The organism is Roseibium alexandrii DFL-11, from assembly GCF_000158095.2.
GTDB lineage: Bacteria > Pseudomonadota > Alphaproteobacteria > Rhizobiales > Stappiaceae > Roseibium > Roseibium alexandrii.
The window spans coordinates 1,638,188-1,695,357 of sequence record NZ_CM011002.1 but is presented as its reverse complement, the minus strand read 5'-3'; the positions used below and the strand labels follow the sequence as shown (position 1 = coordinate 1,695,357).

Sequence of the window (57,170 nt, the reverse complement as noted above, 5' to 3'; positions counted from 1 at the left end):
CATCAAAACCCAGCGTGGTGATTTTTTCGCGCACGGTTGTCTCGTCTCATCCCAAGGCCGCTTGGCAGCAGCCGATCCCATTGCGCGACAACCATAAGGCAGCGCCGTCAAAATCACGTGTGCCGGGTGAGGACGATTTGAAGGTTTGGGGCAAGGAATTGTTAGGGATGAGGTTTGGGACCGAACAGCGGTATTGGATAAGCCCGCTCCGTGTCACCCCGGACATGGTCCGAGGGTTCATGACGTTTCGTTTGCAAACGCTCCGTCCTTGGCGTGTGTTACGGCAGGTGGCCGGTACCTTTCGCCGGCTGGTCCACAAAGTCTTTATCGTGCCCGTCATACCCTAATAGGGCTTTCTAATATACCTAGGGTATATGTGTCACTGCTTCTGCTGTGTGCTGATTCGCTTCCTGTCTCCTTGCTTGAAAAGGCCTGCCCATGTCGATTGAAGATGAGCCTAGCACTGACAGTCTTTACGACAAGCCGCACGTCTATTTTCTCGTGCCATACAATGCCGACGTTGACGCGGAACAAGATGAACTTGGAGCAATGCTCCGCCTCGGGGAATATAGCGACGTTGAAGAAACTGCCCGGTTGGACGGTTTTATTGATGAGTACTATCCGGATCAGCACATTCAAGATTCAGCGGCTGATGGCAAGACATCAACCGAAGTAGCGGCAGGAGAAAAAGACCATGCAAAGGGCATTCTGTTGGCCTGCGATGGTCGCATTCTATTGAAAACCCGCGGAAAAATGTACTCGGACACTGCTGATTTTCACCAAAGAACCCGCGGGACCTACAAACTGATCATTGAAGATACATACACAGTTACCGTGTCCGGAGACGTATCAATCACGTCAACGACTGGCGATATCAACATAAAGGCATCTGCAGGCGAGATTGTGTTGGAAAGCGGTACCGACAAAGACATCATCTTACGCGCAGGCACGAGCACAAATGGCGATGCGACAGGAATGATTTATGAATACTCAAAAGGTCATTACAAGAGCATTCTGGGGGAAGAGTACAAGGTCAGTGAAACAGAAAATACATTCACAACAGGTACATCCAACAATTTTTATTTCGGTGCAAAAAGCACGATCAATGGTGACGCCGACTTTACTATGACGGTCGGCGCATCTGCCCTTGTGAAGCCTTTGCTTAACTTGACGATTACGGGGATCGATGTTTCGTTCGCGGCGTCCAAAACAGATCTCAAGAATGTCTATCTTGCGGTCCGCGGCGTGCAAACGGAAAGCCAAGCGCTAAAAGCGTCGGTCAGAAGCTTGAAGTCAGAAGTCAACGCCCTTCACACCGACACTTCGGAACTGCGCAACGAAACGGCGATGCTGACAACGAGTGCAGAGGGAGTTGTCTCGAAAATCAACAGCATGGACGCCGAGATCACCGAGCTTAAGGCGGTGATTTGATGGACGGATGGACCGCGAGGGGGCAGCGCTTTTCTTCGGCTTCTGACCACACTCCTCATCCCCGGACCCGGCTCCGGGGATCCATGGCGGTTCTTGTCCACTCGGTGAGGCGTGCATGAAGGACAAACATCAAGTTATGGGATGACTGGGGGAAAACGCGGAGCAAAGGTGGATCACCCCGCCTCTTCAAACTCCGCTGACAGCTCCAGCCATTCTTCTTCTGTCTTGACCAGTTTCTTTTCGCAAAAGGCGCGTTCCTTGGCGAATTTTGCGGCGCGGTTCGGGTCGGTCTGGAAGAATTCCGGATCTGCAAGCATGTCGTCGATCTTGGCGATTTTTTGCTGCAGACGCGTCATTTCCTTTTCCGCAGCGTCAATCTTTTGCCTGAGCGGTTTCAGCTGGCTGCGTTTTTGCGCAGCTTCGCGGCGTTTTTCCTGAGCGCTGGCCGCATCAGCCTCCGCCGCAGCGGCCTTGTCGCGCGCTTTTTGGGCGGCTTCCGGGCCTTGCAGGATCAGTCGCTTGTAATCCTCCATGTCGCCGTCATAAGGCTCGACTTTGCCATCAGCCACCAACCACAGCCGGTCTGCGCAGGCTTCGACCAGATGGCGGTCGTGGCTGATGAGAACGACGGCACCCTGATAGTCGTTCAGCGCCATGACGAGCGCTTCGCGGCTGTCGATGTCGAGGTGGTTGGTTGGCTCATCGAGAATGAGAAGATGCGGACCGTCGAAGGTCGCAAGGCCAAGCAGCAGCCGGGCCTTTTCACCCCCTGAGAGGTCCTTTGCCGGAGTTTCCTGGCGGTCGGTCGGCAGGCCGAAGCGGGCAACGCGGGCGCGGACCTTGGCTTCCGGGGCATCCGGCATCAGGGCGCGCACATGGGCGACCGCGCTTTCTTCCGGGCGCAGTTCGTCCAGCTGATGCTGTGCAAAAAACGCAATCTTCAGCTTGGTCGCCTTGGTGATCTCGCCGTCCATGGCCACAAGCCGGTTGGAAATCAGCTTGGCAAAGGTCGACTTGCCGTTGCCGTTGGCACCGAGGAGGGCAATCCGGTCATCTGTGTCGATATTCAAAGTCAGGCGGGACAGGATCTTGGTATCGCCATACCCGGTCGAGACGCCTTCCAGCTTGATGATCGGCGGAGCAAGTCGGCCTTCCGGATCCGGGAAATGGATCGGCTTGGAGCTCTCTTCCGTCAGCGCTGCGATCGGCTCCATCCTTTCCAGCATTTTCAGCCGGGCCTGCGCCTGCCGGGCCTTTGACGCCTTGTAGCGGAACCGGTCGACGAACGCCTGCATGTGCTTGCGCTGTACGTCCTGTTTTTCCTTGGCTTTTTCAGCCAGGATCATCGCCTCGCGGCGTTGCCGGTCGAAGCTGTCATAGCCGCCGGAGTAATAGGTCATCTTGCCCCGGTCGAGGTGGACGATGCTGTCCACGGCCTTGTTCAGGAGATCCCGGTCGTGGGAGATCAGCAGCACCTGGTGCGGATAGCGCGCGACGTAGTTTTCCAGCCAGAGCGTGCCTTCCAGATCCAGATAGTTGGTCGGCTCGTCAAGCAGCAGCAGATCCGGCTCGGAAAAAAGAACCGCGGCGAGCGCGACCCGCATGCGCCAGCCGCCGGAAAAGGCCGAGCAGGGCCGCTGCTGGGCGGCGGCGTCAAAACCGAGACCGGACAAAATGGCTCCGGCCCGCGCTTCGGCCGTATGAGCGCCAATGTCGGCAAGCCGGGTGTGGATCTCCGCGATCCGGTCCGGATCGGTCTCAGTCTCTGCTTCGCCCAATAGTCTGGTGCGCTCCGTATCGGCGGCAAGCACAACTTCCATCAGCGTTTGTTCGGTCCCCGGCGCTTCCTGGGCCACCTGGCCGATGCGCGCGCGCTTCGGGATCTGGACAGACCCTGTCTCTGAAGAAAGATCCCCGGTGATGATCTTGAAGAGGGTCGATTTGCCCGCACCGTTCCGGCCGACAAGGCCGGTTTTGGCCTTGGCGGGCAGGGTCACGCTGGCTTTGTCGATCAGGAGGCGGTCTCCGATCCGATAAGTCAAATCCGATATCTGCAACATGGGCCGTGTTTGGCGAAACTGGCTGATTGATGCAAGTGGAAAGGTTCATGAGGCCGCGTTGAACCGGCAACCTGTGGCAAAGCTGCAAGACTTTGCCACAGGGGCGGCTGGTTCAGTTCTCCAGAAACATCAGAATCTCGTTGAGAATCCTCTGGTGTTGCAATTCGCGATCTGCACCACCTTTGACGCACACCATTTCGTCGCCGGGTTCGTGTTCTTGCAGGATTGCAAAGCCTTCCGGCTTGCAAACGCCCATGAAGTCGAAGTGCCCCGCGTCCTCAAGCTCGATGTGGACGGTGAGGGCTTTGGGCAGGGCGCTGGCAAGAGCACGGGACTCCAGATCCTGGTCCAGCATATCTGCCCGCCCGGCGCCAAGAACTAGAACCGGGATCGCAACTGAGGACAGGCTTGATCGCGACAGGACCGGTGCGCCGCCCAGATCCAGGCTGATGATCTTCCGGATCCGGCTGTCTCGAAGGTTTTGTTCCATCGCACGCCTGTCTTCGGGCGTTTCAGCAACCGACCAGCCGCGCAGGATGTCGCAAACAACGGGAATTCGGGTGTCGCCAAAGCAGCCCTTATCGTAAAGATCACCATCAAACCGGGCACCGCCTGCAAGCATGACCGTGAATCCGCCGAGCGAATGGCCGGCCGCAGAAACTCGGCTTTGATCGATGAAGTCCCGCCAGGTGCTGCGCTCCGTCAGGTGTGTAATCAAGCGCGACAGATCCTTTGGCCGTTCCCAGAGCTGTTGGGCTTGCAAAGGATCGCGCAGGAAAGAACTTGTCCCGGGGTGATTGACCATCGCAACGACATGGCCATGCCTTGCAAGTTCTGATCCGAGCCAGGCCTGATTGAAGGTGTTGCCGAACATGCCGTGCGATACGACCAGCAGCGGGTATGTCCCGTCGGCAACTTCGGCACCTGGATCTGCGGGCGCCATTTGCCAGACCTTGCTCCTGTCTGCCCGCGGCGCGTGGTTCGGCGTTGGCGTTGGATACCAGATGTGACCGGCCAGCGGGCGATCGGTTTGGTCGTCTTGAACCTGGAATTCTTGAACTCCCGGGCCAAACGTCGCTGAGAAAGTTGTTTCAGCGGGGGCGGCACCTGCGGGCCGTGCCGGCAAGACGGTGAGTGCCAACAGGGCCAGCATCATTGGCAGATGGCGGCTCGGTGAGATTGGAAATGAAGAGGTCATAACAGCTCCGGGTTTCAACAAAGGACTGTGCCTGAGATGAGATGAGGACCCCCCTGATGACAACCGCCTGACGGCCTGTGTCCTGTCCTCAAACGTGATAAAGGACAGGGAACTCAAACCTTTTTCCATTTGGCCGGACCGGCATGATCAGCATTCCCGTATCGTTTCTTCTCGCAGCGCTTTTTCTTGGGCTATTGCTGTCCGTTGTTTTCTGGCGCGGTCTTCCGGTCATAGCCCGGCTATGTTTTGCTTTGTTGCTGGCGCTGCTGGTTCTAGAGACCGTTTTTGTCGGTTTGCGTTTTGCCTTCGGGATCTTTTCTTTCCTGCCACTGCAGCGGGTGTTGCCGGTGTGGATCGCGCCGCTTGCGTTCCTGAGTTTCCTTTCGTTGACGCAGGCCTTAGAACGTCTGCGAAAATCCTTTTTGTTTCATGGTGTCATCGCCAGCGTCGCAGCCATGCTGGTGCTTTTCCCGCAAGAAGCGCGTGTCTTGCCCGACGTCGTGATCGCGCTGAGTTTTACCGCCTACGCCGTGCTGCTGGCGCGGCATTGGCTCCGCGGTCCGGATGAGCTCAGCCAGATCCCAGTTCAGTTGACCGGCCGCTGGCACCGTATCGAAGCGGTCGTTCTTGCCACGATGATTGCAACTCTGATTGTTGATGGCGGGATTGCGGTCCTGTTTGCGCATTCTGAAGAGAGGGCGGCAGCATGGCTCGTGTCATTGGCGACACTTGGTTTGATCACAACAGTGGCCGCAGTGCTGATGTGGGTGAACTTGGGCGCCAAAGGCGGTTTGCGCGCGGCGGCCCGGCCGGCTTTGAATGGGGGGAACGAGAAGATCGTTCAGAAGGCGCACGGTGTTTTGGTGGAGCAGGAACTGTTTCGCGATACCGGGTTGACGGCGACCCGGCTCGCACGGCGTGTGGGGGTTCCGGATCGTGAGTTGTCACGTGCGATCAACGCAGGCAAGGGGCAGAGCGTCAGTCAGTTCGTCAATCATTTGCGTGTGGAAGAAGCCGCGCGATTGCTGACCACGACTGATGCACCGGCAACACAGGTCATGGAAAAGGCCGGTTTTTTGACACGCTCGAATTTTTATAGAGAGTTTCAGAAACGCTATGGGATGCCGCCGGGCGATTACCGGAAGAAAATGCAGGCTGCCGATTAATTGTCGAACGTCAGATCGGCGAGATAGAGTTCAGCCAATCCACCCAGAAATTCGTGGCACAGGATCACTTCCCGCGTGTCCGGGTCCCAAAAGGCATTTTCGACCCCGCAGCTTGACGCGCGGAATGTCACAGGCTCGGGCAGATTATAGAAGGTGTCGAGCTCGTCGGCGACCTGTTCCAGGATTTCTGCTTCCCGCAGGAACAAGGCAACGCTTTCCAGTCCCGAAGGGGCCGCATCATGGACAACCTTGATCCGACCAGCCGGCGTATCGCCCTCGCGCAGGTACGGGTCGGTTACCGCTTCCCAGGAATCGGCTGTTTGCTCGTAGTCAAAGGCGCAGGTCTCGATGCGTTCTTCCGGGAGCTCAAGATCACGCGCCAGATCCAGGAACGCATCTTCATCCGCGCCGACCATCAGGCAGAGGATTCTGTAGCCGCGTTGTTCATCGAGATCATGTTCACCGTAAAAGATGAGGTCATCGCTGCCGAACGATGCAACCAGGAACCAGCCAATCATCGCATTGATCAACAAAAGGTCCGTCTCATCATTGTCAGCAGCCAGCATGGATAAGGTCGCAAGATTGTCGACGGCGTCTTCTTCCTGGCCAAGGACCGGGATGCTGAGTTCGGAGACCAGCATATGCCCGGCCTCGTGATAGGCTGCGAAGAGCGCATTGCCGCCGACGAACACCAGGAGGTCTTCCAGATCTTCAGAGGGCAGTTCTGAAAGCCGTGCGTCTTGGGAAGCGAAGCTGTTTGCTCTAACATTGTCTATTGATGCGATTGCCGCAAAACTGCCGAGCAAAACCAGTCCCGCTGCAGAGAGGCTCGTCCGAAGCAATGGACGGAAACGGGTCAGGACGTGGCGCATTCAGCGAACCTTTTTCAGGCAGGTGTAATCTGGTCTGGTATCAGATTAGGCGGCAATTGGGGGGATGACCAGCGGCCTTAAGATCCAAGCAGACAGTCATCGACATGAAAATGTCATCGCCTGCCCCCCTTGCGGGCAGGGCGGGGCCCCGTTATGAAGGCCGCGAAATTCAAAAACGGATGCAGGATGCGGCGGACCAGCCGGTCCGACCCACTAGCTCAAGAAAGACGACAAAATGGCGATTGAACGCACGTTTTCCATGATCAAGCCGGATGCCACCAAACGGAACCTCACCGGCGCTATCGTCAAGAAGTTCGAAGACGCAGGCCTGCGGGTTGTTGCTTCCAAGCGCGTATGGATGTCTATCCGCGAAGCTGAAGCATTTTACGCAGTTCACTCCGAGCGTCCGTTCTTCGGCGAACTGACTGAATTCATGTCTTCCGGCCCGACTGTTGTTCAGGTTCTTGAAGGTGAAAACGCGATTGCGAAAAACCGCGAAGTCATGGGTGCAACCAACCCGGCGGACGCTGCTGAAGGCACCATCCGCAAGGAGTTCGCCTTGTCCATCGGTGAAAACTCCGTTCACGGTTCCGACGCCCCGGAAACAGCTGCAGAAGAAATCGCCTTCTGGTTCTCCGGCACCGAGCTGGTCGGCTAATTTTTCTTAGCTGTTTTGATTTGAAAGGGCTGGCCGCGAAAATCGGCCGGTCCTTTTTGCGTTTTGGAGAACACCTTCTGTTTTCTCCGTGCCGCCCCGGGCTTGATCCGGGACCACCTCCAAACGGTGATGTCATGTCCCGGCGCGAGGCCGGGACGGCGAGGGGGGTAAAGCGCCACTGGTACACCTTGATACAATTCCATACCTCTTGGTGACAGCATCTGCTTGACGATGCAGTCATATTGAGCGTGTCTTGGGCTTAAGACACGGGAGACTTGGAGATGCATAAAACGGCATTTCTCATCTGCGCACTGGCTGCCTCACCAGCAGTAGCGCATGACAGTTCGGCACCTTTGACAGGTGAAGAAGCGCTCGAACATCACCATTTAGGAGAAGGTGTTTTGGAGCTGCTGGTTCCTGAAGCCGAGGCCTCTGCGGACATCACGGTGGATGGCAATTCAAGGCGGATCCGTGCCAACGGTTATCCGATCAAGAAGCCAGGCACCTTTCCGAACCGAAACAATCCGCACAGTATTTCCAAAAAGAACTACAACCTCAAAATCCCGCTAAACCCGCGAAAGACCGGTCGCGCAACAAATGCCCAAGGGTCTGTATTCGGCATTGCGATCAACGGTGTTGTTATGGATCCGGGCACAGCCGAATACTGGCAAAACAACCGCAGGTCGGGGTGGAATTACGAAGCGCTGGGCGGGGCCTGCAAGTTGGGGCTCGACACATACAATGCCCACGTGCAGCCGGATGGGAGCTACCACTATCATGGCATTCCGACAGGGATTCTGGCCTCTGAAGGTGGCCGGTCCGTTCCCGCGCTGATCGGCTGGGCAGCTGATGGATTTCCGATCTACGGCCCCTATGGCTATTCGAAATCTGAGCAGACGTCGGCCGTGAAGAAGCTGAAAAGCAGCTACCGGATCAAGAGCGGAACCCGTCCAAGCGGACCGGGCGAGCGCTACAATGGCAAGTTCACCCAGGACTGGGCATATGTTGCCGGCGCAGGGGATCTGGACCAGTGCAACGGCCGGGTTGCCGTTACACCGGAATATCCGAATGGGACGTATCACTACGTCCTTACAGATAGTTTTCCGTACATTCCGCGCTGCTGGATGGGCGCGCCGGACTCAAGCTTCAAGCGGTTGAAACGTCGGGCCGATGTCCAAAGTGATGAGGCAGAAAGTCAGTTCGCGGCACTTGCCGCCGACCCCGCTACAAACAGACCCACGATCGGCTTCACCGCCATGAGCGACAACAGGGAGGAAGCCCTGACGCTTATCCAGGCTCAAGGCGGGCATCGGCCACGGTTTCTGCAAGGCGGCCACCGCCCACCACCGCCCGGAGCCGGACCTCGCCAGGGCCAACGCCGCCAAGGCGGCCGCAGCCCTTGCAGTGGCAGCTGAATAAGGAGACAAGGGTGCGTGGGCGCATGCATTCTTGTCATTCGCATAAATAGTGCGTGTGCCCCACTGTTTGATATTGGGGGCTGTTTATGGATCGAAAACTCGTGTTGACGTTGGTTGCTGGCGTGTTGACCTCAACGTGTGTTTGGGCGGCAGATGATGCTGGCGCCAGTTTCATGGAACGCTGGGATGTGAACAACGACGGCGTCGTTTCTATCGAAGAAGCTGAAAAGCGCAGGCAAGCTCTTTTTGCAAAGCTTGACACCAACAAGGATGGCTTTCTGGACAGTAATGAGTTTTTAGCAGATGCCCAAGCTGAACCGGAGACACAGTCCGCAGACACGTCCGTCCTGATGGGCCTCGATCTGAATGACGTGGATGGCGATGGCAAAGTGTCAGCCGGTGAATTCATGTCGAATTCGGGCACCTGGGTCGACCTGATGGACGAAAACAAGGATGGAGTGGTCAGTGCCGAGGAATTTCAGACCAAATGGCACGACCGCGACGCGCGGATCAAATTGCTTGGCGGATAAGCGGAGACGCGGTCGCTCTAAATGTCACCCGGACAAAGCTGTGCTTGACGGTTGTGCGCGCGAAAAGGGATAAGGATCGCTCGTGTTCAAAGACCGGAATGATCCATGACGCAGCAGCCGCCAAAATCTGCATTTTCCGCCTGTCCGCATGACTGTCCGTCCACCTGTGCATTGGATGTGCATTTTTACCCTAATGGCGATGTGAAGCGGCTGAACGGTGCCAAGGACAACGCGTATACCGCCGGTGTTATCTGCGCCAAGGTCGCCCGCTACGCCGAGCGGCTTTATCACCCGGAGCGCTTGCTGAAGCCCTTGCGGCGGGTTGGGAAGAAGGGGGAAGGGCGGTTTGAGGAAATCTCCTGGGACACCGCACTGGACCTGATTGCCCAAAAGTTCCTGGAAGCAGAAGCCGAATTCGGCGCAGAGAGCGTCTGGCCGTATCACTATGCCGGGACTATGGGGCTCGTGCAGCGCGACAGCATTCACCGCTTGCGCCATGCCAAGGGCTACTCCCGCCAGTTCGACAGCTTCTGCACCAACATGGCCTGGACCGGATATGTCGCAGGCACCGGCAAACTGGCCGGGCCTGACCCGCGCGAAATGGCCGTGTCCGACCAAATCGTGATCTGGGGCACCAATGCGGTTGCAACACAGGTCAACGTCATGACCCACGCGATTGCAGCCCGGAAGGCGCGCGGGGCGAAGATCATCGTCATCGATGTCTATAAGACAGAGACCATGAAACAGGCTGATATTGGCCTGATCCTGAAACCGGGCACCGATGCCGCACTTGCCTGCGCGATCATGCATGTGCTCTTCCGTGATGGTTTTGCCGATTGGGATTATCTGAGCAAATACACAGACTTCCCGAAGGAACTGGACTCACATCTTCAAACGCGGACACCGGATTGGGCAGCCGCGATCACCGGTCTTGAGGTGGCTCAAATCGAAGAGGTCGCCCGGTTGATCGGCGAGGTCAAGAAGACCTTCTTCCGCCTTGGGTACGGGTTCACCCGCGCGCGCAACGGTGCGGTGGCCATGCATGCGGCGGCTTCTATCGCAGCGGTCACCGGCGCTTGGCAAGTTGAGGGGGGCGGTGCGTTTCACAACAACGGCGCGATCTATCAGCTGAACAAGGAAATGATCGAGGCAAACAGCCTGATCGATCCATCTGTCCGGACGCTGGATCAAAGCCTCATTGGCCGGATCCTGACGGGCGATCAGGACGCGCTGGTGGGCGGGCCTCCGGTCAAGGCCATGCTGATCCAGAACACCAACCCGATGTCGGTCGCTCCGGAGCAGGAGCTTGTCCGCAAGGGGTTTGAGCGTGAGGATCTCTTCACCGTCGTCCACGAGCAATTCATGACGGAAACCGCCGAAATGGCAGATATCGTCCTGCCGGCAACGCAATTCCTCGAACACGACGACATCTACAAGGGTGGTGGCCATCAGTACCTGCTGCTTGGGCCGAAAGTGGTTGAGCCGCCTGAAGGGCCGAAGGAAAATCTTTTTGTTTTGAATGAGATCGCGGCCCGTGTTGATTCAAAGTCTCATGCAGGCTTTGAGAAAAGCGCGCGCGACCATATTGCCTGGATGCTGGAAAATTCCGGCTATGGCACCTTGGAAAATCTGGAAGCAAACAAGTGGATCGATTTGCAACCGGATTTTGCGGAGGCGCATTATCTGAACGGCTTTGGCCATGCGGATCAGAAATTTCATTTTAAACCGGATTGGGGCCGCTCCGCTGCTCCCAACAAACCGGCAGGCGACCCTTTCGGTCCGTGGCAGCAGATGCCCGAGTTCCCGGACCAGTGGGATGCAATTGAGGCAGCAAACGAGGCATATCCACTACGGCTGGTGACGGCACCAGCCCGCTCGTTCTTGAATTCCAGCTTCAACGAAACCGATGGCTCGCGCAAGAAGGAGGGCCGGCCGGAAGTCTGGCTGCGGCCGGAGGATGCCGAAAAGTTCGGGATAGCCGATGGCGCCAAGGTGAGGATGGGCAATGCGCGCGGCGCGGTCACGCTTCATGCGCGGTTTGTTGAGACGGTCGCTCCGGGCACGGTGATTTCGGAAGGCATCTGGCCGAACGAGGCTTTTGAGGATGGCCGTGGCATCAACACGCTCACCGGCGCCGACCCGGTCGCCCCTTACGGCGGTGCGGCCTATCACGACACAGCCGTGTGGGTGCGGGTGGTATAGATGCTCAAGCTACCCTTCATACAGTAGATAGTTCATGAGAAGAGTTCTTCTGACATCATAAGCAATTTGCCGATTTCGTTCGACTTGCTCATTTGTTTCGGAGATCCATTCCCGATATATGGTTTCGCTAGGTGCGAAGACACGATTGATGAGGCTACCTTCGCTTTTCGTGTTCAGCTCGGGAAGTTCTTCAATCACGGCCTTTGCTTTCTCGGTATCTGAAATGTTTTCTTCAAGATGCTTTCGGAACAACCGACTGATTTCCGATGCGATCTCGGGGTTAATATATAGCGGACGTAGTGCCAGAGCAGTCGGCTCCACGTCTTTATCAGATCCCGGAAAATTGGCATTCATATCTGTAGTGAATGAAAACTCGTCGACGTTTTTCCCGCTCATTGATGTCGACTTGAGTACAGCTGATGCCCAGGGTATCTGTCGAACCAGTGGTTCTATTGCATCTAGAGATAGCGAAAATTCTTGCTGAGCCTTGAGCGTAACTGTTGAGGAAACTGCGAGATCTCCTTCGAAGCAGTACACGGTCTCCGGTATTACCCATCCACCACTAGCCCCCGCCCAATTAAGGTACTTGGGGCACTTGGATGCATCTATGACTGTTGGTATGTCGAACAGACCAATCGCCAGATCGCTAGCATAAGCTCGGAATGCGGACTGGTTTCCTGAACCCGAATAAGTTGCGATATCCTGTCGGGAAATAGTGTTTTCGTAGGATCCTCCTAAACCGAGTATTCCACCATTTATGGTAAAACTTTCGTACCAATCGATGTTTTGACTGGTTGTTTTGACAGCCAAGGTTCTTTTTTGCCGAAGCGGCGATGTGCTGCGACTTGATCTAATGCAATTGGAAAGACTATGAACTCGATAGTTTTGAGGCCCAAATATTTTGACTAAGTCACCAGCTTTCATCGGTCGGAATGTGTTCAAGACAATGATGCTTGGGTCACTGAAATAGCCTCGGTAGAACTCACGATCGATAATTTCTTGCGCGGATTTTGGTTGTGCGGCGAGCATTAGGAAAAGAAAAGCGGTTATAAGTCGAGCCATAGTTGTCTCCATAAAGAGGCGAGCTGCGGACTTAATATAACTTCAAGTAGCAGAGAGTCATGCGTTTGCTGTATTTCACGCTAGTGCTTTTCTGTAAATCGCGAACGTACCCGTTGGGTCTCGTCGTTCAGAATTGGGCAGGAGAGCCCTCAAAAGAGTGGTGAGCGGTTTGTTAAGCCTAGAATCCGATCTTGATTTTCAAACTGTTAGAGTTTTTGTCTAGAAAGGCCTAAAGGACGCGGTTCGCCGATTTCATACTGAAAGTTTTTATCTGATTGGAGTGGCAATATATGAAACCAAGCCAACTGATTTGCAGGACTCTTTTGCTGCTTTTTACTGCACTTCTTTCAATTCCGGCCAGGGCATCATCGACCGATGTCGGAGAACAAACAGTCCCATGGTGGTCAAGTCCCGGCGAAACGGACACAACTGCGTTTTCTGCACTCGTGCTCCTGTTTCTCTTGTTGTTTGCTGTCTTCCACATGTACGCGCGGTTCGATCGGTTCGCTGAGAAACACAATGAAGGAACCCCTCTTCAGACCACAATTCCGACCCTCTTGATGATTGCCTTTGCGTACGAGATTTTTCCGCCCTTGAGCCATTTCAGCATTCTCCTGCCGCTTTCTTTGATTGCGACGGCTCTCGCACGCGATCTGATGCTTTGGTTTGAGCCAATGAAAGAACACACGCTGAAGGGGGAGCTTGAGGGAATCATGCTCGAAGAGCTGCAGCATGAGCATCTTGGTGAGCACGACCGGGACGGAAAACGGGTCCGAACCGCGCCCAAACAAGCCTCCGGCCAAACGGTGATAGCAGAGGCTCATGATCTTGCACCTGAACGGCCAGATACGCCGCCCCCATCACCAGTAACACCTTCAGACAAGTCCAAAGGAGGAACCGGCAATGATTGAGTTGACCGTTACCTCAATCCCGTTCGTCCTGCGGATCCTTTACCTGCGCTGGCGCGGCATTCCGATCACACTCTACAATGTTCACATTGCGCTCTTTGCCTGGCTGGCATTGGCTTTCGCGGTGTTCTTCACCGTCTTCTATTATTATCCGAAGTCTTACACAGGGTTTGTTCCGTTTCGCATTGTCCCGGTCGTCAGCGAGAATGGCGGCACCGTGACACAGATCGAGGTCGACAACGGCACCAAGGTAGAACCCGGTCAGGTCCTCTTTAGGGTCAGTGATGAGACCGAACAGGCTGCGGTTCGGACTGCCGAGCTGAAGTTGGCCGAAATCGACAAGGCTTTTGCTCTTGCGCAAGCGCAGGTTCGGTCGGCGCAGGCTTCTCTGGATCGCGAAGAGGCGGTGTTGCAGCAAGCCGTCGAGGTTTTTGAAGACCAGGAGGAGCTGCGGGTCCGCCAGTCCGCTGCTTATACGGCGACCCGTTATGAAGCGGCCGTTGCCGACAGGGATGCGGGCCAGGCCAAGGTCTCCCAGGCTCAGGCGATGCTTGATGAGGCAAACCTGCAGCTTGAAGAGGTTATCCCGGCCCAAAGGGCCAGTGCCGAGGCGGCGCTAAAACAGGCGCAAGTGGAACTTGAGAAGACTGTGGTCCGGTCTCAGGTGGACGGAATGATCGATCAATTGACCTTGCATGTGGGAGCCCGCGCGTCCCAGATCGCGACCAACCCGGCCATGATCATCATACCGGACCGGGATCCGGAACACCCAAGGCGGGTCCTTGCTGGCTTTTCTCAGGTGGCCCGGTCGGTTCTTTATGTCGGCATGCCGGCAGAGGTAGCGTGTGACACAAACTTCAATGTTGCGATGGTCGATTCCGTTCTTCCTGCGCGAATTGCAGGGATTCAGCCGGAGATCGCAGCAGGCCAGATAACGGCGACCGGCCGTTTGCTGGAGCCTTCCCAGTTTTCGGTAAGAGGCGAAGTCACGGTGCTTCTTGAAATGGTTCACCCGGAACACGAGCAACTTCTGGTCAATGGAAGTGGATGTATTGTGCAGACCTATGATCGCAATTTTGGTCATGGTCTTGGCGGTCACGTATTGAGCGGGCTCGGTATCATCAAGGCCTGGGGACTGCGGATCAAAGTCTGGATCGCTTTGGTCACCGGTGTCGGACTGGCCGGCGGCGGACATTAGGGATTAGACACCCTGAAATCCCGTCCGGCCCCCTCCCTCGGGATTGAGGGGTGGGGCGGGGCCGGATGGGCGGTGCAGCCGGTTCGATGCCTGTGGAAGGGTCTCGAAACGGCATTACCGATCGTGTTGAATTGTAAAAAAACATTATTCCGCCGCGCTGCATCACCGACATTGAATGCGGGAAACTCAGCGCTGCTGCAGGTCTGTTTAGCTCGTTGCGTTACTCGTCGAATTGGTGTCCGGTTCGGCGTCGTCGGCCGTTACCAACCGGCCTTCCTGGGCCTTGTAGAAATACTGGCTTGCGATCAGCCAGCCTTTCAGTGGGCGCAGCATCGTGAATGCAGGTCAATAGGATCAACGGCAGGGTGGTGATCAAATGCACCCAGTATGGCGCGGTGAACGCGATTTCCAGCCAGATGCCGAACGCCACTGCCGGAATACAGCCAAAGCAGATCACGAATAAAGCCGGGCCGTCTGCCGGGTCTGCAAAGCTGTAATCTAGCCCGCAAACCTTGCAGCCCTTGGCCATGGTTAGGAAGCCGTCAAAAATCTTTCCTTCACCGCACCGGGGACAGCGGCCACGAATGCCGGTTTGAACCGGGGGCAGTTTGGGCCATTGATGCTGTGTGCTCATGTCGGAAGCCTTTCCGGTCAGGTCTTTCCCTGGCCGTTATATGCAGTCAATTTGATAATTGATGTCATTTTGTCTGCAGTCAATATCTCAAAATTGAACCTGTTTCGCAAGCAGGGTCGGTGCGGCATTTTGGTTCTGCCGCAAGCGCTGCAGATCAGAAATAGGCAGATGCCTGTTCCGGAGAGCTGTCCAGCAGGCTCGCGATCGTCTCCAGTGCCGTGTTCAGAGTGGTGCGCGGGACAGGGCCGCCCAGACACAGGCGTACAGCCTCTGCCGATGAGCCCGCCGCCGTAAATGCGTCGCTTTCCGTCACTCCGATCTCAAGGCCGCGCAGCTGGCTTGCAAAGCTTGAGCGGGTCCAGCCATTATCGACCGTGAGCCAGACATGAAAACCGTTAGGGTCCGTGCGATGCGCTAGGTCCTGAAGATGGTGCGCAGCGAGCGTTTGCCGCTCCGCGCTTTCCTTACCAACAGCGGCGCAGATTTCGGCCGCTGTTCCTTCCAGGATCCACTGCGTTGCAAGCGCAACGGTGAGCGGAGCGGGCATCACCTGACCGGTGCGCAGCGCGCGGGAGACCTGCCAGCCGGCTTTTTTGGACGGTGCTTGCACGTAGGCAACGCGCAGCCCCGCGCCGATGGTTTTAGATAACGAGCCGATGTACCATGTGTTCCGGGGGCAGAGTGCTGCCAGCGGCGGTGGAGCGGTGGGCAGCAAGGGGCTGTAAGGATCATCTTCCAGGATCGGTAAGCCATACCGGGCCGCGATATTGGCGATAGCGCTGCGGCGCTCCTCCGGCATTGTGTACGTAGTCGGGTTTTGGATCGTTGGATTGAGGTAAAGCGTTTTCAGATCAACTTTTTTACACGCCTTTTCCAATGCATCCGGCACGATCCCGTCGTCATCCATGTCAAGTCCAGTAAGCTGCAGACCCATTTGAGCAGCAAGCGATCTGATGCCTGGATAGGTGATATTCTCGCACGCGATATGATCGCCTGGGCGGGTCAAAATCGTAAGGATCGCAGCCAGTGCTGCCTGGGCGCCCGGAGCGATCAGAATGCGGTCAGTGTCTGGCGCCAAGCCAGTCTGGTGCAGCCAGAGACCAGCGGCCTTCACGTCTTGCTCTGAGCTCTCAAATGTCTGATAGCGCATCAGGGCAGGAAGATCGGCAGAGAGCGCGCTAAGGCTTTTCTGCATCTTCGCCTGAAGCTCGGGGGCACTCGGCTCAGGCGGCAGGTTCATGGAAAAATCAGGAGCAGCCATACGCATGGGGTTTTGCGACAGCGCACCGATCGGGACCGTGTTCTTGTCTCCGGAGACAAATGTACCGCTGCCCACGAGCGAAGAAATCACCCCTCTGCGGCGCGCTTCATTATAGCCCCGGGCGACGGTGGTGAAGTCGAGCCCGAGTTGAACGGCCAGCCGCCGCTGTGCAGGCAGCCGGTCTCCGGTTTTCAAGACGCCCGATGCAATATCCTCCTCGATGCTGTCGGCAAGCGCGAGATAGCGGGGCGCTGCGCTGCGGCTGAGGTCAGGGCACCAGTCGGTCATTGTCGATCACTTCCCAAATTGACTGCATATTGACTGTATAGCGCAGTCATTCATTTTTGTCAGCCCACAGCAATCCGTTGAAACATGAAGAGATGTTTTTCGAACGCGGTGCGTCTTTCGGCATCTCGTCAGGGCTCTATACTCAAGGGCCACAAAGGAAACGCCGGGAGGACACGTTTTGGGTTTCAAATCGACTGCCACTGCCATTCTGGCGCTCGGCGCATTCTCAGCGGCGCATGCAGCCGGACCCGATGGGCCGCCAATCGGTGCAGCGATCAAGGATATTCCGCTGTTCGATGCGCATGTCCATTACAAGGAACCGGCATGGCAAAGGTTCCCGGTCGAAACCATCATCGAACTGATGGACGAAAACGGGGTCGCCATGGCTCTGGTGTCGTCCACGCCGGATGAAGGCACCATCATGCTTTGGGAATATGCCCCCAATCGCATCGTCCCGGAGCTTCGGCCCTATCACGGCGCGGCCGGGTCTTCCAACTGGACCAAGACGGAGGGGATGGACGCCTACCTGGAGACGCGTCTTGAGACTTATCCGCACGAGGGCATTGGTGAATTCCACATCCACCGCCTGGACACGTCTGATGAGCCGCTCTTCCGCAAGATCATCAAGATGGCGAAGGACCGGGACATCTACTTGCACGTTCACTCCGGCGCGGACCCGATCCGCTGGCTCTATGGGCTGGACCCGGATGTGAAGATCATCTGGGCGCATGCCGGCCTGTCCACACCGGCATCAGAGGTCTACGCGCTGATGGAGGCGTTTCCGGAACTTCTCGCCGACACCTCTTTGAGGGAATGGGAGATTGCCGGGCCGGGCGACAAGCTCAGCCCCGAGTGGGTGGAAATCATTCTCGATTTCCAGGACCGTTTGATGATTGGCAGCGACACCTGGGTGAACAGCCAGTGGGAGAACTATTCGGCGATCATGGACATGAACCGCCTGTGGCTCTCCCAATTCCCGCGCGAGATCGCCGAAAAACTCGCCTACAAGAACGCCGAACGGGTTTTTGGCCGCAAAATTTCGATGGAGCAAATCGGGACGCGGTGAGGGGTTACGGCCAGATCAGCGGTGCAACGGTCTCGTCCGCATCGCCGGTGGCGACTTTGGTGCCGCCCTTGATCTTGGCTTTTCCGGACGCCACAAGCTGCAGGGCTTTCGGATAGATCTTGTGTTCCACGTCTAAAACCCGGGCCGCGAGGCTGTCGGGCGTGTCCTGATCGAGAACCGGGACGGCGCCTTGTGTGATGATCGGTCCGTCATCCATTTCGGCAGACACAAAATGGACCGTCGCGCCGTGCAGTTTGACGCCTTCTTCAAGCGCTCGCTCGTGGGTCGCCAGGCCCTTGAACGAGGGCAGTAGGGCCGGGTGGATGTTGATCATCCGGCCCGCCCAGGCGTTGACAAGGTACGGCGAGAGGATCCGCATGAAGCCGGCAAGGGCAACAAGGTCTATTTTGGCTGCTTTGAGGACCTCATCGACGGAGCGCTCAAAGGCTTGCCTGTCCCCGCCGTATTCCGTGTGATCGACGACAGCTGTGGCAATCCCGAACTCCTTAGCCCGCTCAAGACCCTTGGCGTCGGGCCGGTTGGAAATGACCAGCGAGATCTCTGCCGGAAAAGCCGGATCCATGGCCGCGGAAATCAAGGCGCCCATGTTTGAGCCGCGGCCGGATATCAAGATGGCGGTCTTTTTGCGGCTCATGATGGCAGGCCCCCGGTTTCAGATAATGGCTTTCGGATCAATGTTGGCGGATTAAAGCTTGAGTGCGCCGTCAAACAAGACAGGGCTGCTGCCGGCCGTTTCAATCCGGCCGATTTTGACAACGGTTTCACCAGCTGTTTCCAGCGCGGCCGAGACCGCTGTGGCTTCATCGCTTGCGACCACAACAACCATGCCGATGCCGCAGTTGAAGGTGCGCAGCATTTCAGCTTCTGCAACTCCGCCCTTTTCGGCGAGCCAGGAGAAAACCGGCGGAACGGATATCTTGGCAAGGTCAATGCGCGCAGAAGACCCTTTTGGCAGGACCCGCGGCAGGTTCTCCGGCAGGCCCCCACCGGTGATGTGAGCGAGCGCCTTGATACCGCTGGTTTCCTTCAAGGCGGCAAGCAGCGGTTTGACGTAGATCTTGGTCGGGACCATCAGTGCCTCGCCAAGGGTCAGGCCCTCTGCGAAGGGCGCCGCGGCTGACCATTCAAGACCGGTGAGCTCAACGATCTTGCGCACCATGGAATAGCCGTTGGAATGGACGCCGGAGGACGCGAGGCCGAGGAGCACATCGCCGTCAGCCACATCCTGGCGCGGCAGGATTTCGCCGCGCTCCACAGCGCCGACGGAAAAACCTGCGAGGTCATAGTCGCCAGCGGCATACATGCCTGGCATTTCGGCGGTTTCACCGCCAATCAGGGCAGCACCGGCCATCTTGCAGCCATCAGCGATGCCGGCGACCACATCGGTGGCCGTGTCGACATCCAGCGCACCGGTTGCAAAATAGTCGAGAAAAAACAGAGGCTCAGCGCCCTGAACAATCAGATCATTGACGCACATGGCAACAAGATCGATCCCGACGGTGCGGTGTTGGCCCGTTTCAATCGCGATTTTCAGCTTGGTGCCAACGCCGTCATTGGCCGCCACCAGAACCGGGTCTGTAAATCCGGCACCTTTGAGGTCGAAGAGACCGCCAAAACCGCCAATATCACTGTCTGCACCGGGGCGGGATGTCGCCTTGACCAGCGGCTTGATCCGATCGACCATCGCATTGCCAGCGTCGATGTCGACCCCGGCATCGGCATAGGTCAAACCGTTGGAACCGGAAGAAGACGATTGGCTCATGAGGCGCTCCAAAGCTGGCTGCGGTTGGCTTTGCCTGCTGCGCTTACAGCCTGGGGCTTCAGAAAACAAGAGCCGGGCGGGTGAAGTCACCGGCAAATGGCGGGCTCTTGACCTGCCAGCCCCTGGCATCCTAACTGCACACAACGAGAGAGTGCCGGGCACAGGGATGCATATCGTGCAGTCGGCAGACCGTATTCGGAACAAGGAAACCGACACATGACATTGCGGCGTCAGATCCAGTTCTGGCTGATTTCCCTGTTCGCTTTCTGCGCGTTTCTCTATGTGTTTTCAGGCGTCTTGCTGCCGTTCGTGGCCGGCGCTGCCGTTGCATACCTGCTCGATCCTGTGTGCGACCGGCTGGAAAAACTGGGCATGGGCCGTCTTTGGGCGACGTTCACCATTCTGCTGGCGTTTGTTTTCCTGCTGATCCTGTTTTTTATCTTGCTGTTGCCGGTGCTCGGAAACCAGCTGGCATCGTTTCTTGAACGCTTTCCAGAGCTGGTGCGCCAGCTTCAGGGCCTGGTGAACGATCAAATGGGCCAGCGTCTTGCAGAAGCTGCCGGGATCAATCTTGCAGATCTTCAGGCCAGCATGGCCGAAATGGTGGGGCAGGGCGCTGCGTTTGTCGGCAAACTGGCGCAATCGGTCTGGAGCGGCGGTCAGGCGCTGTTGTCAATCCTGTCTCTCTTCGTCATTACGCCCGTCGTGGCATTCTACCTTCTGCTCGACTGGGATCACATGATCGCAAAGATCGACGGCTGGCTGCCGCGCGATCATCTTGAGGAAATCCGCGGGCTTGCCCGCGAGATGGATGGCGCCGTTGCCGGATTTGTCCGCGGCCAACTGTCCGTCTGTCTTTTGCTCGGCGCGTTCTATGCCATCGCGCTTGCCGTTGCCGGGTTGAATTTCGGTCTTTTGATCGGAATGGGGGCCGGCCTCGTCAGCTTCATCCCGTTTGTCGGTGCGGGACTGGGTTTCATTGTCTCCATGGGGGTCGGGGTCGTGCAATTCTGGCCGGAATGGCCGATGATCCTGGTCATCGGTGCAGTTTTTGCCGTCGGTCAGTTTCTTGAAGGGAACATCCTCCAGCCGAAACTCGTTGGAAACAGCACTGGCCTTCACCCGGTGACGCTGATGTTTGCCCTGTTTGCCTTTGGATATCTCTTTGGATTTGTGGGGATGTTGATTGCAGTTCCGGCAGCGGCCATGATTGGCGTGCTTGCACGTTTTGCGCTGAAGCAGTACCTAGCGAGCCCGGTTTACACCGGGAGCCGCCGATTGAGTAAGATCGGGCCTGAGGACACCGCCTCCCAAGAGGGCGCCAACGAGTAGACGAGTTAAGATGGCGGAAACACCGCGCCAGTTGCCCCTGGATTTGCCGCACGATGCTGCCCTTGGCCGCGAAGACTACCTTGTGGGCAAATCCAATCAGGCTGCGTTTGAGCTCCTGGAGCGCTGGCCGGATTGGCCGTCGCCCGTTATCATCCTTGCTGGTCCGGTCGGCTCCGGCAAAACGCATCTGGTCGAGGCCTTTCGTGATGAGACCGGTGCTGAAGTTATCCAGGCGCGGGATTTGACCGAGGCTGGTGTCTCCGCGCTTGTCGCAGCGCCTGCCTGTGTCGTTGAAGATGCGCATCGCGGTGTCAACAACACGGCCCTGTTTCATCTGCTGAACGCGGCGCGTCAGGCGGGCAAGACGGTTCTGATCACCAGCCGCACCTGGCCGGCGTCCTGGAAGATATCCTTGCCCGATCTCTTATCGCGGCTGCGTGCGGCAACACCGGTCGAGGTGCTTGAGCCGGATGACGATCTGCTGCGGCGGGTTCTGGTGAAGCTCTTCGCAGACCGGCAAATCGGCGTTGACATCGGTGTGGTGGACTATCTGGTCGTGCGTATGGAGCGATCGCTTGAGGTCGCTTTGAGGGCTGTGGATGCCATTGACCGGGAAGCGCTTGCCGGCCGGGTGAAGATCAGCAAGCCACTGGCGGGCCGCGTTCTTGAAACTGTCACAGGCACCGATTAGAGGCCACATGGCCTAGTCACCCTTTTGAATCTGAAGTTCGTCTCATTGTGCAGCCTGCCCGGTGCGAACTTCAGATTCAAAAGGGTGACTAGCAAGTTTATGTTTCTAGTGTGGTTTTCGATTTTAGAGTTCGCTACGGAGCGTGCCGCTCTAGTGAGGCGAATTTCAAATTCACCACACTAGGCCATTGAGCTTTCAGATGTTATGACCAGAAGCGACACGGCAACGTGCTGAGTTGAGCAAATACTTCGGACCGGAGGAGCCTTATGACCGAGACTGTTGACGCACCTGACACTGCTTCCTCAGCGCAAAAGGTGCCCAACCACCCGGACATCAAGGCGGCACGGGATACGGCAGAGCATCTTCCGACATCGACAGCCCGGTTCATGAACCGCGAACTCTCCTGGTTGCAGTTTAACCTCCGGGTTTTGGAAGAAGCCATGAACCGCAACCATCCGCTTTTGGAGCGGGTTCGGTTCCTGTCGATTTCAGCCAACAACCTGGATGAGTTTTTCATGGTGCGCGTCGCCGGTCTGCGAGGACAGCAACGGGCCGAAGTGAGACACCTTTCCGATGACGGACTGACGCCAACGGAGCAGCTGGAGAAGATCAGCGAAGCAGTTCATCAGTTGCAAGCGACCCAACAGCAGATCTGGGGCGAATTGCGCGGTGAGATCGCTGAAAAAGGCATCGAGATCCTTCATGGCGACCTGTTGGACGCCAAGGAAAAACAATGGCTGGAAGATCATTTCCTGTCTTACATTTTCCCGGTGCTGACGCCTCTGGCGATCGATCCTGCGCACCCGTTCCCGTTCATTCCGAACCTTGGTTTTTCAATCGTCTTTGAGCTGGCGCCAACCGGGGGCGGGCGCAGCATGATTGCCCTCCTGCGTATTCCAAGTCAGGTCGCCCGCTTCGTTCGAATGCCCAAGACCAGTGATGGGGCCGAACGGTTCATTGCAATCGAGAAGGTCGTCTCGCTGTTCATTGATCGCTTGTTTCCGGGCTACGAAATCCGCGGCAAAGGCGCCTTCCGGGTCATCCGCGACAGTGATCTGGAAATTGAGGAAGAGGCGGAAGATCTGGTGCGCTTGTTTGAAAGCGCCCTAAAACGCCGCCGGCGCGGATCGGTGATCCGTCTGGAAATCCAGGAAACGACTCCGCCGGCTCTGCTGGAGTTCGTGGCAGACGCCCTGGATGTGGACGGGGAGGAGATCTTCCTCGCCAAAGGACTGTTGGCGCTGAACAACTTGTCTCAGATTGTGGATCTGGAGCGGCCGGATCTGAAGTTTGAGCCCTACACGGCCCGTTTTCCAGAACGCATCCGGGAACATGGTGGAGACTGCCTCGCAGCGATCCACCAGAAGGACATCATTGTCCATCATCCGTATGAGTCCTTTGATGTCGTCGTCCAGTATTTGCGCCAGGCTGCAAGAGACCCGGATGTGGTCGCGATCAAGCAGACCCTCTACCGGACATCAAACAATTCACCGATCGTCAAGGCACTGGCGGAGGCGGCCGAAGCTGGAAAGTCAGTCACCGCTCTGGTCGAGCTGAAGGCACGCTTCGATGAAGAAGCCAACATCAAATGGGCGCGGGACCTGGAACGCGCCGGTGTCCAGGTTGTCTTCGGCTTTATCGAGCTGAAGACCCATTCGAAGCTCTCCATGGTCATCCGGCGGGAGCACGGGCAGCTGAAAACTTACTGCCACATCGGTACCGGCAACTATCATCCGATCACGGCGCGGATTTACGAGGATCTGTCCTTCTTCACCGATGATCCGGGTGTTGCCGAGGATGCTGCGCGGGTCTTCAATTACATCACCGGTTACGCGGAACCTGCGGAACTCAATTTCCTTGCTGTGTCACCGGTGAACTTGCGCAAGCGCATGATCGAAATGACCGAAGCGGAAATCGAACATGCCCGGGCAGGCCGTCCAGCACAAATCTGGATGAAGATGAACAGCCTGGTCGATCCGGAAATCATCGATACGCTCTACAAGGCGAGCCAGGCGGGCGTTCAGGTCGATCTGGTTATCCGCGGCATCTGTTGCCTCCGGCCGGGGATTGCCGGATTGTCCGACAACATTCGGGTGAAATCCATCGTTGGCCGGTTCCTGGAACACTCACGGATTTTCTGTTTCGGCAACGGTCATGGCCTGCCGTCGCCGGAAGCGCATGTCTATATTGGCTCCGCCGACCTGATGCCGCGCAACATCGACCGCCGCGTGGAAGTGCTGGTACCGCTCACGACACCGACAGTGCATGAGCAGGTCCTTGATCAGATCATGGTGGCCAATTTGAAGGACAATCAGCAAAGCTGGCGGATCCTTTCAAACGGAAGCCATGAGCGGATTGAACCCGGTGCCAATGAAGAGCCGTTCAATGCTCATCGCTATTTCATGACGAACCCGTCTTTGTCCGGCCGCGGAAAGTCATTGAAAAGCGACCGTCCGAAGCCTTTTGTTAAGCGAACAAAGAGACGATGATGCCAACCGCATCCGGACCCGTCAGATGGGCGGCGGAAACTGTAATTCCGGAATTGACCCTGTGATCCGATGACGTTAAGTGCAGGCACATTCAAGATCAGCGGTCGGAAAAACTGCCCGCTGACAGGCCGCAAGGGCAAGGATTGACCTTTGATGTCTTCCCAACATCAGCCGGCACGTGGCCGGCTTAACGGCACCGGCCCAATCGCTGTGGTCGACATCGGATCCAACTCCGTTCGTCTGGTGATCTATGAGCGCAAGGCGCGGACGCCGACGATGCTTTTCAATGAAAAGATGCTGGCGGGACTTGGGCGCGGCGTTGCGGCGACCGGGCAATTGGCTGATGGATCTGTAAAAGCGGCACTTGGCGAGCTGGTGCGCTTTCGCGCGCTCATTCGTCATACAGGTTGTCAGGACATTTACATTGTTGCAACAGCTGCGACGCGCGATGCAGAGAACGGGCCGGATTTTGTCCGCGAGGTCGAGGCGATCCTCGGAGCACCTGTGCGCATATTGGACGGCAACGAAGAGGCCTATTTTTCTGCCCTTGGCGTTACTGCAGGGTTCTGGCAGCCGCGCGGACTCGTCGGGGATATGGGCGGGGGCAGTCTGGAGCTCGTCGAAGTCGATGACAAAGGCCCTGGCCTTGGCATGACCTTCCCGCTCGGCGGCCTGCGTCTTGCGGAAATGGCAGAGAGTAGCATCGAAAAGGCCTCCGAGATCGCTGAAGCAACACTGAAGGATTTCCATTGGCCGGATTTGCCGCCGGGCGAGCGGACGTTCTATGCAGTCGGCGGAACGTGGCGGTCGTTGGGCCGTCTTCATCTGATGCAGAAAAACTATCCGCTGCACGTGATGCACAACTATCAAATAAACGCCGATGAGGCGATTGAGTTCTGTCGAAAGATCGCCGTTCCGGATCTTGAAGGCGTGGAACTTGCCGAAGTCGTTTCCAAGCAGCGCCGTCCGCTCGTTCCGATCGGGGCCGTAGTTCTGGAGCGTGTGCTCACCGCCATGAAGGCGGAACGGCTGGTGTTTTCGGCAACCGGTGTTCGGGAAGGACTACTGCATTCCAAACTGTCACCGGAAATGCAGGCGCAGGACCCGGTTATTGAGGCGGCCCGCGAGCTCTGTGTGCTGAGGGCGCGATCGCCGCAATTCGCCGAGGAACTGATTGGCTGGTCCGACGCCCTGTTCCATATGCTTTCGATCGAAGAGACGGCCAATGAAACCCGGTTGCGTCATGCGGCCTGCCTCTTGTCTGACATTGGCTGGCGGGCTCATCCGGACTATCGCGGGGAGCAGAGCCTCAACATCATTTCCAATGCATCGTTCGTAGGGCTCGATCACGCAAGCAGGGCGTATTTGTCCGCTGCTGTGTTCTACCGGCATGAAGGGCTCAGGGAAGGGGCGCTGTCGACCGTAATCCGGGAGCTGTTCACCGACCGCCTTCGGATCCGCGCCAAGGTTCTGGGCGCGACTTTGAGGGTTGCCTCACTTTTAAGCGCGTCCATGGGGGGCATGCTGCCGAAGGTCGGCATCAGCATGGAGGGCGAGGAGCTTGTCCTTGATCTTGGCACCGAACTGGCCGATCTCGATGGGGAGCGCCTGCGCAAGCGTGTCGGTCAGCTGTCCAAGTGTATTGACGCGCCGGTGAGTGTGCGCGTGAGTGCATAACTATTTTCTCTGGCACTCGATTAGGCTGCTGATCTGAAATGAAAAAAGGTGCCTGAAACGGCACCTTTTTGTCAGATCTCTATGTTGAGTCTGAAATTACTCTGCTGCTTGCGTGGCCTGCTGAGGTGTCTGTTCCAAAACAGTGATTTGCCGGTTCTGGAATGCCAAAGCCACTTCTCCGCGCTTGAGCTTGAGCGCCGTTTCTCCAAACAGCTCCCGCCGCCAGCCTTTCATCGCAGCAACATCAGCGTTGTCATCAGCTGCAATTTTTTCCAGATCGTCGACAGTGGCAATCACCTTGGCTGCAACACCATGCGCTTCGCTGACGAGTTTCAATAGGACTTTCAGCAAATCGACGGCGGCAGCCGATCCATCCGGCGCTTGCCGGCCTTTCGGCAATTTCGGGAGCTCAGATTTGGGGATCTCCAGTGCCCGGCGGACCGCTTTCAGGATCTCATCTGCGTTGCGGGATCGCTCAAAGCCGCGCGGGATGGTGCGCAGACGTCCAAGCGCTTCCGTCGTCACAGGCTGTTGTGCAGCCAGTTCATAGATGGCGTCGTCCTTGATCACGCGGCTGCGTGGGACATCCCGGTTTTGGGCCTCAGTTTCGCGCCAGGCCGCGACTTCCATCATGACTGCGAGTTCAACCGGTTTGCGCACACGCAGTTTCAAGCGCTTCCAGGCCTGGTCCGGATCCGCGCGGTAAGTTGCAACCGACGTCAGGACTGTCATTTCGTCCTGCACCCAGTGGGTCCGGTTCTGTTCGGCCAGATTCGCCTTCAGGAACTGAAAGGCATCCCGCAGATGGGTGACATCGGCAAGGGCGTAATCCAGTTGCTTGGCAGTGAGCGGCCGACGGGCCCAATCGGTAAATCGGGAGGACTTGTCTATCCGCGCACCCGTCACCTTATAGACGAGCTGATCATAGGAAATGGAGTCCCCAAATCCGCAGACCATGGCTGCGACTTGCGTGTCGAACAGAGGGGCAGGGATTAAGCCGCCCAAATGGTAGATGATTTCGATGTCCTGCCGGGCAGCGTGAAACACCTTTGTCACACTGTCGTCGCGCATTAGGTCGAAAAAGGGCTCTAGATCAAGGCCTTCAGCTAGAGCGTCAACGATAAAGGCCATTTCTGTACCGGCCATCTGGATGACGCACAGCTTCGGCCAGAAGGTCGTTTCGCGGAGAAACTCCGTGTCGACGGTGACATAGTCGTTGGTGGCAAGACGCTGACAGGCAGCGGCGAGGTCTTTAGTTTTTGTAATCACTTCCATGGTGATCGAAAGCTATACCCGAGTTCTGTCTGCTTGTCGCCACGAAATGGTACCGATTGGCGATGTAGATCTTGAAAAGGTGCAATATGTGCGCCTAGTGTGGGCGCGGATATAATGGGAAGTTTTGAACGGGGAGCGGGAATGCGCAAGATCTTGGTGGTGAATTCCAAAGGCGGGTGCGGCAAGACGACAATTGCAACGAATTTGGCTGTGGCTTTGGCTGCGCGCGGTGAGGACGTGGCTCTTGCTGATGCTGATCGGCAAAAGTCGAGCCTTTCCTGGGTCAAGCGTCGGCCAAAAAAAATGACGTCAATCGAAGGCCTCGACTGGACTAAGGAAAGCAGTATTGGTGACAAGTCGAAGGGGCTTGATGCAGTCGTCATTGATGGGCCAGGAGGATTGCGGTCCGAACTTGCCAAGACACTGATTGCAGAAGCTTCAGATATTCTTGTTCCGGTTCTGGCGTCTGCGTTCGACTGGAACGCGACCTTGAAATTTCTCGATGGCATTTCGGAAATCAAACGTGTTCGCAAAGGAAAGGCTGAGATCCACGTCATCGCCAACAGGATCAACCGGCGGTCAACACAGGTCGGGGAACTGGAACAAACCTTGTCAAAAAAAGGCTACCCGGTTTTGTGTCGCATAACGGATCGCGTTGCCTACGCCAAGCATGCCGCCGCTGGATCCGGGATATTCGACTATTCCGATGCGCAATCCCACGAGATTCGTGGCCAATGGCATCCGTTGTTGCAGGCCGTCGATACCTGAATGTAGGCGAAACAGCAGCCTAAATGGTGACGGCATCCACAGCTGAAATTATCGGTCCGGCCAATTCGGATGGAGGCCATCGATGACGAAATCATGCCCGTGCCTGTTGCCATGGGCATTGATGAGATGCGGGTGATCGGGCGGCAGGTCCGGGTGATCGTGGATGAGGAACCTTGGATCGTCCTTCGGCCAGAGCCAGCATGCAGCAAGGGCAGCGGGTGCTGCGACAAGCGCAAGGACGGTCAAGGTTTGCTGGATGGAGACGGCACTGCCGAGCCAACCGGCCAGCGGATAGGTGATCAACCAGCCGGCATGGGACAGCGCGAATTGTGCGGCAAAGACAAGCGGCCGATCCTCAGCGTGCGCCGAGTTCCGCAACAGGCGGCCAGACGGCACCAGCACTGCCGACATGCTGGCGCCCATGAATGCCCAGGAGATAAGCAAAGCGGGCCAGAGGGCGTTCTCAGCCAGATTTGAATAGAGCGCGGCGAACACAAGAAGCAGTGTTGGCAGCATCGCGCCGCCAGTAAGCATCACGGACCGCTCCGTATACCGTTTCAAGAACTTGGGGACGAAAAACGCGGTAGCCATTGACCCGCCGCCATAGGCCGCCATGGAAAGAGCGAGATCTGTGTCACTGAGCCCGAGTTTGGATTTGACCAGAACAACGCCATTGACAATCACCATGGCGCCGGAGGCTGCGACCGTGAGATTAAGGGCCATCAAGGCGCGCAATCGCGGTGTCTTGAGATAGATTTTCACCCCATTTTTGATCCGCTTTATGGGGGATGCGGTTTGTGCCGCCTTCATGGCTGGCAGGGCGGTGTAGAATACTAGAGCAGCCGATACCAGGAAGCCTGCAGAGGTCCAGGTGAAGAGCCAGTGAAAGCCTATCGCACTTACAAGGATCGCGGCGGCCATCGGGCTCAATAGATTTTCAAGATCGTAGGCGAGCCGGGAAAGTGACAGAGCGTTTGTGTAGTCGTCTTCGTCCGTCAAGATATCCGGAATGGTCGCCTGAAACGTCGGTGTGAAAGCGGCTGACGCCGACTGCAGCAGCGCGATCAGCACATAAATCTGCCAAACCGCATCAACGAAGGGCAGGGCCAGAGCGAGCGTTGCTCTGACCAAATCCAGGAAGATCAGAAACGCGCGCCTTGGAAACCGGGCTGCAAATCCGGCAGCCACCGGGCTCAAGGTCACATAGACGATCATCTTGATCGCAAGGGCAGTGCCGAGAACAATGCCAGCATCCGCGCCTGCAAGGTCGTAGGCGAGCAGAGCCAGCGCTACAGTCATGAGACCAGTGCCGAACAGGGCAACCACCTGAGCAAAGAACAGGTGCCGGTAGGTTCGGTTTACAAGAACGGAAAACAACTGCGAGAGCTCCGGGGCCAGAATCCAGACCCGTTCTAGCAACCATGTTTCATATGAAAAAGAGGGGCAGCATTCTGCAGAGCTGTTTTATCCCGCGCCCAAGGGATACAGCGCGCCATTTCAGCATCGTCGTTTGCAGAAAGAAAAAGGGCGGTCACCAGGACCGCCCATTGATGCAGTCTTCTTATGCGTCAGCCGGCGTTTTCGACGATGATCGCTATGCCTTGACCGCCGCCGATACACATGGTGGCAGCACCGAGAGAGCCACCGGTCCGCTTCAACTCGTAAATGAGCTTGGTCATGATGATAGCTCCCGTTGCTCCGATCGGGTGGCCAAGCGCAATCGCACCGCCATTTGGGTTGACTTTTTCGCCCGGCAATCCGAGCAGATCGTTGACAGCGCAGGCCTGTGCGGCGAAAGCCTCGTTGGATTCCACCACATCCAGATCGGCCGCTGTGATGCCAGCGCGTTTCATCGCGATCTGCATGGCCGGGACCGGACCAATGCCCATGACGGCCGGATCAACACCGGCAACACCATAAGCGCGGATTTTCACCAGCGGTGTGGCACCCAGTTCAGCGGCTTTTTCAGACGTCATGAGCGTGATCGCGGCTGCCCCGTCATTAAGCCCGGAGGCATTGCCGGCGGTGACCAGACCATCCTTCTTGAAGACCGGACGCAGCTTGGCAATATCCTCAATCTTGGCATCGTGGCGGACATGTTCGTCCGTATCAAAAACGGTTTCCTTGCCGCGGCGGCCAACGGTCAGTGGGATGACCTGATCTTTGAAGTGACCATTCCTGATCGCTTCGCTGGCACGCCGGTGGCTTTCCAGCGCGAACGCGTCCTGACGTTCGCGGGAAATGTTATTCTGCTCTGCAACGTTTTCTGCCGTAACGCCCATATGACCAATGCCAAATGGATCGTGCAGGGCGCCGGTCATCATGTCATGTGCGGTGGTGTCACCCATCTTCTGGCCCCAACGGGCGGCAGGCATCAGATATCCGGACCGGCTCATGCTTTCAGCGCCGCCTGCGAGGGTAACATCGCCATCGCCCATGGAGATGGCCTGGACCGAGGAGACAATTGCCTGAAGACCGGACCCGCATAGACGGTTCATGGTGAGCGCGGGCGCATGGTCTGGCACACCGGCCTGCCGGGAGGCCACACGCGAGATGTACATATCCCGCGGCTCTGTGTGGATGACATTGCCGAAGAAAGCCTGTTCGACCTGGTCGGCCTGAATGCCGGCGCGCTCAATTGCAGCCTTTGCAGCAGCCGTGCCGAGGTCAATCGGTGCCATGTCTTTCAGGGACCCGCCGAAGCTGCCGACAGCTGTCCTGGCTGCGCTGGTGATGACAATGTCTTTCATCTTAGTATCTCCAAATCTGACGTTGCATCTTTTTGGCAGTCCGATCTTGCTACCGCAAGCGTCAACGTCGTCAGCTACACCTTTCAGGGTAAGTCTGAGGCCGGTTTCCGCATTCGCAACCAAATCGTCTTAAGCTTGGCCAGCAGGAATGCCGGATTGCGTTTACGGGATCTGCAAAAACGTGTTGACCGGAGTGCCGGTCAAATTACGCTGCGGGAGAAAGTTCTGCGGCTGGTCAAAGAGACCCGAAGCATTCGGGTGAGGGGCGACAGAGATGCTTGGCGTGGTGTTCACCGAATTCATGGAGATGGTCGAAGACGAGTTCTCCTTTGATGTGGCCGACGAGATCATGGATATTTCCGGGGTCGGTGTCGAAACCGGCTTCACAGCGGTCCAGGAATACTCCCACACAGACATGGTCAAACTGGTCGCAGCCTTGCACAAGGTTACGGGAATGGAAATCGATGCTCTGATCACCGCATTCGGTCAGCATCTTTTTCAGCGCTTCACTGTGACCCATTCTCAGTTTTTCAGCGGGGCAACATGCAGTCTCGACTTTCTGGAAAACATTGAAGGCTACATTCATGTCGAGGTGAAAAAGCTCTATCCGAATGCGGAGCTTCCCACCTTCCGCTGTATCCGGCATGCACCTGACAAGTTGGAAATGAATTATAAATCGAAGCGGCCTTTTGGAGACCTCGCTCATGGGCTCATACGTGGATGTGGCGCGCATTTTAAGGACGATCTGGAGATCGAACGCACAGATCAAAACGGCCCGCACGAAGTACAGTTCATGATCAGGCGGGAGAGGCCGGTGTGAGCGATCATCCCGACGCGATAAAATGGAAACGGCGCTTTGAACGCGAACGCATGGCGCGCAAGGAAGCTGAGCGGCTCCTGGAAGACAAGAGCAGTGAGCTTTATGAGATCAATCAGAAACTGATCTCCACGCTCGGCGATTTGGAAGCGCAGGTTGAAGAACGCACTGCAGCGCTCAAAACAGCAATGTCGGATGCTGTGAAGGCAAATGAAGCCAAGTCCCAGTTCCTCGCAAACATCAGCCACGAGATCCGGACACCGATGAACGGCGTCATTGGCATGGCAACCTTGCTGCTCGACACTTCTTTGTCAGACAATCAACGGCATTACGCGACCACGATCCGGGAATCCAGCGATGCACTGCTGACAATCATCAATGACATTCTGGATCTCTCGAAACTCGAAGCCGGACGTCTGGAACTCTCCAACGAGGAGTTTCAGTTGGCGGACGTGATTGATGGCGTCCTGGAGATCCTGGCTCCAGCGGCAATTTCTAGGTCATTGGACCTTGTCAGCTTTTTGCCCATGGAGCTGCAAACCAGTGTGGTTGGCGATGCTGGCCGCTTGCGCCAAATCCTGCTCAATCTCGCTGGGAACGCCCTGAAGTTTACAGACAAGGGCACCGTTGCCGTTCGGGTCTCAGAGGCCAAGTCTTCCGGTAAGGTTCGGTTTGAGATCGAAGATACGGGGATCGGCATTCCGCAGGACCAGCTTCCAACACTTTTCGATAAGTTTGTTCAGGTCGATCCAAGTTCCTCCCGGCAACATGGCGGCACCGGCCTTGGCCTCGCGATTACCCGCCAATTGATCAGTCTGATGGGCGGGCGGATTGGCGTGCAAAGCGAAGAGCGCGAAGGCAGTCTCTTCTGGTTCGAACTGCCACTGCTTAAAGACGACCAACAGCTCGGACAGACTGCAAAAACGATGTCTCAGGACCAGGCACCGAAGACCGTGCTGTGTCTGGTTGGAGAGCCTCTTGCAAGAACGACGCTCGTTGCGCTGGTTGATGATCTGGGTCACACAGTTGTCAGCGCATCAACATCTGCCGATGCATTGCAGAAACTCTCTGCAAATCGGACAGACACCATTCTGATCAGCGCAGTCTCTGAGGCCGAAGCGTATGAGTTCTTAAGACAGGCACGTATGGTGTCAGGTTACAGCACTGCAGAGGTCATTCTGACGTCAAATCTTGTGTTCGACGCGGCGGATTTGGAGCCAGCGATTGCGCAAAACACGATTGTACTCCCAAAGCCTTTGACCCGCAGCGCAATCCAGAACACGCTTCTTGGAAACCCTATGCCGACATCTCACCGGGTGCAAGACACGAAACCCGAATTTACGCATCAAGTCTCAGAAGCTGAGCCCGGGTCTCTTCCGCGCTTGCTTGTTGTTGAAGACATCGTGACGAACCAGCTGGTTATCACTGGGTTTCTTCAAAAACTCGGATATGAAGCAGATATCGCGGACAATGGGCAGGAAGCCATTGATCGTGTGCAGTCAGCCGACTACGACATGATCTTCATGGATATGCAGATGCCGGTGATGGACGGCCTAGAGGCAACGCGCCGAATTCGGCAGCTGCCAGGTCCTGCCGGCCTTGTGCCCATTTTCGCGATGACCGCAAATGCCATGCAGCAGGATATGGACCTTTGCCTCCAAAGCGGCATGAATGGTTTTCTCACAAAACCGATTAGTCTGGACAAGCTGAAAACTGTCCTTCAAACAGAACTTGCGTCGTGACAGATCGCTATAGCGGCGACATTCCGCAATAAGCCATGGCAGAGACAGTTATTCCGCACCTCGTAAAAGCCTGCCAAATACCCAGTAACTGCAAGGATTTCAACATGCTGAGCGGTGTTTGCATCGGGACAAACGACATGGCGAAAGCGGCAGAGTTTTACGATGCTGTGTTTGCAACGATCGGGGTGACGCCTGCATTTCAGGGCGAACATGAAAGAGGCTATGCGGAAACAGACGGACGGGTGACTATATTCATCGTAACGCCTTACAACAACAAGCCTGCGACGTTTGGGAACGGCACCCAGTTCATCTTTCATGCTGCTGACAAGGACGGTGTGCGCGCGTTTCATTCCGCTGCACTTAACAACGGCGGAACGGATGAAGGGTCGCCCGGGCCACGCGATTACCATCCGGATTACTACGGCGCTTATGTCCGGGATCCGGACGGCAACAAGCTCCATATCTCAATCAGTCTGAACGACAAATAGGCAGCAGTAGTCCTGGGATGCCGTGACGGATTAGCTCCTTGGCAACGGCGGTTTGCTGGGCGGTACGATTTCGAATTTAGCTCCGCTTGCTTGCGGAGTGGTCATGAGCTCGACCGCTTGTACAGGCTTTGCGCTGGGCACGGGAACAAACTCAGGCTGGGGCACGAACCATGTCTGGAAACTGTAAGTGGGGGCGGAAACGGGATCCTTGAGATAGCTTGGCGCTCCGGGGAGGCCCATCGGGTAGCGCCGGTTTTGTCCGGCCTCATAGGCAGCGGTTTCATTGCTGCATAGCCGCATGCGCATGTCTTCCGGCTGGGTTTCCGACGCGTTGGGCAGTTCGGCAAGGGCTTGACCATTTGCGGTGAGGTTTCCGGCAAAGGCGTCATCGAACAATTTTGCGGTCCGTTCTGATCGTTCCCGGCCTGTTGTTGCGCCAAGAACAACCGCCAGCAAGCGTTTGCCGTCCCGTTCGGCAATCGCCACGATATTGCGGCCTGCAGAACACACAAAACCGGTCTTGAGACCCAGCGTTCCGGGGTAGCGAGTGATCAGCTCATTGTACGAGATCAGTTCCTTGTCATCGATGGTGACGGCAGCTGTACGGAACATCCGGCGGTAATCCGGATATACTTGGAAAAGGTCACGGCCGAGAACCGCAAGATCGCGCGCTGATACGGTTTGCTTCTGATCGAAGAGGCCGTTCGGGTTGGTGAAATGCGTTGCCGTCAGACCGAGACGGTCCGCTTGCGCGTTCATCAGGTCGACAAACGCAGCCTCCGTCCCAGCAACGGTTTCCGCGAGCGCGACGGCCACTTCATTTGCCGAACCGACCAATACCGCATAGAGCGCATCTTCCAGCGTCATTGCATTGCCGACCTTGAGCCCAGCATATGCAGCGGACTGGTCCATTGCGTTGTGGGACAGGATGACCGGCGTTGAGAGGTCGACGTCCCCGCGCTCAAGGGCCTGGAACGTAATGAGCGCGGTCATCAGCTTCGCTGTAGACGCGGGATACCAAGGGTGTCCAGCCGCTTCGGCATGTAAGACAGCGCCGGTGTCGAGATCGACGACAAGGGATGGTGTCGTGAGTGTCTCATTTTCCTGCGCGACACCTGCACCGATGCCGCTAAATGATCCTAACAGAAGGCCAACTAAGACGGTTATGATGGCGGTAAAGCGAAGCATTGAAGGCCTTTTCATCATTGCGTATCGCGGCTTTGGTGACCGGTGCGGTGAGTATTATGCGCGCAGGCGTCCGTTACAAAAACAATACGACCGGTTTAAGTTGGTTAAAGGTGTTCGCTAAAATTTGCCTCACCCTAATCGTTAGAGAAAATTGGATCTTTCAAACTGGAATGATCCGGATTGGTTGCAAGTTTTGTCTGAACCTAAAAAAGAAACTGGGTTGCGACCAGAAGATGTCGATCAGAAGCCAAATGGCATTGTGACCGTTGCCGTTGTCTCTCAACGATTTTCTCCCCGGGAAGGCTAAGGTTATAGAAGTCGGTTATTGGCAAGACCGGGCCAAGGTTGGATACTTCGACGTGTCCGGTGAACCTCATCTGCCACGACAATACCTCGGGGGCCGAGTTTTAAGTCGGAGAGGACCAGCAGACTGGGGATGCTTGTAAGACTGCGCAATGCGTTTGATTTTGGGCAAACATGCTGAACCGGCGGAGCAACAAGGTCTGTTCGAAACAAGGAGATGAGTCTTTGCGGTTGACCACTGCTGTATATCCACACCGCAGAGTCATTTGACGTGATTGTGCTTGGAACAACTTGAGCGGTTAGAATATCTTATTGATTTAAATAGTTAGCACATCACAACAAGCCGCAGTCAGCGGCGCTTATCCCAAATTGGGAGAATATGGCTAGATTTATGGGTGACCTGACGCCCGGAATGAAATAGTAGGCTTCCGCAACGGGAGGTCAGGAATGGCTCTGCAGATACTGCAGGTCACTGGGTACTGCAGATCACTGGGTAGAGAGCGGTGATGAATACGCTATACAGAAATGCCAGGCGTCTAATTGCTATTGTCTTTTTGGCGATGGGCTTGAATCTGGCGGGCCCTGTGGCGGCAGCTTATGCCGAAACGGATCTTCATCTGATCTACCTGCCGCACCGGCTGACGGAAACCAGCAACAAGCAGTATGACCGCCTGTTGGACGAGATTTTCACTGGCACCGAGCTGACGGTTGCCCGCGAAGCGTCCCCCATGAAACGCGCGTTGACGCTGTTCTTGTCTGACCGCAACAGCTGCCTCTTTCCGATCAGCGTCAAGGCGCTTCACGCAGTCGCCGAGCCGGACGCAATTGTGTCTTCAGACCTGATCGACATCGTTTCCCTGCGGCTTTACACGCCGACCGGCGATGCAGAGAAAGCCTTTACATCTGTCGATGACTTTGACCCAAAACGGGTCGGCTACATCGCGGGGTCCGGGACTGTGCAAGGTCTCGGCCCCAAGCATGAGCTCTTCGTTCCCATTCCGTCTGAAGAACAGCTTATCCGGATGCTGGAACTCGGACGTCTTGATGCGTTCCTGGGTCATCACCCGGATACAGCTTTGGCGTTGGAAGACCTGAACAGACCAGGTCTGCTTCGCGTCAGTCCCATCACGGTGAGCAATGTGCGTTTTCCAATCTCTTTCGTCTGCCATGACACGGCGGACGGGAGGCACTTCATTGAAGAGGTGAACGCGCGGATCCGGCAGCTCCATCAAGACGGAGACATTCGCCGGGTGCTTGGCCCCCACGCCAATCTCCCGACGGATGCCGAAGATGCAATTGGCGCCCAAGTCTCTCAATGAGAATGACGTTTTAACGGATCGTTCTGACGGAGAACGGTCATCACGGACTATTCGATGAGGGTTAGGCTTGATCCCGGCGCGTTGCAAAGACAGAATACATCATGACCTGCAAGAAACTTAGACTTGGCCATATCGGACTTTTGTTGCTTGCGTCGGTCATTTTGTTGCCGGGCTCTGCGGGCGCGCAGCAACCAGACACCGTTAAGCTCTATCTGAACTACCTTCCGCACAGGCTGACCGAAACCAGCGGCAAGCAATATGATCTTTTGCTGGACGTAGCGCTGTCAGGCAAACTTGCTCAGGTGCCAAGGGGAGCTGCCCCGCTCAATCGTGCAAGGGCCCTGTTCCTCGGTGATACCGGCAGCTGCCTCTTCCCAACAAACATCATGGGGCTTGATGCCGGGGATCAAACGGCAACTCTGATTGCCTCTCATCCTGTCGATATTGTATCGCTCCGTGTCTACACCACGACCAACGGGGCGTCTTTTACATCTCTGTCTGATTTCGATCCGTATCGGGTGGGTTACATCGAAGGGTCTGGCAGCATTCACGGCCTTGCAGACGCGGAAAAGTTTTATCCGATCCCATCGTAAGAACAGCTTATTGAAATGCTCAGTCTCGGGCGCCTGGATGCATTCCTGGGGCACCATCCGGATAAGGCACTTGCTTTGGAGGAATTGGGGAAGCCGGATGCGCTGCGTGTCAGTCCGATCACGCTCCACAACATTCGCCTGCCAATATCCTTTGTCTGCCACGACAATGAGCCGGGGCGGGCGTTTGTCGCTTCCATCAATAGCCGTATCTCAGACCTTCAAAAGAGCGGTCAGATCCGCAGCATCCTCGGGCCTCACGCCGAGCTGGCGGCCGAGGCGGCGGATAGGGACGAGAAACCGGAAGACATGATCCGGTAGACCGGTTGGGGGGGCCGTCCCGTTTTCCAGCTCTTCGTTTTGATCATTGCTTCCCGTTCCCTTGACATTCCGCGCTGGGCATGGCTTGTGCAGCGCGCACGGCCTGCGTTCTGCGGGCCGTAATGGTTTCCTGTGTCTCGACGTTGCGACTGGCGGTTTGAGGCGCTCTGCACATCTGAACAAGAATTGAGGAACGAGAATGCATCCCTACCGTAGCCATACTTGCGGTGATCTGCGTCTGTCCGACGAAGGCCAGACCATCCGTCTTTCCGGCTGGGTCCACCGGGTCCGAGATCATGGCGGGGTGCTGTTTATCGATCTGCGCGATCACTATGGAATGACACAATGCGTGGTCGATCCTGATTCTGCGGCCTTCGGTTTGGCCGAAACTGTTCGCTCCGAGTGGTGTATCCGCATTGACGCGACCGTGAAGAAGCGGACAGAAGAAACCATCAATCCGGACCTTCCAACTGGCGAGATCGAAGTCTTCATCCGGGACATGGAAGTTCTTGGCTCTGCCAAGGAATTGCCGCTGCCGGTTTTCGGCGAGCAGGAGTATCCGGAAGAAGTGCGCCTGAAATATCGCTTCCTGGATCTGCGCCGCGAGAAACTGCACAACAACATGATCCTGCGCTCCAATGTCGTGCGCGATATCCGCGACCGCATGTGGGCGATTGGCTTCAACGAGTTCCAGACCCCGATCATCACGGCCTCTTCCCCGGAAGGCGCGCGCGACTTTCTGGTGCCGTCCCGTCTGCATCCGGGCAAGTTCTATGCGCTGCCGCAAGCGCCGCAGCAGTTCAAGCAGCTGCTGATGGTCTCAGGGTTTGACAAGTACTTCCAGATCGCGCCGTGTTTCCGCGATGAAGATCCGCGTGCCGACCGTTCGCCGACCGACTTCTACCAGCTGGACATGGAAATGTCCTTCGTGACCCAGCAGGAAGTTTTCGACACGATCGAGCCGGTGATTGCAGGCGTTTTTGAGAAGTTCGGCAACGACCGTCCGGTCAACCGCAACTGGCCGCAGATCTCCTATAAGGACAGCGCGCTGTGGTACGGTACTGACAAGCCAGACCTTCGCAACCCGATCAAGATGCAGATCGTCTCCGAGCATTTCGCCGGATCCGGCTTTGCGATCTTTGCCAACCTTCTGGAGCAGCCGGGCACGGAAATCCGCGCCATTCCGGCCCCAAAAGGCGGCAGCCGCAAGTTCTGCGACCGCATGAACAAGTTCGCGCAAGGCGAAGGCTTGCCGGGTATGGGCTATATATTCTGGCGCAAGGCCGAAGACGGTTCCATGGAAGCGGCCGGTCCTCTGGCGAAGAACATCGGTCCGGAGCGCACCGAAGCGATCCGTCAGCAGCTTGGTCTTGAAGTCGGCGATGCGGCCTTCTTCCTGGGCGGCAAGCCGAAGCAGTTCCAGGCCGTTGCCGCAAAAGCCCGTGTCACCATTGGTGAAGAGCTTGGCCACACCGACAAGGACCGGTTCGAATTTGCCTGGATCGTCGACTTTCCGATCTACGAGAAGGACGAAGAAACCGGCGAGATCGACTTTGAACACAACCCTTTCTCCATGCCGCAGGGTGGGATGGAAGCGTTGGAAGGCGATCCGCTGGAGGTTCTTGGGTGGCAGTACGATCTGTCTTGTAACGGTCACGAGCTGGTGTCCGGTGCGATCCGGAACCACAAGCCGGAGATCATGTACAAGGCGTTCGAGATCGCCGGTTATCCGAACGAGGAAGTCAACAAGCGTTTCGGCGGCATGGTCAACGCGTTCCAGTACGGCGCTCCGCCGCACGGTGGCTGTGCGGCCGGTATCGACCGGATCGTGATGCTGCTGGCTGACGAGGCGAACATCCGTGAAGTTATGCTGTTCCCGATGAACCAGAAGGCTGAAGACCTGATGATGGGCGCCCCGAATGAGCCGGATACCGCTCAGCTGCGCGAACTGCACCTGCGGCTTAACCTCCCGGAGGAATGATCTTTTCGGGAGAGGGTGCGAAAGCCTGATACAAACTTCCAGTCCGCTGGAGCACAAAGGCCGGCTTTGCTGGCCTTTGTCGTATCAGACGGCTAGAAAGCTCCGATTGGTGATTTGCCGCTGATCGAATCGCACCAATGCAGTTCGCGAAACGGTGGTCTCACCTATCGCTGCCTGAAATCACTGATTTCAACGCAATGGGCGATGCTTCTGGTTTTAAGATTGATGCGAAACGCGATAGATAGTGCGGGCAGGGCGGCGCAGGGAAGGACACAGGGTCCAGATGCGCTGAAGAAAGGCATGAGTGCGTGCTCAAATTTCGGAAAGTGAACGCTGAGACGGATCCGAATGAAACCATTCCCTTGATCCGGCGTCTCTTCGGGGAAAACCTGAGGACCTATCTGCCTCAGTACGCGCTCGCCTTCGTGTTCATGGGGTTTGTGGCGGCGACCACAGCGGCCAGTGCCTGGATCATGCGCGATGTGGTCAATGAGGTGTTCGTCAACCGCGACCAGCAGATGGTCTATGTCATTGCCGGTGTGGTGATGCTGATTTTCGCGGTCAAGGGCGTGTCCACCTATGGCCAGTTGGTGGTGCTTGCCCGGGTCGGCAACGCGATCATCGCCAGCCTGCAGAAGCGCCTGTTCGACCATATACTGCAGCTCGACCAGGCCTATTACGACCGGAAGTCACTCGCCGAGATCAATGTGATCGTCACTCAAGGTGTGAACTCCGCCCGTATGACGATGGACATGGTTGTCGTCTCTCTCGGCCGTGATCTTCTGACCTTGATCGGTCTTGTCATCGTGATGGTCGTTCAGAACCCGCTGCTGAGTTTCTTTGCCTTCGTCATCATGCCGCCGGCAGTCATCGGCGTGGCGATTCTGATCCGAAGGGTCAAGAAGCATATGAACCGCCAGGTGGTCTCTACCGCCAAAATCACGGCAGCCCTCCAGGAAACAGTGCTTGGCGTTCGTGTGGTCAAGGCGTTTGGTATGGAAGACGCCATGCGAGGCCGCATGGGCCACTCTGTAGAGGATGTTGAAAGACAGGCCAACAAGATCGCAACCTTGAGCGCCCGGACATCTCCCATGATGGATACGCTCGGCGGGTTCGCCATCGCGATGGTAATCTTTTACGGTGGGTACTCCGTTGTAGAGCTGGGTCAGGATCCGGGCTCGCTGTTCTCCTTCATCACGGCGCTTCTGCTCGCTTACGATCCGGCACGGCGCCTTGCCCGGCTTAATGTCAATCTCGGCCGAGAGATGGTCGGCTTGCGTTTGATGTACGATTTAATCGATGAACGGGCGGATCTGAAGGATCGCGACGGAGCCAAGCCACTTGCCGTTTCGAGCGGCGAAATTGTTTTCGACGATGTGCGGTTTTCCTATGGAGACGGTGCAGCACTCAGCGGGGCGTCCTTCAAGGCCGAACCGGGCAAAATGACCGCGTTGGTCGGTGCCTCGGGTGCCGGCAAATCGACCGTGTTCTCGCTAATCGAGCGGTTTTATGATCCCCAATCCGGCGAAATCCTGATCGATGGCCAGCCGGTTCAGGAGGTCCAGGTCGCGACCTTGCGCCGGTCCATCGCCTATGTCGGGCAGGATGCTTACCTCTTCAACATGAGCCTTCGCGAAAATATTGGCGTTGGTGTGCCTGGCGCAACCGAAGCTGACATCATCGAAGCGGCGAAGGCGGCGAATGCGCACGATTTCATCACCACTCTGCCGGACGGCTACAACACCAGCGCCGGGGAGGGCGGGAACAATCTCTCCGGTGGTCAGCGCCAACGGATCGCCATTGCCCGTGCCATGCTGCGCGACGCGCCGATCCTTTTGCTGGACGAGGCAACATCGGCATTGGATGCAGAATCAGAAGCCAAGATCCAGTCCGCCCTGGAAACCCTGATGACCGGCCGGACGACTTTGGTCATCGCGCACCGGCTCTCAACAGTGCGCCATGCCCACCAGATCCACGTTATGGATCAGGGCAGGGTCGTTGAAAGCGGAACGCATGACCGGCTGTACGATCATGATGGAATTTACCGCCGGCTCTGTGATCTGCAGTTTCAGGACAAGACGGAAGCGGCGGAGTAGTTTTCCCGCCGCGCCGCAAGCGTTTATCAAGCGACCCGTCGGCGATGGGTCGATCAGTTTCCCTTCGTCGCGCGAAATCTAAATTATTTGCAATCGTTGCGTTCATGAAAGAGCCGCAATTGGTTCAGATGTTTGCTTAGCGAAACCAGGCACATGGCTGATTGATCAGCGAGTGGCCCTGGCGTCATCAAAAATCTTGACCGATTTTGCAAAGGACTTTTCAAATGTCAGCACGTCCCGTCATTTCAACCATTGCGGCCGCCGCATTGTCGGTGTTTGCTTTTTCTGGTGCCGCCTCGGCGATGTCCGAGCCAACCTTTGAAGAAGCCTTCGCGGCTGCTGAAACGATCTCCTACAAAGCTCAGGTCGTCACGACAAACCCGGCCCGCAACGAGATCATCGTCAAAGCGAAGGACCGGAATGAGTTCGCCGTGCCGGTTCAGCCCGGATTTGACATCGCATCGGTGCGGGAAAACCAGTTCCTGAATGTGACGTATCTTGCCGGTGTCGTCATCGACATCGAAAAAAGCAAAAACACCAAGCCTGAGATCGATGCCTCAAAAACGGTCGTTCTGGCCGATGAAGACCGGTTGCCTGCGGGCCTGACAGCCCGTCAAATGACCGTCACAGTCAAGATCCTCACCGCGGATACGGAAACCGGAAAGGTGCGTTTCACCGGGCCGGATGGCGAGGACCGCGCATACACAGTTCAAAACCCGGATATCTTGAGTGATTTGAAGATCAAGGGGGGTGATCTGTTCGACATCACCTTCTTCGACGCCATCGGCTTCGAAATTACCAATACCTGAACAAGACTGATGAAAATAGAAAACGCGGCGGTGTGTCCCGCCGCGTTTTTTTGTTTTCGGATGAGGGATTATTGATTGGCAGTAATGGACACACCCAGCAGCTGCGGGACCATTTGCGGGGCCATCATCGCCGCACCCATGATCTGGGCAAACGGGACCGGGTTTTCCGGAGACGCTGTAATTTCCAGAGAACCCGGGTTGGTCAAATACTGCGTTACAGCTTCGGCGACCTGGCCTTCGAGTTCCTTGTTCTGCAGCATGCCCAGCATCAGCGGCAGGCTGCCCGTCAGACCAGCAACATACTGCTGGGTGTCGACGCCGGCCTTTTGAGCTTCCTGATCCAGCACCCGGCCGGTCAGAGACGCGTCATCCAAACGGATGCGGACATTGGACACGGTGATGTTCTGAAGAAGCGCCATGGATTCTTCCGGATTGTCGGAGGCCTTGTTCAGCTCCTCCACAACTTCGCGCGTCACACCGCCGAGAGAGAGAGACAGGGACAGCGCGGCAGCGTCCTGACCATCAATTTTAAGGTCCGGGATATTGATGGTTGCCGCATCCGGATCCCATTTGCCGGAGCCCGAAACGTTCATGTTGAGGGTTTCGTAGCCAAGGTCCTGCAGGGATTTGGCCTCTTCGGCCTGGATCTCTTTCACATCCACAACGATGTTGGAGATTGCGAACTTACCACTTGTTGGCTGATCGCCGTCCATTTCGTCGATGGAAGAAGTGATCGTGTCGATTGTGGCGATCTTGCCGTCTTCATCGTTGATCTGGATGGTCGAGGCTTCGAAGGTCTTGTAGCTCGGATCAACGGTCGGGGCGCCGTTTTGAACTTCTTCAGCCGCTGGCAAGACAAGATCCGTTGCGGTCATGTTTGCCATGGTGAGGCCGCCGTCGTCGGCAGCAAGTTCGAGGTCTTGGAGCTGAAGGCCGCTCAGTTTCAAACGGCCATTGTCCAGAACAGAACCGCCGGAGAGGGTCGTGGTTCCGATCGTGACAGTGCTGTCGTCCTCTTCGCTTTTAAGAACGAGGTCGGCAATGGTGACGTCACCGCCCGTTTCGTTGACGCTGCCATAGCTTTCCACGTCGCTGCTGTCGGAATCGAGGAGTTTCAAGAACGCATCGGCAACCGGTACGCCGCTCGGGTCGAAAGCAAGGGCCGGTGCAGCCTGAGCCAAAAACAGGCCAACTGCGGTTGAAAGGCCGAGGCCGATCCGGGACTTCTTGGAAATCATGATGTGTACTCCAAACGTGAAGTGTCAGGGCTGACGCGAGCCTGCGTCATAGCTTAATACCAACGGCGACAGATAGGGACCCATTTATTGCAGCTGGTGCGAATTGAAAAAGAGACCGGTTTCTTGACCTGCCTCGAGGGTTTTGTCACCCGATTGGTGCAGCGACAATGTGACGGCGATCACGCTCTTGGCGGATTTCCGCACTTGGGCCGGTAAATGCGCGCCGAAAGGTTGTGGAAAATGAAAACTGCGGTAGGCGCAGCCACAGCGTGCGCAGTCGCAGTTTGGGTTCATCATAAGCTGCCAAATAGCCTGCTGGCTTAGTGAAATCGCCCTGTCAGGGTTAAGAAATGCTTCTGCATTCAGGGCTTGTTTACCCATTTCGCGGCATGGTCTGCGGGAGATGTTACTCAACGGGCTTGCGCATTGTCCTTTCGTTATTTCGGTTTTGCTAAGACGGTTCTGATCGCACTGGTGCTTGCGACAACGCCGTTGTTTGCGATCAATATTATCCTCAACCAATATGCCGAGAGCCGTGCCGTCAGCGAGATGGAAGCGATGGGGCAGGTGTCCATCCGCCGTGCGGAAGAAGCCATCACCACCACTGTTTCTTTCCTGCAAAGGCTGGATCGCGACGACGTCGAAACCTGTGATGCAGCTGACCGGATCATCTATGAGCAGCAGATCATCGACCACGGCATGATTGATGCCATTGGGTTGGTGGACGCTGCCGGGCAGCGCATGTGCATCATCCCGGACCGTGAGCTGGCTGCAGAAGTGGTACTTCCGCCTCTGCGTCCAGATGGCCCGCTTGTGGGCATTGGCATGCTGGAGCGCAGTTACCTTGGCGCCAGGGCGGCCGTGGTCAGTTGGGATCTGAAAAACGAGACCCGGTTGTTTGCCGAGATTACCCCGGCGGTGATCGCAATGGATCCAGGTCCCGAATATCTGAGGTCTTACAGGCGGACCGAATTGCGCCTTGGCGACAATCTGCTCTGGTATCAGGTCGGCGGCTACAATTCTGAAGGCAACGATCCAAGTGAAATGCTGTCGGTTGAAGTTGCATCTGAGCTTTATCCGCTGATTGCCATCGTTAATGCGCCTGCCTCGGCGGCCTTGCAGGTCGTTCAACAATTGAAAGTCATTGCCGCGGCGGCCTGCGCAGCGATTGCTGTTCTGTTTGTCGCCATTGGCATCTGGTACTCTTGGCGGCCGGAGAGCGAGGCGAACGACGAGTTCGTCGCCGCGATCCGCAACGGCGAGTTCATTCCGTATTACCAACCGGTCATGGATATCGAGACCAAGCGTGTTCGTGGCTGCGAGGTTCTTATGCGCTGGCGCCGCCCGAACGGCATGATTGTCTCACCTGGCCAATTCATGGCCTATGCGGAAGCCAATGGGCATATCTTTGACATGACCCGCCACATGATGCGGGTGGCAAGCGACGAAGTGGGCGCGCTTTATGGCGAGCATCCGGATTTCAAGCTGTCGATCAATCTCTTCGCTGGGCATTTTCTCGACCGAGAGATTGTGGCAGACATCAAGAACACGTTTGAGAACTCCGAGATCTCCTATCAGCAAATCGTTGTTGAGGTCACCGAGCGCTATCCGCTTGAGGATATGGAACTGGCGCGCAAGATCATGGCCGAATTGCAGGCTCTCGGCGTCCGCATTGCGCTGGATGATGTGGGGACGGGCCATGGTGGCATGGCTTATCTGCAGAAACTTGGTGTCGATATCATCAAGATCGACAAGATGTTCATCGACAGCATCAGTTCCGACGACAACTCCACGACCATCGTTGATTCCATGGTCGAGCTTGCTGACAATCTCGGCATGGGCATCATCGCTGAAGGTGTCGAGGAGGAAGAGCAGATCGACCGCCTGATGGAGCTCGGCGTGACGGCAGCTCAAGGTTATTACTTCGCAAGGCCCATGCCTGCCAAAGAGTTCATCGAATTCGCCGAGCGTGTCGAAGATGAAGCCCGTGAACGCGCACGGATAGCCGCCGAAGCGGCCGCTGCAGAACAGGCCGCAGCCGAAGCCTCCATGGAAGACGAAGCCGCCTGATCTTGGGACCAGCCCGATTACAATCTAATTCAAGCGTTTGTTTCGTCATGCACTCATATCTTTCGTGGCGAAGGCGTCTATGTGGCAACCCTCAGAAATTTCTGCTCTTTTTTGTCGCTGTTCCGCAGCCTCCTGAACAAACGCCGTCAAATTTATCGCCTAAGGGCTGCTACAGACTCCTTGTCTGTACCGGCTGAACGGTATATATGGCTTGAAACTGTACTGACCAGACGGTTCAGAATCCAAGATGTCGAAGTCTACCAAAAACACAAAATGTCAGATCTTGACCGCAGCACTCGAGGTCGTCAGGCGAGCGGGCTCACCGGCGTTGACGCTTGATGCTGTAGCGGAAGAAGCAGGGCTCTCCAAAGGCGGACTGCTTTACAATTTCCCAAGCAAGGATGCCCTCATTCGGGGCATGGTCGAGTTTCTGGCCGGGAAATTCGAAGCCGAAATTGCCGCCGCGCGTGAAAATTCGGGCGGGGCAGCCTCTCCGACGCTGGCCGCCATGGTAGATGTCACAGAAGGCTGGTTAAGTGAGCAACGCGATGTTGCGCGGGCGATTTTACCGGCGACCGCTGACAAGCCGGACCTTCGCCAGCCATTCATCGACGTCAAGCTCCGGCTGCGGGCCGCGATATTGAAAGAAACATCGCAACTTGGAGCTGCGTGGGTCATTTGGACCAGCCTCGAGGGATTGCATTTTTCCGAAGCGCACTGCGTTTCGACACTGACGGATGAAGACCGGACAGCAGTTTTCGAAGAATTGCGTGGCCGGCTCAAGGAACTCAACCAATAGGACGGAACTCTATGTTGGCATTGTTGAAGACGCCCGCCGCAAGGGTGGCAGCGATCGTTTTGTCGGCGGGTTTATTGGCCGCATGCCAGGACGATGCAATAGATCCGATCGCCGAGGCGGAGGCAAAACTTCACGCCGCCCCAAGACCGGCCAAGATCTTTACTGTTTCCGATCAGCTCGGTCTTTTGGAACGCCGGTTTGCCGGACGGGTGGCAGCGGTCCAAACAGTCGATCTTTCCTTCCAGGTTGCTGGCCGGATCGTTGAGTTGCCGGTTCTGGAAAGTCAGCAGGCGAAGAAAGGCGATCTGATCGCACGGCTCGATACCGCCGACTATGATCGCGCACTGCGTGAGGCGACAATCAATGTCGAACAAGCAAAACGCGAGTTGGACCGCCTTGCGACCCTGCGCGACCGGAACGTGATTGCGGTTTCGGCCTTCGACGCACAGCAGGACAAGCATGACCTGGCTGTTGAGGCGCTGAAAGAAGCCAAGCTGGATCTCGAATACTCCGAGCTTCGTGCGCCGTTTGACGGCATTGTTTCCCTGCGTCTGATCGACAATTTCACCACGGTAAGCGTTGGAACACCGGTGGTGCGGATGCACGATGTGTCGGAAATCCAGGTCGACATCAATGTGGCCGAGGCCCTTTTTGGGCGGGTGAGGGACACGGAAGTCGTCTCGATCGAAGCCAAGTTTCCAGCCTACGGCGACAAGTATTTCCCATTGATCTATCGCGAGCACTCTTCCCAGGTCGACGATGTAACACAGACCTACCGTGTTTCGCTTGCAATGCCTCGTAAGGGAGCAGACCAGCTGTACCCGGGAATGACCGCGTCTGTAAGGGTCAAGTTCCTCCCGGAAGGGCTGTCCCTTGGGGAGATGTTTCTCATTCCGACCGGATCGGTCGCCGTTGATGGCGATGGTCAGTCATATGTCTGGATCTATGATGATGGAAGCGATGCCGTCTCAAAACGCAAGGTCGAAGTCGGCACCGTCATGGGCGACTACATCCCGGTGAGTTCGGGCCTTGGAGCTGGCGAAGACATTGTTGCTGCCGGAGCCGCATTCTTGAGTGATGGCCAGATTGTGCGACCGCTGCGCTGATCTGACAGATAATACCGAACAAGGATCTGATCCCTTGGATATTGCACGTTATTCGATCCAGAAACCGGTCAACACCTGGATGATCGTCATCCTGTCGTTGCTTGGCGGTTTGTGGGCACTCAGCACTGTTGGCCGCCTGGAAGATCCGGCCTTCACCATCAAGGAAGCGCAGGTTATTACCAGCTACCCGGGCGCAACGGCTGCGGAAGTGGAGAACGAGGTCACCGAGATCCTCGAGACCGCGATCCAGCAGCTGCCGCAGCTGAAGGAAATTACGTCTGTTTCCGAACCGGGCCTGTCGCGTATTCGTGTCGAAATCAAAGACACCTATGACGGCACCGAATTGCCGCAGGTGTGGGACGAGCTTCGCCGAAAGGTTGGTGATGAGCAGCGCGCTCTGCCTGCCGGTGCTGGAACGCCGTTGGTCTATGATGATTTCGGCGACGTGTTCGGTCTTTTCTATGCCTTCACCGCAGATGGGTACACCAACCGGGATATTCGCACGACCGTCAAGCGGATCCGGCGCGAGCTGCTCACGGTTCCGGGCGTTGGCAAGGTCGATGTCTCCGGCGAACCGGAAGATGTCATTTACCTGAATGTCGACCACGACAAGATGGTCGGCCTTGGTATTTCGATGACCGACATCACCAGCGTGCTCGATGCGGAAAACCGGATCCAGACCAACGGATCCGGCATTTCAGGGGACAAGCGCATCCGGTTGATGACGGCATCCGCCTTTGACGATTTTACGGGCATTCAGGATCTCGTGATCGGCCGGCCGGGCACCACGGCGATGATCCGCTTGTCGGACATTGCGACGCTGGAACTTGGTGAACCTGAACGGCCGTCCCGGCTGATCAGCCACAACGGACAGGAAGCGGTCACCATAGGTGTTTCGCAGATCGACGGTACGAACATCGTTGAAGTCGGCGGCCTTGTGATTGAAAAACTCGCAGAGGTCGAAGCGCAACTGCCGGTGGGGATGCAGATCCATCCGATCTACGAGCAGAACATCGTTGTCGACGAATCTGTGAACGGCTTCATCATCAACCTCGCAGCCTCGGTGGTGATTGTGATCGCGGTCCTGGCGTTGTTCATGGGATGGCGCGCTGCTCTGGTAGTCGGAACCGTGCTTCTGTTGACGGTGATGGCAACGGTCCTGTTCATGCGGTTGTTTGCCATCGAGATGGAGCGGATTTCGCTTGGCGCCCTGATCATCGCGATGGGCATGCTGGTGGACAACGCCATCGTTGTCGCAGAAGGCATGATGATCAACATGCAGCGCGGCATGCGGGCGATCGAAGCAGCCAGCAAGGTGGTCAAACAGACCATGTGGCCGCTGCTTGGTGCGACTGTGATCGGCATTATGGCATTTTCGGGCATCGGTCTGTCCCCAGATGCAACGGGTGAGTTCCTGTTCTCGCTCTTTGCGGTTATCGGGATATCGCTGCTGCTTTCCTGGATATTTGCGATCACGGTGACGCCTTTGTTCGGAAAATACTTTTTCCGCACAGCTGAGGGAGTTGGCGATGATCATGATCCCTACAAAGGCATCCTTTATACAATCTACCGGAAGTTCCTGATTGGAACGCTGCATGCCCGTCTGCTGACAATCGCGGTGTTGATTGGCGTGACGGTTGCTTGTGTGATGGCCTTCGGCAATGTGAAACAGGCCTTCTTTCCGGATAGCAACACGCCGCTCTTTTATGTCCATTATTGGAAACCTCAAGGCACCGACATCCGGTCTACCGAGGCGGATCTGAGGGACATGGAAGCCGTTGTCCTCGCAGATGAACGGGTCAAAACGGTCACCAGTTTTGCCGGCGGCGGGGCAACCCGTTTTATGCTTACGTATTCGCCGGAAGATGCAAATCCCGCCTACGGCCACATGATCATCAGGACCCACAGCCGGGATGACATTGATGCTCTGGCGTTGGATTTGCGGGAGCAATTCGGTGAACGGTTCCCGTCAGCCCAGATCATCACCAAACGTCTGGTCTTTGGTCCTGGCGGCGGAGCGAAGATCGAGGCGCGGTTCTCAGGACCGGATGAGAACATCCTGAAGCGTCTCGGGGAGGAAGCCCGGGCCGTCTTCCAGATGCCGGACAATCGCCTGGCGGACGTCAACACGGATTGGCGCCAGCGCGAACTTGTGGTCCGGCCGATCTTTGACGAAGACCGCGCCCGGATTTCCGGAATTACACGGGAAGAACTGTCTCTTTCACTGCAGTTCGCCACTGAGGGTGTTCAGGTCGGTGCGTACCGCGATATCGACGAAAGCATTCCGATCGTGGCCCGAAAGGCCGGAACTGACGGTATTTCGGTGAACGAAAGTGTGTCGGACTCGGTTGTCTGGAGCGCCAGCCAACGCCGGTACGTTCCGGTCGACCAGGTCGTTCAGGAGTTTGTCATGGAACCGCAGGACACCTTGATCCAGCGCCGCGACCGTGTGCGGACCATAACAGTGGCTGCGGAAACCACCGGCGGCGAAACAGCGACGGCCGCGCTTGCCCGTGTCCGACCTCAGATTGAAGCCATCGCGCTTCCGCGAGGTTATGCGCTGGAGTGGGGCGGGGAATACGAGAGCACCAATGACGCGCAAGCGTCTCTTGGTGCGCAGCTTCCGCTTGGTTTCCTGGTCATGCTGATCATCTCGATCCTGCTGTTTGGCTCGATCCGGCAACCGCTGATCATCTGGTTGATGGTGCCGATGTCGATCAATGGCGTTGCGATTGCCCTTCTTGCGACAGATACGGCTTTCGGATTTATGTCGCTGCTCGGCTTCCTGTCGCTCTCAGGCATGCTGATTAAGAATGCGATTGTTTTGCTTGAGGAAATCGATCTGATGATCCGGGAGGGCAAAGAGAAGTATCAGGCCATCGTTGAGGCGAGTGTCTCGCGTATGCGGCCCGTGATGCTGGCGGCGGTCACAACAATCCTTGGCATGGCGCCGTTGTTGTCGGATGCTTTCTTCCGCGGCATGGCGGTCACCATCATGGGCGGTCTGGCCTTCGCGACAGTCCTGACATTGATTGCAGCGCCTGTTCTCTATGCGCTGTTCTTCCGTATCCGGCCCACGAAAACAACGAAAACACCGTCTTCCAAAGAAGAAACCGTCCCAACCGCCGCGGCACCCGTGCCCGGCGAATAAAAAACGCCGCCTGCCGGGCGGCGGCAGGCGGCGTAACCAGAGCTGATCGCGCTCCGGCGGGTAACATTCTGGCCCTGGGGAGGGAGAGGGCCAAGATGCACCGCTCTAGCTAAGATGGGCCAGTTCGCCGCGCAGACGGGTCTTGCACTCCTTCACGTTGCCAAGCACGCGGGTGCAGACTTCCTGTTTGTTCTCTTTCTCGACCAGGAAGGTTTCCATGCGGGCTTCAAGATCCCGCAGGCGGGCGCGGCGGGCGCGGTTAGAGTTCGAACCGGACGGCAAAGCGCCAATTCCGTAATAAGGCCAGAAAAGGGTCATGTTAGGGCTCCTCTGTATTGGCAGGTAGGTCCGCGGGTCACGCAGTTTGGGCGGGGCGGAGTGTGCGTTCCACGCGCTGAATTTCATCGCGCAATCGCAGCTTGAATTTCTTGAGAGATCGGATGTGCTCCACGTCTGGATAAGGGTGCTGTTCTTCCCGCTGGATCAGGTTGTCTAAGGTGCCGTGCTGGCTTTGAAGGGATTTCAGACGTGCGTACATCTCTTGGGCTCCTCTTTTTAAACATCGTTGCACCTCCGATATGGGGAGTAGATCGAAATAGCGGAAATACATTGTTTCGATAAAACCGATAGAATATCTCTATAAGAGTATTCAGGAGGAAAGGCGGCCATGGGTTATCGACCGTCGGCGCGGCAGCTGGAGTATTTTATTGCTCTGGCAGAGGAAGGGCATTTTGGCAAAGCAGCGAAGAAGTGCCATGTTTCCCAGCCGACTTTATCTAACCAGTTCAAATTGTTGGAAGACAGTGTTGATACAACACTCGTAGAGCGCGGTACGACCGGTGTGCGGCTGACTGCAGCTGGAGAACGGCTGTTGCCGCTGGCGCGCCACGCGTTGGAGGTGTTGGACGATTTTGTGACTGCTGCAGAAGCCGGGCGTGAAAATCTCGGCGGCCTGATCCGGTTGGGGGTGCCGTCCACATTTGGGCCATATTTCATGCCGTACCTCTTGCCGATTCTGAAGTCGAAATACCCGGAACTTGAGCTTTATATCCGGGAAGACCGGCCAGTGGTTCTGGAGCAGCAAATCCTGGATGGCACTTTGGACTGCATCATATCCCCCGACTTGGCGGGGTCAGAGCGTCTTCAAGTTTTGAAGCTGTGCCAGGAAGAGTTGTCGCTTGCTGTGCCGCGGACACATCCGCTTTCGGGCCTTGAAGTCATTCCGGTCGACATGCTTCAGGGCGAAAGGCTTTTGACGCTGAGCCAAGGGTTTCGGCTTCACGACGATGTTCAGTCCCTGGCGCGGGCGAGCGGCGCTGATTTCCGTCAGGACTATGAGGGGACGAGCCTCGATGCTCTGCGGCAAATGGTTTCCATCGGCATGGGTCTGTGCCTGTTTCCAGCGGCCTATATTGCGTCCGAGTTCGGAAAAGAACCGGATATCGTCTTGAAGCAGGTTGCGGAAATGAAAACCCGCCGGACAATATGCATTGCCTGGCGGCGCAACAGTGCCCGGCACAATCATTTTCAAACGCTGTATGAATTGTCCCATGAAGCGATTGAGAGCATGAATGTTCCCGGAGTGGAACCAACTGCGGGATGAATGCTGCTACACTCTCCGATGCCGTTGCCCAAGCGGGCGCTTCTTGCCGGCTTTTCAAACGTGTTGGAGCAAGCCATGCCAAAGATTTCTGAAGCGAGCGACTACCAAACCGTCATAACAACCTTCGAGATGACACCGGGGACGTGCCTGGACCTCTTGGAAGAGCTGAAAGACGCCTACCGGGAGTTCATACAGCACCAGCCCGGATTTATCGGTGCCGGTCTACACGTCAACGATGCGCAGACACGGATCGCCAATTACTCACAGTGGCGGCGGCGGGAAGACTTTCTGGCCATGCTGCGGTCCGATGAGATGCGCGAGCGCAACCGCCGGATCCATGCCTTGTGCAAGAGCTTTGAACCGGTGATGTATGATGTGGCGGAGAGTTTCGCCTGACACTCGTGCTGCTTGGGGTTTTAGGAGCAAGCAGCCGTGACTTTAGTAACATTTGGTCCGGAAAGTTCCGGTGTCGCGACAAGACCGGACAGGCGTTCAAGATTGCATCCTCCGGTAGTTTTGCCGTAAGGTCATGCGCCATGAGGATGTTTTTCGTTCAGCTGTTCATTTTTCTGTTTGCGGCAACCGCTGTCGCGGATGAAAAACCCACAAAGATACGTCTCACCAATGGCGAATGGGCACCTTATCAGTCCCAAGACTTACCGGGATACGGAGTTTCGTCTCAACTTGTGACGAAGGCTTTCGAAGCGGTCGGCATAGACGTTGAATACGGTTTCTTTCCCTGGAACCGGGCGATGCTGCTTGTGGAGCAGGGCGCTTGGGACGGCACTTTCATGTGGGTGCTGACGCCGGAGCGGGAGCGCCTCTACCTTGCCAGCGACCCGTTGTTTGTTTTGCGGGAGGTCATTTTCTACTCAAAAGACAATCCTGTTGAAGCGAAGGAATTGAAGGACTTGAACGGCAAGGTCATGGGGGCGCTGGATTCCAGTGCATTCGGACAGCAGTTTGCTCCCTTGATTGATGATGGATCGATCATCGTCGCGAGAGTTCCGAACAATCAGCAGCTTTTTCAGATGCTGGCCATGGGCCGGGTCGATTTCGTACCTGAGCTTGAAACCAGCGGGTACGAGGCTGCCCTGGCGCATCTGACGGAAGATCAGCAAAAGCGGATTGGTCACTTGGAGAGGCTGACCTATCCATGGTCTTACCACTTGTTGATTTCTCGGCAGACGGAACATGGCCCGTATTTCGTGGATGCCTTCAACCGCGGTATGCAGATCATCAGAGCCAACGGCGAATTTGACCGAATTATTGGCCCGTATATCCGGCCCCGGTCTTTGAATTAAAAGGAAGTCCGGTCATTTGTGCAGATCTCAACAACAAAAAGAAAACGGCCCCTGCACCAATGTGCAAGGGCCGTTTTCTTATTCGGTTCAGATGAGGCGTCTATTTACTGATATTTCGCCAGGATCTTGGCTTGGGTGCCGTCATCAATCATCGACTGAAGCGCGTCCTGCATCTTTTTGACGTTGTCGGCATTCGTGCCCGGATTACACGCCATCGACAGGACTGTCTCGGACAAGACAACCGCTTCTTCGACCGCGACGCCGTCTTTCTTCAAGCTGTTGAAGAACGCTTCGGATACAGCGACCATGTCGATCCGGCCAGCTGCCAGTTTCTTGAGGGTTGTTTCCATATCCTTGGCGGCATCGATTTTCGGGAAACCTTTGTCTTTCAACAACGCTTCCGTGTAGTCCTGAGACTGCGTGCCGACCGAGTAGGCCATGGCTTCGTCGATTGTTGTGGCGTTGACGTCAGATCCAGCTTTTTTGATCAGCAGCGTCCGGTCGACATTCAGAGGTTCGACCCAAACGAACAACGGATCACGCGCCTCTGTGTGCGACGCTGTAAACACGCAGTAATCCGCTTCTTTTTCAGCTAGGCCGATTGCACGGGACCATTGCGCCATTTCGACGTCATAGGTCAGACCTGCGCGATTCATGATCTCAAAAACCTGCTCAGCACCAAAGCCGACGATCTTGTCGCCTTCCATGTAGTTGAACGGTTTGTATTCCTCGGTGGTGAGGTTGATGTCCGCAGCGTGAGCCGGAGTGAGCACAGCAGCGGCGGCAAGGGCGATGAGGCCAGCGGCAAATTTCATGTCGGTTCCTTTCTGGAGCGATTGGACTGCTTTTGTTTATTTCGCAGCCGTCATTAGAAAGGTGAGGGCCTTACTCTTGGTTATGAGTGGGGAGAATTTTAAGTGAAAGTGAGAACAGGGTTATTAAAGTATTCAGAAGTCTCTGTTTCTGGCATGTCACATCGTAAATAATCTCAGTTCATTGCAAATCAAAAGATGAAATATATTGTTCTTCGGTTCTGAGTTGCTGATTTCAAAGGCTCATAAAAACGCAAATTTGTCCGTCGAATACGTAAGTTGAATGCGCAAGCCACAAGGAGTTGGGAATACTGGCGTCCAGCCTGTTGTCAAAAGCAACTGTGATGCAGATGAGGCTCAGGTCCCGCAAAATGTCTGGTAAGGGCCAAAGTCTTGAGGTGCCGGTGTTCCGTAAGCCTCCAACCCTGCACGTTCCTCATAAGGATCCTTCAAGACATCCAGCAGCTCTTCAACCAGATGATAATCTCCAGCTTCTGAGGCATCCAGCGCCTCTTCAACCTTGTGATTGCGTGGAATGTAGATCGGGTTCACTCGGTTCATTCCGCGGCTGATTTCTTCGGCAGGGCGCCCTTCTGAGGAGCGCCGTTGCTCCCAGCGAATTACCCACGCGGATATGCCCGCTTTGTCTTCGAAGAGATCAAAAAGAGGAGCGGTGTTTCCAGAGACCGCATTAGAGAGACGCCGGAAAACCAACGTGTAGTCAGCCCCGGATGCCGCCATTGCGCCGAGGAGATCCTCAAACAGAGTGACGTCTTCATCTTGTACATCAGTCAGGCCAAGTTTTTTGGACATGCCATTGAGCCAGGCGGATCGATAGAGGTCTGGAAATTTGTTGAGTTCCTGAGTTGCGAGTTCCACGGCTCTGTCGAGGTCCGCTGGATCAAACAAGGGCAGCAGGGCCTCCGCCAAACGTGCCAAGTTCCACTGCATGATGGTCGGCTGACGGCCAAACGCATAGCGTCCACCATGATCGATTGAACTAAAGACAGCGGCCGGATCATAACCGTCCAAAAATGCGCAAGGGCCGTAGTCGATCGTTTCACCGGAGATCGTAGTGTTGTCCGTGTTCATCACACCATGGACAAAGCCGATCAGCATCCATTTGGAAACCAGTTGCGCTTGCCGGTCCACAACACGGGCAAGGAAACGCAAATGTCGATCATCCGCATCTGCAAGGTCAGGGTCATGCCGCGCGATGGCGTAGTCCGCCAGCTGCCGCACCTTGTCTGTATCGCTTCGGGCCGCAAAGAATTGGAAGGTCCCGACCCGCAAATGGCTGGACGCAACACGGGTGAGCACAGCGCCAGGTTTCAGGCCTTCACGTTGGATCATTTCGCCGGTTGTCACGGCCGCAAGCGCACGTGTCGTTGGCACACCGAGCGCATGCATGGCCTCGCCGAGGATGTATTCCCTCAGGACCGGGCCAATCACGGCTTTACCGTCGCCACCGCGTGAGAACGGTGTCCGGCCGGAGCCCTTAAGTTGTATGTCGCGGCGATGGCCTTCCTGATCGATCACCTCGCCAATCAAGAGCGCCCGGCCGTCGCCGAGCTGGGGCGAAAACCCGCCAAATTGATGACCGGCATAGACTTGGGCGAGAGGGGAAGCCCCTTCAGGACTTGCGGAGCCGGCAAAGACAGCAGCCATTTCAGCAGCCGAAAGAGCGGTGGGTTCAAGACCAAGTTCACCTGCAAGCGGGGTGTTTAACAGGACCAGTTTCGGGTCCGGTACGGACGCGCCCTGCCACTCGACGTAGAACCCGGGAAGTTCACGAGCGTAAGTGTTGTCGAACTGAAAGGCAGGTGGCTGCGTGGTCATGGCGGCGAGATCCAGTCGGTCATTGTCTACTGCCGCTATATAGTTTTTATCCCGATTGCTTTCGACCCCTGTGTGCCAATTACCGGGCTTCCATTTATTGAAGGAGATTCGCTTGATGTCTCACGCGGACTTGCGGACAGGGTTGTCCCACCTTCCGGAGCGAACCTATCGGTGAAGAAACGGGAAATTGAAAACCATTTACTGCGCAAAAAGACGCATATGTTGCCGTCTGCATTGACCTAGCACGCGCAGTCTGGCACCACGCACGTAAGGGAATACTCCCGAAAAGAAGAAAACGGGATTTCCCAGTGCATCCGAGCCAGATTCAGGATCTTGTCGATCATTGCGAGCAGTATCGTACGCCGAACAACGTAACGGCAGTTTTCCAGGTTCTCACGACCGTGCCTTTGTTCGTTGCTCTGGTTGCCGCCATGTATGTCACGGTGGACATCAGCTATTGGATCACGCTGGCTCTTTCAGTCCCGACCGCTGGATTGATCGTCCGCTTGTTTATCATCCAGCATGACTGCGGCCACGGGTCTTTCTTCTCGTCCAAAACCGCCAATGATACGATCGGGCGGTTGATGAGCATCTTGACCCTGACACCCTACGCGTATTGGCAGCGGGCGCATGCTCTTCACCATGCCACATCATCCAACCTCGACCGGCGCGGCTTTGGCGACATTGATACGCTGACGCTTGAGGAATTCCGTTCCCTGCCATTCGTCAAACGCGTCTGGTACCGGATCTATCGGAATCCGTTTTTCATGACGTTCGTCGGCGGTGTTCTGCACTTTTTGATTATCCAGCGGCTCCCGTTTACCGTTCAGCGCCCGTCCTGGAAGATGACTGCCAGCGTGCTCTTGTTGGATCTTGC

Annotated in this window: 49 protein-coding genes and 1 pseudogene (2 of these 50 running past the window's edge); 31 read left to right on the top strand and 19 right to left on the bottom strand. The window is 56.3% G+C overall.

What is annotated here, in order from left to right; all coding sequences use genetic code 11:
- On the bottom strand, window positions 1-34 hold the beginning of the coding sequence (locus SADFL11_RS07805; protein ID WP_008194778.1) for an HAD family hydrolase. Its footprint begins 671 nt before the window's first position; 34 of the gene's 705 nt are visible here — the first part of the coding sequence; its start codon is at window positions 32-34; its stop codon lies beyond the left edge, outside the window.
- A 404-nt stretch (window positions 35-438) separates the two neighbouring features.
- Here SADFL11_RS07805 and SADFL11_RS07800 point away from each other — a divergent pair, with 404 nt between their 5' ends.
- On the top strand, window positions 439-1,431 hold the full coding sequence (locus SADFL11_RS07800) for a hypothetical protein (protein WP_008193561.1): 993 nt from the start codon (window positions 439-441) through the stop codon (window positions 1,429-1,431).
- A 173-nt stretch (window positions 1,432-1,604) separates the two neighbouring features.
- Here the strand turns inward: SADFL11_RS07800 and SADFL11_RS07795 are convergent, their stop codons facing one another.
- On the bottom strand, window positions 1,605-3,491 hold the full coding sequence (locus SADFL11_RS07795; RefSeq protein WP_008193810.1) for an ABC-F family ATP-binding cassette domain-containing protein: 1,887 nt from the start codon (window positions 3,489-3,491) through the stop codon (window positions 1,605-1,607).
- Window positions 3,492-3,603: 112 nt separating this feature from the next.
- Window positions 3,604-4,689: an alpha/beta hydrolase family protein gene (locus SADFL11_RS07790; protein WP_209002763.1), complete on the bottom strand. Its 1,086-nt coding sequence runs from the start codon at window positions 4,687-4,689 to the stop codon at window positions 3,604-3,606.
- A 143-nt stretch (window positions 4,690-4,832) separates the two neighbouring features.
- Between SADFL11_RS07790 and SADFL11_RS07785 the strand changes: the two genes are divergently transcribed.
- A complete protein-coding gene (locus SADFL11_RS07785) occupies window positions 4,833-5,855 on the top strand; it encodes a helix-turn-helix domain-containing protein (RefSeq protein ID WP_008191692.1) in 1,023 nt (340 codons plus the stop codon).
- Here the strand turns inward: SADFL11_RS07785 and SADFL11_RS07780 are convergent.
- Window positions 5,852-6,727 (bottom strand): DUF4344 domain-containing metallopeptidase, encoded by an 876-nt coding sequence (locus tag SADFL11_RS07780; protein WP_008189462.1) that lies wholly within the window; start codon window positions 6,725-6,727, stop codon window positions 5,852-5,854. The genes SADFL11_RS07785 and SADFL11_RS07780 overlap by 4 nt on opposite strands.
- A gap of 235 nt (window positions 6,728-6,962) precedes the next feature.
- Between SADFL11_RS07780 and ndk the strand changes: the two genes are divergently transcribed.
- The 4 genes from ndk (at window position 6,963) to SADFL11_RS07760 (ending at window position 11,535) form a co-directional block, all read left to right on the top strand.
- Window positions 6,963-7,385, top strand: a complete 423-nt coding sequence (gene ndk, locus SADFL11_RS07775; protein WP_008196269.1) for a nucleoside-diphosphate kinase — start codon at window positions 6,963-6,965, stop codon at window positions 7,383-7,385.
- Window positions 7,386-7,666: 281 nt separating this feature from the next.
- Entirely contained in the window at window positions 7,667-8,800 is a 1,134-nt protein-coding gene (locus SADFL11_RS07770; protein WP_008189538.1) for a YHYH protein, read from the top strand.
- Window positions 8,801-8,889: 89 nt separating this feature from the next.
- Window positions 8,890-9,333, top strand: coding sequence for an EF-hand domain-containing protein (locus SADFL11_RS07765; protein ID WP_008190719.1), 444 nt, complete (start codon window positions 8,890-8,892; stop codon window positions 9,331-9,333).
- A 105-nt stretch (window positions 9,334-9,438) separates the two neighbouring features.
- A complete protein-coding gene (locus SADFL11_RS07760; RefSeq protein WP_040451867.1) occupies window positions 9,439-11,535 on the top strand; it encodes a molybdopterin-containing oxidoreductase family protein in 2,097 nt (698 codons plus the stop codon).
- A gap of 9 nt (window positions 11,536-11,544) precedes the next feature.
- On the opposite strand, the gene SADFL11_RS07755 is transcribed toward SADFL11_RS07760, so the two are convergent.
- Complete coding sequence (locus SADFL11_RS07755) at window positions 11,545-12,597, bottom strand: hypothetical protein (RefSeq protein ID WP_008191594.1); 1,053 nt, start codon at window positions 12,595-12,597, stop codon at window positions 11,545-11,547.
- Window positions 12,598-12,920: 323 nt separating this feature from the next.
- Here SADFL11_RS07755 and SADFL11_RS07750 point away from each other — a divergent pair, with 323 nt between their 5' ends.
- Both SADFL11_RS07750 and SADFL11_RS07745 read left to right on the top strand, forming a co-directional pair.
- Window positions 12,921-13,508: a hypothetical protein gene (locus SADFL11_RS07750; RefSeq protein WP_134852950.1), complete on the top strand. Its 588-nt coding sequence runs from the start codon at window positions 12,921-12,923 to the stop codon at window positions 13,506-13,508.
- The gene (locus tag SADFL11_RS07745; RefSeq protein ID WP_008192649.1) at window positions 13,501-14,703 is read left to right on the top strand and encodes an HlyD family secretion protein; all 1,203 of its coding nucleotides are present in this window, start codon (window positions 13,501-13,503) and stop codon (window positions 14,701-14,703) included. The genes SADFL11_RS07750 and SADFL11_RS07745 overlap by 8 nt, the downstream gene beginning before the upstream one ends.
- Window positions 14,704-14,910: 207 nt before the next feature.
- Here the strand turns inward: SADFL11_RS07745 and SADFL11_RS07740 are convergent.
- Together SADFL11_RS07740 and SADFL11_RS07735 are read right to left on the bottom strand one after the other, a co-directional pair.
- Window positions 14,911-15,337: pseudogene (locus SADFL11_RS07740) on the bottom strand (DUF983 domain-containing protein).
- A 154-nt stretch (window positions 15,338-15,491) separates the two neighbouring features.
- The gene (locus SADFL11_RS07735) at window positions 15,492-16,886 is read right to left on the bottom strand and encodes an aminotransferase-like domain-containing protein (RefSeq protein WP_008188694.1); all 1,395 of its coding nucleotides are present in this window, start codon (window positions 16,884-16,886) and stop codon (window positions 15,492-15,494) included.
- A gap of 178 nt (window positions 16,887-17,064) precedes the next feature.
- Between SADFL11_RS07735 and SADFL11_RS07730 the strand changes: the two genes are divergently transcribed.
- The gene (locus SADFL11_RS07730; RefSeq protein ID WP_008192187.1) at window positions 17,065-17,952 is read left to right on the top strand and encodes an amidohydrolase family protein; all 888 of its coding nucleotides are present in this window, start codon (window positions 17,065-17,067) and stop codon (window positions 17,950-17,952) included.
- A gap of 4 nt (window positions 17,953-17,956) precedes the next feature.
- On the opposite strand, the gene purN is transcribed toward SADFL11_RS07730, so the two are convergent.
- Window positions 17,957-18,607 (bottom strand): phosphoribosylglycinamide formyltransferase, encoded by a 651-nt coding sequence (gene purN, locus SADFL11_RS07725; protein WP_040451880.1) that lies wholly within the window; start codon window positions 18,605-18,607, stop codon window positions 17,957-17,959.
- A 51-nt stretch (window positions 18,608-18,658) separates the two neighbouring features.
- Entirely contained in the window at window positions 18,659-19,735 is a 1,077-nt protein-coding gene (gene purM / locus SADFL11_RS07720) for a phosphoribosylformylglycinamidine cyclo-ligase (RefSeq protein ID WP_040451882.1), read from the bottom strand.
- Window positions 19,736-19,951: 216 nt separating this feature from the next.
- On the opposite strand from purM, the gene SADFL11_RS07715 reads away from it, so the two are divergent.
- The 4 genes from SADFL11_RS07715 to SADFL11_RS07700 all read left to right on the top strand — a co-directional run bounded on the left by SADFL11_RS07715 (window position 19,952) and on the right by SADFL11_RS07700 (window position 25,924).
- Window positions 19,952-21,067, top strand: a complete 1,116-nt coding sequence (locus SADFL11_RS07715; RefSeq protein WP_008190741.1) for an AI-2E family transporter — start codon at window positions 19,952-19,954, stop codon at window positions 21,065-21,067.
- 10 nt (window positions 21,068-21,077) lie between these two features.
- Window positions 21,078-21,758 carry a P-loop NTPase family protein gene (locus tag SADFL11_RS07710; RefSeq protein ID WP_008197104.1) on the top strand — a complete coding sequence of 227 codons (681 nt, stop codon included), beginning with the start codon at window positions 21,078-21,080 and terminating at the stop codon, window positions 21,756-21,758.
- A gap of 266 nt (window positions 21,759-22,024) precedes the next feature.
- On the top strand, window positions 22,025-24,247 hold the full coding sequence (locus SADFL11_RS07705; RefSeq protein ID WP_008195795.1) for an RNA degradosome polyphosphate kinase: 2,223 nt from the start codon (window positions 22,025-22,027) through the stop codon (window positions 24,245-24,247).
- 153 nt (window positions 24,248-24,400) lie between these two features.
- A complete protein-coding gene (locus SADFL11_RS07700; RefSeq protein WP_008193398.1) occupies window positions 24,401-25,924 on the top strand; it encodes a Ppx/GppA phosphatase family protein in 1,524 nt (507 codons plus the stop codon).
- Window positions 25,925-26,020: 96 nt separating this feature from the next.
- Here the strand turns inward: SADFL11_RS07700 and rnd are convergent, their stop codons facing one another.
- Window positions 26,021-27,199: a ribonuclease D gene (gene rnd, locus SADFL11_RS07695; protein ID WP_008192174.1), complete on the bottom strand. Its 1,179-nt coding sequence runs from the start codon at window positions 27,197-27,199 to the stop codon at window positions 26,021-26,023.
- A gap of 141 nt (window positions 27,200-27,340) precedes the next feature.
- Between rnd and SADFL11_RS07690 the strand changes: the two genes are divergently transcribed.
- Entirely contained in the window at window positions 27,341-27,967 is a 627-nt protein-coding gene (locus SADFL11_RS07690; protein ID WP_008196777.1) for a nucleotide-binding protein, read from the top strand.
- Between the two features lie 48 nt (window positions 27,968-28,015).
- Here the strand turns inward: SADFL11_RS07690 and SADFL11_RS07685 are convergent, their stop codons facing one another.
- Both SADFL11_RS07685 and bktB read right to left on the bottom strand, forming a co-directional pair.
- Window positions 28,016-29,344 (bottom strand): MFS transporter, encoded by a 1,329-nt coding sequence (locus tag SADFL11_RS07685; protein ID WP_040453308.1) that lies wholly within the window; start codon window positions 29,342-29,344, stop codon window positions 28,016-28,018.
- Between the two features lie 191 nt (window positions 29,345-29,535).
- The gene (gene bktB, locus SADFL11_RS07680) at window positions 29,536-30,717 is read right to left on the bottom strand and encodes a beta-ketothiolase BktB (protein WP_008193675.1); all 1,182 of its coding nucleotides are present in this window, start codon (window positions 30,715-30,717) and stop codon (window positions 29,536-29,538) included.
- 274 nt (window positions 30,718-30,991) lie between these two features.
- Between bktB and SADFL11_RS07675 the strand changes: the two genes are divergently transcribed.
- The 3 genes from SADFL11_RS07675 to SADFL11_RS07665 all read left to right on the top strand — a co-directional run bounded on the left by SADFL11_RS07675 (window position 30,992) and on the right by SADFL11_RS07665 (window position 33,764).
- Window positions 30,992-31,537 carry a heme NO-binding domain-containing protein gene (locus tag SADFL11_RS07675; RefSeq protein WP_040451887.1) on the top strand — a complete coding sequence of 182 codons (546 nt, stop codon included), beginning with the start codon at window positions 30,992-30,994 and terminating at the stop codon, window positions 31,535-31,537.
- Window positions 31,534-33,276, top strand: coding sequence for an ATP-binding protein (locus SADFL11_RS07670; RefSeq protein WP_008196521.1), 1,743 nt, complete (start codon window positions 31,534-31,536; stop codon window positions 33,274-33,276). The genes SADFL11_RS07675 and SADFL11_RS07670 overlap by 4 nt, the downstream gene beginning before the upstream one ends.
- Window positions 33,277-33,380: 104 nt before the next feature.
- Window positions 33,381-33,764: a VOC family protein gene (locus SADFL11_RS07665; RefSeq protein ID WP_008194928.1), complete on the top strand. Its 384-nt coding sequence runs from the start codon at window positions 33,381-33,383 to the stop codon at window positions 33,762-33,764.
- A 30-nt stretch (window positions 33,765-33,794) separates the two neighbouring features.
- Here the strand turns inward: SADFL11_RS07665 and SADFL11_RS07660 are convergent, their stop codons facing one another.
- A complete protein-coding gene (locus tag SADFL11_RS07660) occupies window positions 33,795-34,952 on the bottom strand; it encodes a D-alanyl-D-alanine carboxypeptidase family protein (RefSeq protein ID WP_081450589.1) in 1,158 nt (385 codons plus the stop codon).
- 809 nt (window positions 34,953-35,761) lie between these two features.
- Between SADFL11_RS07660 and SADFL11_RS07655 the strand changes: the two genes are divergently transcribed.
- From SADFL11_RS07655 to SADFL11_RS07630, 6 genes are all read left to right on the top strand, one after another.
- Complete coding sequence (locus SADFL11_RS07655; protein ID WP_081450590.1) at window positions 35,762-36,574, top strand: type 2 periplasmic-binding domain-containing protein; 813 nt, start codon at window positions 35,762-35,764, stop codon at window positions 36,572-36,574.
- 101 nt (window positions 36,575-36,675) lie between these two features.
- The gene (locus SADFL11_RS07650) at window positions 36,676-37,167 is read left to right on the top strand and encodes a hypothetical protein (protein ID WP_008195089.1); all 492 of its coding nucleotides are present in this window, start codon (window positions 36,676-36,678) and stop codon (window positions 37,165-37,167) included.
- Window positions 37,168-37,182: 15 nt separating this feature from the next.
- On the top strand, window positions 37,183-37,485 hold the full coding sequence (locus SADFL11_RS07645; RefSeq protein ID WP_008193567.1) for a hypothetical protein: 303 nt from the start codon (window positions 37,183-37,185) through the stop codon (window positions 37,483-37,485).
- Between the two features lie 199 nt (window positions 37,486-37,684).
- Window positions 37,685-39,466: an aspartate--tRNA ligase gene (gene aspS, locus SADFL11_RS07640; protein WP_008193261.1), complete on the top strand. Its 1,782-nt coding sequence runs from the start codon at window positions 37,685-37,687 to the stop codon at window positions 39,464-39,466.
- Window positions 39,467-39,774: 308 nt separating this feature from the next.
- Window positions 39,775-41,562, top strand: coding sequence for an ABC transporter ATP-binding protein (locus tag SADFL11_RS07635; RefSeq protein WP_209002761.1), 1,788 nt, complete (start codon window positions 39,775-39,777; stop codon window positions 41,560-41,562).
- A 224-nt stretch (window positions 41,563-41,786) separates the two neighbouring features.
- The gene (locus SADFL11_RS07630; protein WP_040451892.1) at window positions 41,787-42,371 is read left to right on the top strand and encodes a hypothetical protein; all 585 of its coding nucleotides are present in this window, start codon (window positions 41,787-41,789) and stop codon (window positions 42,369-42,371) included.
- A 68-nt stretch (window positions 42,372-42,439) separates the two neighbouring features.
- Here the strand turns inward: SADFL11_RS07630 and SADFL11_RS07625 are convergent, their stop codons facing one another.
- Entirely contained in the window at window positions 42,440-43,609 is a 1,170-nt protein-coding gene (locus tag SADFL11_RS07625) for a hypothetical protein (protein WP_008189938.1), read from the bottom strand.
- An 84-nt stretch (window positions 43,610-43,693) separates the two neighbouring features.
- A complete protein-coding gene (locus SADFL11_RS07620; RefSeq protein WP_134852949.1) occupies window positions 43,694-43,990 on the bottom strand; it encodes a hypothetical protein in 297 nt (98 codons plus the stop codon).
- A gap of 45 nt (window positions 43,991-44,035) precedes the next feature.
- On the opposite strand from SADFL11_RS07620, the gene SADFL11_RS07615 reads away from it, so the two are divergent.
- The 4 genes from SADFL11_RS07615 to SADFL11_RS07600 all read left to right on the top strand — a co-directional run bounded on the left by SADFL11_RS07615 (window position 44,036) and on the right by SADFL11_RS07600 (window position 50,735).
- Entirely contained in the window at window positions 44,036-45,679 is a 1,644-nt protein-coding gene (locus SADFL11_RS07615; protein ID WP_040451896.1) for an EAL domain-containing protein, read from the top strand.
- A 247-nt stretch (window positions 45,680-45,926) separates the two neighbouring features.
- Window positions 45,927-46,478 (top strand): TetR/AcrR family transcriptional regulator, encoded by a 552-nt coding sequence (locus tag SADFL11_RS07610; RefSeq protein WP_008196515.1) that lies wholly within the window; start codon window positions 45,927-45,929, stop codon window positions 46,476-46,478.
- Window positions 46,479-46,489: 11 nt separating this feature from the next.
- Window positions 46,490-47,584: an efflux RND transporter periplasmic adaptor subunit gene (locus SADFL11_RS07605; protein ID WP_040451898.1), complete on the top strand. Its 1,095-nt coding sequence runs from the start codon at window positions 46,490-46,492 to the stop codon at window positions 47,582-47,584.
- A 34-nt stretch (window positions 47,585-47,618) separates the two neighbouring features.
- Window positions 47,619-50,735: an efflux RND transporter permease subunit gene (locus tag SADFL11_RS07600; RefSeq protein ID WP_008194591.1), complete on the top strand. Its 3,117-nt coding sequence runs from the start codon at window positions 47,619-47,621 to the stop codon at window positions 50,733-50,735.
- 105 nt (window positions 50,736-50,840) lie between these two features.
- Here SADFL11_RS07600 and SADFL11_RS07595 read toward each other — a convergent pair whose 3' ends face one another.
- Both SADFL11_RS07595 and SADFL11_RS07590 read right to left on the bottom strand, forming a co-directional pair.
- The gene (locus SADFL11_RS07595; RefSeq protein ID WP_008194774.1) at window positions 50,841-51,053 is read right to left on the bottom strand and encodes a hypothetical protein; all 213 of its coding nucleotides are present in this window, start codon (window positions 51,051-51,053) and stop codon (window positions 50,841-50,843) included.
- Window positions 51,054-51,090: 37 nt separating this feature from the next.
- Window positions 51,091-51,273, bottom strand: a complete 183-nt coding sequence (locus SADFL11_RS07590) for a YdcH family protein (protein WP_008194317.1) — start codon at window positions 51,271-51,273, stop codon at window positions 51,091-51,093.
- A gap of 129 nt (window positions 51,274-51,402) precedes the next feature.
- On the opposite strand from SADFL11_RS07590, the gene SADFL11_RS07585 reads away from it, so the two are divergent.
- The 3 genes from SADFL11_RS07585 to SADFL11_RS07575 all read left to right on the top strand — a co-directional run bounded on the left by SADFL11_RS07585 (window position 51,403) and on the right by SADFL11_RS07575 (window position 53,642).
- Complete coding sequence (locus tag SADFL11_RS07585) at window positions 51,403-52,338, top strand: hydrogen peroxide-inducible genes activator (RefSeq protein WP_008195206.1); 936 nt, start codon at window positions 51,403-51,405, stop codon at window positions 52,336-52,338.
- Window positions 52,339-52,413: 75 nt separating this feature from the next.
- A complete protein-coding gene (locus SADFL11_RS07580; RefSeq protein WP_040453314.1) occupies window positions 52,414-52,734 on the top strand; it encodes an antibiotic biosynthesis monooxygenase family protein in 321 nt (106 codons plus the stop codon).
- 140 nt (window positions 52,735-52,874) lie between these two features.
- Window positions 52,875-53,642, top strand: a complete 768-nt coding sequence (locus tag SADFL11_RS07575; RefSeq protein WP_081450591.1) for a substrate-binding periplasmic protein — start codon at window positions 52,875-52,877, stop codon at window positions 53,640-53,642.
- 104 nt (window positions 53,643-53,746) lie between these two features.
- On the opposite strand, the gene SADFL11_RS07570 is transcribed toward SADFL11_RS07575, so the two are convergent.
- Window positions 53,747-54,457: a substrate-binding periplasmic protein gene (locus SADFL11_RS07570; protein ID WP_008188691.1), complete on the bottom strand. Its 711-nt coding sequence runs from the start codon at window positions 54,455-54,457 to the stop codon at window positions 53,747-53,749.
- 354 nt (window positions 54,458-54,811) lie between these two features.
- Complete coding sequence (locus SADFL11_RS07565; protein ID WP_008196363.1) at window positions 54,812-56,293, bottom strand: protein adenylyltransferase SelO; 1,482 nt, start codon at window positions 56,291-56,293, stop codon at window positions 54,812-54,814.
- Between the two features lie 308 nt (window positions 56,294-56,601).
- On the opposite strand from SADFL11_RS07565, the gene SADFL11_RS07560 reads away from it, so the two are divergent.
- Window positions 56,602-57,170 carry the 5' portion of a fatty acid desaturase gene (locus SADFL11_RS07560; protein ID WP_008193844.1) on the top strand. The gene runs 421 nt beyond the window's last position, so the window shows 569 of its 990 coding nt (coding positions 1-569); its start codon is at window positions 56,602-56,604; the stop codon falls past the right edge of the window.

What these genes read in the sequence shown, in the direction of transcription:
- SADFL11_RS07715 (WP_008190741.1), top strand. Translation starts at nt 19,952, where the DNA reads ATGACATTGCGGCGTCAGATCCAGTTCTGGCTGATTTCCCTGTTCGCT.
- SADFL11_RS07770 (WP_008189538.1), top strand. Translation starts at nt 7,667, where the DNA reads ATGCATAAAACGGCATTTCTCATCTGCGCACTGGCTGCCTCACCAGCA.
- SADFL11_RS07650 (WP_008195089.1), top strand. Translation starts at nt 36,676, where the DNA reads ATGACCTGCAAGAAACTTAGACTTGGCCATATCGGACTTTTGTTGCTT.
- SADFL11_RS07690 (WP_008196777.1), top strand. Translation starts at nt 27,341, where the DNA reads ATGCGCAAGATCTTGGTGGTGAATTCCAAAGGCGGGTGCGGCAAGACG.
- SADFL11_RS07795 (WP_008193810.1), bottom strand. Translation starts at nt 3,491, where the DNA reads ATGTTGCAGATATCGGATTTGACTTATCGGATCGGAGACCGCCTCCTG.
- aspS (WP_008193261.1), top strand. Translation starts at nt 37,685, where the DNA reads ATGCATCCCTACCGTAGCCATACTTGCGGTGATCTGCGTCTGTCCGAC.
- SADFL11_RS07585 (WP_008195206.1), top strand. Translation starts at nt 51,403, where the DNA reads ATGGGTTATCGACCGTCGGCGCGGCAGCTGGAGTATTTTATTGCTCTG.
- SADFL11_RS07675 (WP_040451887.1), top strand. Translation starts at nt 30,992, where the DNA reads ATGCTTGGCGTGGTGTTCACCGAATTCATGGAGATGGTCGAAGACGAG.
- SADFL11_RS07580 (WP_040453314.1), top strand. Translation starts at nt 52,414, where the DNA reads ATGCCAAAGATTTCTGAAGCGAGCGACTACCAAACCGTCATAACAACC.
- SADFL11_RS07570 (WP_008188691.1), bottom strand. Translation starts at nt 54,457, where the DNA reads ATGAAATTTGCCGCTGGCCTCATCGCCCTTGCCGCCGCTGCTGTGCTC.
- SADFL11_RS07645 (WP_008193567.1), top strand. Translation starts at nt 37,183, where the DNA reads ATGCTCAGTCTCGGGCGCCTGGATGCATTCCTGGGGCACCATCCGGAT.
- SADFL11_RS07610 (WP_008196515.1), top strand. Translation starts at nt 45,927, where the DNA reads ATGTCGAAGTCTACCAAAAACACAAAATGTCAGATCTTGACCGCAGCA.
- SADFL11_RS07710 (WP_008197104.1), top strand. Translation starts at nt 21,078, where the DNA reads ATGGCGGAAACACCGCGCCAGTTGCCCCTGGATTTGCCGCACGATGCT.
- SADFL11_RS07625 (WP_008189938.1), bottom strand. Translation starts at nt 43,609, where the DNA reads ATGATTTCCAAGAAGTCCCGGATCGGCCTCGGCCTTTCAACCGCAGTT.
- SADFL11_RS07605 (WP_040451898.1), top strand. Translation starts at nt 46,490, where the DNA reads ATGTTGGCATTGTTGAAGACGCCCGCCGCAAGGGTGGCAGCGATCGTT.
- SADFL11_RS07620 (WP_134852949.1), bottom strand. Translation starts at nt 43,990, where the DNA reads ATGGGTAAACAAGCCCTGAATGCAGAAGCATTTCTTAACCCTGACAGG.
- SADFL11_RS07565 (WP_008196363.1), bottom strand. Translation starts at nt 56,293, where the DNA reads ATGACCACGCAGCCACCTGCCTTTCAGTTCGACAACACTTACGCTCGT.
- SADFL11_RS07655 (WP_081450590.1), top strand. Translation starts at nt 35,762, where the DNA reads ATGAATACGCTATACAGAAATGCCAGGCGTCTAATTGCTATTGTCTTT.
- rnd (WP_008192174.1), bottom strand. Translation starts at nt 27,199, where the DNA reads ATGGAAGTGATTACAAAAACTAAAGACCTCGCCGCTGCCTGTCAGCGT.
- SADFL11_RS07755 (WP_008191594.1), bottom strand. Translation starts at nt 12,597, where the DNA reads ATGGCTCGACTTATAACCGCTTTTCTTTTCCTAATGCTCGCCGCACAA.
- bktB (WP_008193675.1), bottom strand. Translation starts at nt 30,717, where the DNA reads ATGAAAGACATTGTCATCACCAGCGCAGCCAGGACAGCTGTCGGCAGC.
- SADFL11_RS07745 (WP_008192649.1), top strand. Translation starts at nt 13,501, where the DNA reads ATGATTGAGTTGACCGTTACCTCAATCCCGTTCGTCCTGCGGATCCTT.
- SADFL11_RS07660 (WP_081450589.1), bottom strand. Translation starts at nt 34,952, where the DNA reads ATGCTTCGCTTTACCGCCATCATAACCGTCTTAGTTGGCCTTCTGTTA.
- SADFL11_RS07785 (WP_008191692.1), top strand. Translation starts at nt 4,833, where the DNA reads ATGATCAGCATTCCCGTATCGTTTCTTCTCGCAGCGCTTTTTCTTGGG.
- SADFL11_RS07760 (WP_040451867.1), top strand. Translation starts at nt 9,439, where the DNA reads ATGACGCAGCAGCCGCCAAAATCTGCATTTTCCGCCTGTCCGCATGAC.
- SADFL11_RS07575 (WP_081450591.1), top strand. Translation starts at nt 52,875, where the DNA reads ATGAGGATGTTTTTCGTTCAGCTGTTCATTTTTCTGTTTGCGGCAACC.
- SADFL11_RS07595 (WP_008194774.1), bottom strand. Translation starts at nt 51,053, where the DNA reads ATGACCCTTTTCTGGCCTTATTACGGAATTGGCGCTTTGCCGTCCGGT.
- SADFL11_RS07590 (WP_008194317.1), bottom strand. Translation starts at nt 51,273, where the DNA reads ATGTACGCACGTCTGAAATCCCTTCAAAGCCAGCACGGCACCTTAGAC.
- SADFL11_RS07800 (WP_008193561.1), top strand. Translation starts at nt 439, where the DNA reads ATGTCGATTGAAGATGAGCCTAGCACTGACAGTCTTTACGACAAGCCG.
- SADFL11_RS07765 (WP_008190719.1), top strand. Translation starts at nt 8,890, where the DNA reads ATGGATCGAAAACTCGTGTTGACGTTGGTTGCTGGCGTGTTGACCTCA.
- purM (WP_040451882.1), bottom strand. Translation starts at nt 19,735, where the DNA reads ATGAGCCAATCGTCTTCTTCCGGTTCCAACGGTTTGACCTATGCCGAT.
- SADFL11_RS07735 (WP_008188694.1), bottom strand. Translation starts at nt 16,886, where the DNA reads ATGACCGACTGGTGCCCTGACCTCAGCCGCAGCGCAGCGCCCCGCTAT.
- SADFL11_RS07700 (WP_008193398.1), top strand. Translation starts at nt 24,401, where the DNA reads ATGTCTTCCCAACATCAGCCGGCACGTGGCCGGCTTAACGGCACCGGC.
- SADFL11_RS07705 (WP_008195795.1), top strand. Translation starts at nt 22,025, where the DNA reads ATGACCGAGACTGTTGACGCACCTGACACTGCTTCCTCAGCGCAAAAG.
- SADFL11_RS07665 (WP_008194928.1), top strand. Translation starts at nt 33,381, where the DNA reads ATGCTGAGCGGTGTTTGCATCGGGACAAACGACATGGCGAAAGCGGCA.
- purN (WP_040451880.1), bottom strand. Translation starts at nt 18,607, where the DNA reads ATGAGCCGCAAAAAGACCGCCATCTTGATATCCGGCCGCGGCTCAAAC.
- SADFL11_RS07780 (WP_008189462.1), bottom strand. Translation starts at nt 6,727, where the DNA reads ATGCGCCACGTCCTGACCCGTTTCCGTCCATTGCTTCGGACGAGCCTC.
- ndk (WP_008196269.1), top strand. Translation starts at nt 6,963, where the DNA reads ATGGCGATTGAACGCACGTTTTCCATGATCAAGCCGGATGCCACCAAA.
- SADFL11_RS07630 (WP_040451892.1), top strand. Translation starts at nt 41,787, where the DNA reads ATGTCAGCACGTCCCGTCATTTCAACCATTGCGGCCGCCGCATTGTCG.
- SADFL11_RS07790 (WP_209002763.1), bottom strand. Translation starts at nt 4,689, where the DNA reads ATGACCTCTTCATTTCCAATCTCACCGAGCCGCCATCTGCCAATGATG.